Below are 55862 nucleotides of genomic sequence, written 5' to 3' on the forward strand. Positions count from 1 at the left end.
TGCACTTCCTCGACGTGCTGCTGCACCTGCGCTGGCGCGGCCCGAACGAGATGCCCTGCGACGCCACGGTGAGCAAGGGCCAAGAGCTGGGCTGGTTCCAGCACGGCTCGACGATCCTCGTCTTCGCGCCCAAGGGCTTTGCGCTGCTGGACGGCATCGCGCCGGGCGCGCGGGTGCGGGCGGGGCAGGCATTGATGCGGTTGCCTGAGGTGTAGGCCACGTCGTTGGATTGGACTGCGCGGGCTGGGGCGTGGCACGAACTCCCTGCACGCCACGGTGTCGTCGGGCGGTGGCTCGGCCCGCTGCCGGGCGATTTCTGCGCGGCCGAGAGCGCAGCGGAGCGGGTCGGCGCGCGCAGCGCGCATCCACAACTGACTGGGCGCGGTTGTACGAGTGAAGTGAGCGCAGAGAACGAAACGAGTTCTGCGCCCCCGACCCGCGCCGCGAGCACCGAGGGAAGTCGGCCCACAGGGCCGACCCGCGCAGCATGAGCCCGGCAGCGGGCCGAGCCGCCGCCTCGCTCCCACCTTGGCAGGTCCACTTAATCGGGCCACGTCACGAAACTGCCCAGCGCGCGTCACGCCGCGGTCATCACTACTGGCGATGCTTGCCGGCCATGGACGAGATTGCCGCCAAGCGCATCACGCTGGTCTTTTTCGACGCCGGCGGCGGCCACCGTGCCGCCGCCCGCGCGCTGCAGCAGGTCATCGCGCAGCAGCAGCGCCCCTGGTCGGTCAGCCTGGTCAACCTCTTCGAGGCCATGGACCCCAACGGCCGCTTCCAGCGCCTGCTGGGCTGCAAGCCCGAGGACTACTACAACCTGCGGCTGCAGCGGGGCTGGACCCTGGGCCTGGGCCAGGAGCTGCGCCTGCTGCAGTTGCTGATTCGCGTCTTCCACCGGCCCATGGTGCGCGCGCTGCAGCAGCACTGGCGCGCCACGCAGCCGCAGCTGGTGCTGTCGCTGATCCCCAACTTCAATCGCACGCTCTACGAGTCGCTGGCGCTGGCACTGCCCGGCGTGACCTTTGCGACCCTGCTCACAGACATCGCCGACACACCACCGCATTTCTGGATCGAGCCGGGTCAGCGCCAGCAGCTCATCGTCGGCAGCGAGCGCGCCTACGAACAGGCGCTGGCTGCTGGCTACGCACAGACCCAGGTCTCGCGCGTCTCCGGCATGCTGCTGCACCCCGCCTTCTATGCACCCGCACCGAGCGCCGCGCAGCGCGCGCAGACCCTGCGCGACTGGGGGCTGGACCCGGCCAAGCCCACCGGCATCGTGATGTTCGGCGGCGAGGGCTCGATGCAGATGCTGCGCATCGCGCGCGCCCTGCCCGATCGGCAGCTGATCCTGCTGTGCGGCCGCAACGTGGCGCTGCGCGAGAGGCTGATGCGCTCCGATGCCGATCTGCCGCGCCGGCATATCGCGCTGGGCTACACCGAGCAGATGGCCCAGGTGCTGCGCCTGGGCGACTACTTCATCGGCAAGCCGGGGCCAGGCGCGCTGAGCGAGGCGCTGCATTGCGGGCTGCCGGCCATCACCTTTGACGGCCTCGGACTGATGCCGCAGGAACGCTACAACACCCTGTGGCTGCGCGAGCAGGGCCTGGGCGTGGTGCTGCGCTCGGTGGGCCAGGTGCGCGAGGGCGTGGACGACCTGCTCGCCGATCTGCCCGTGTATCGCGAGCGCGTGGCGCGGCTGCACAACCACGCGGTGCACGAGGTGCCCGCGATCCTCGACGCACTGCTGCAGGCCGGCGCCGAGACGACGCGCGCGTCGCACCGGCCGATGGCCGCAGGTGCGACTCCTGCGGTCACGAATCTTTTCTCCAACTCCTATCGGGTGAAGCCATGAAAGTCTCGGTCTTCGGCGCCGGCTATGTCGGCCTGGTCACGGCGGCCTGCCTGGCCGACATGGGCAATAGCGTGGTCTGCGTGGACGTCGACCCGGCGCGCGTCGAGCTGCTGAGCAGCGGCGGCGTGCCCATCCACGAGCCGGGCTTGGCCGAGCTGATCCGCCGCAACGCGGCTGCCGGCCGCCTGCACTTCACGCTGGACGCTGCAAGCGGCGTGAACCACGGCACCATCGTCTTCATCGCGGTGGGCACGCCGGCCAGCGAGGACGGCTCGGCCGACATCGAGCATGTGCTCGCCGCGGCGCGCAGCATCGGCCGGCACATGCTGGACTACAAGGTCATCGTCGACAAGAGCACGGTGCCGGTGGGCACGGCCGAGCAGGTGCAGCAGGCCATCGCCGCCGAGCTGCGTTCGCGCGCCGCGGTGCTGCCCTTCGCGGTGGTGTCCAACCCCGAGTTCCTCAAGGAAGGCGTGGCGATCGAGGACTTCATGCGCCCGGACCGCGTGGTGGTGGGCTCCGACGACGAGCAGGCTACTTTGCTGATGCGCGCGATCTATGCACCTTTCCTGCGCAACCGCGACCGCATGCTGGTGATGGACCGCCGCAGCGCCGAGATGTGCAAGTACGTGGCCAATGCGATGCTGGCCTCGCGCATCAGCTTCATGAACGAGATGGCCATGCTGGCCGAGTGCCTGGGCGCCGACATCGAGCAGGTGCGGCTCGGCATTGGCAGCGACCCGCGCATCGGCAGCCAGTTCCTCTACGCCGGCTGCGGCTGGGGCGGATCCTGCCTGCCCAAGGACGTGAAGGCGCTGCGCCACATGGCCGAAGGCGCCGGCCTGCGCCTGGGCCTGCTCGACGCGGTGCAGCACATCAACGAGCGCCAGCGCCTGCTGCTGGTGGAGCGCGTCGTCGAGCGTTTCGGCGAGCGTCTCGATGGCCTCAGCTTCGCGCTGTGGGGTCTGGCCTTCAAGCCCGGCACCGACGATCTTCGCGAGGCGCCGAGCCTGCGCATCATCGACGCGCTGCTGTCCCGCGGCGCCACCGTGCGCGCCTTCGACCCGGTGGCGATGCCGGCGCTGGCCGACCGCTGGCCCGATCGTGCCGGCCTGCAGCTCTGCGACGATCCGTACCAAGCGGCCCAGGGCGCATCGGCCCTGCTGCTGGTGACCGAATGGCGCGAGTTCCGCAGCCCCGACTTCGCGCGCCTGCGCGAGGCGCTGGCCACGCCACTGGTGCTGGACGGCCGCAATCTCTACGACCCGGCCTGGATGCGCGCGCAGGGCTTCGAGCACATCGGCATCGGGCGCGGTGCGGTGCCGCCGACGAGCGCGCGGGTGGAGGCGCTGCTGGAGTCGCCGTTGGGGCATGCGCTGGTGGCCTGATTGGTTGCTGGCCTGATCTGAGCAACACGGCAGCGCCCTGGCCTGGGGCCGGGCCACTGCCGTGCGATACACCGAGGCACGCCACCATGGCTCCGCTGGCGTGCGGGCTTGGGCTGGCGGGTGAATCTGCGTGGCCGAGACGCGCAGGGTCGCGGGGCGGCGTGCGGGCGCAGCCGGCACGCTTCGTTGACTGACTGGGCGCGCCCTGTCTGAGCGGAACGAGCGCAGCGAGAGCAGCGAGTTGCGCGCCCGCCCCGCGGCACGAGCACCGAGGGAAGTCGGCCGAAGGCCGGCCCACGCAGCTGAACCCGCCAGCCCTAGCCAGCACGTCAGCCGCTCAAACCGTCCAACAGCAATCAGCGCTTCGCCACCACACCTTGCGGCACCGGTGCCGCCGCCGGCACGGTCTTCACGCTCGAGGCCTTGGCCCGCGCCAGCGCATGCTGGGCCAGCAGATGGGCGCTGTAGTCGAGGATCTCCAGCCGGCCGTCGGCATGCTCGACCAGTGCGGTGAGGCTCTCCACCCAGTCGCCGTCGTTGCAGTAGAGGATGCCGTCGACATCGCGGATCTCGGCGTGGTGGATGTGACCGCAGACCACGCCGTCCACGCCGCGCTTGCGCGCCTCGCGGGCGACCGCCTCCTCGAAGTCGGAGACATAGCTGACCGCGCGCTTGACCTTGAGCTTCAGATAGCGCGACAGGCTCCAGTACGGCAGGCCGACGCGCGCACGGAAGCTGTTGAGGTGACGGTTCATGCGCAGTGCGAACTCATAGGCCGCGTCGCCCAGATAGGCCAGCCACTTGGCACACTGGATCACGCCGTCGAACAGGTCGCCGTGGGTGACCCACAGCCGCCGGCCGTCGGCGGTGACGTGGATGCACTCCTCCACCACGTCGACGCCGCCGAAGTTGTGGGCCACGTACTTGCGCGCGAACTCGTCGTGGTTGCCCGGCACGAAGACCACCCGCGTGCCCTTGCGCGCCTTGCGCAGCACCTTCTGCACCACATCGTTGTGCGCCTGCGGCCAGTACCAGCTGCGGCGCAGCTGCCAGCCGTCGATGATGTCGCCCACCAGATAGAGCGTCTCGCAGTCCACCTCGCGCAGAAAGGCCAGCAAGGCGCCGGCCTGGCAGCCCGGCGTGCCCAGGTGCAGATCGGAGATCCATACCGTGCGCACCTTCAGGGCGTGGGCGCCGGGGGTCTCGGGTGGCTCGTGATGCTGAGCTGGCGTCATGCGTCGGGCTCCGGCGATGGCGATAGACGCCATGCTGGGGCCCGCATGTGACGCCGCCATGAAGACCGGCGGACGCGATCGCCGCGACTGTGGTCAGCGCGCGTCGGGTGGCGCGTCGCCACCGTCCTCGTCGGCCACGCCCAGTGCGCGCAGCTTGCGATAGAGCGTGCGCTCGCTCAGCCCCAGACGCCGGGCCAGCTCGGCGCGGCTGCCGCGGTGCGCAGCCAGCGCCGCGCGCAGCGCCTCCTGCTCGGCGGCGCGCAGCGGCGTGGCCGCGGGCCTGGCGCCGCGGGCTGCCGCGGCTGAGGTTGCCAAGGCCGGCGCCGCCGGCATCCGGCCAGCCTTGTGTGGCGGCGCCAGCGGCACGCCGATCGCCAGCGCCTGCTCGATCTGCGCGGCCTCGATGCTGTCGCCGTCGCTCAGCAGCGCGGCGCGTTCCAGCACATTGCGCAGCTCGCGGATATTGCCGGGGAAGTCGTGGCGCATCAGCCGCTGCAGCGCGGCACGGCTCAGCGCCAGGCGGCGCCGCGGCGCCACACGCGCCAGCAGCGAAGGCGCGAGCAGCGCGATGTCGTCCAGCCGCTCGCGCAGCGGCGGCAGCAGGATCGGGAAGGTGGAGAGCCGGTAGTAGAGGTCTTCGCGGAAGCGCCCCTCGGCCATCATCGCCTGCAGGTCGCGGTGCGTGGCGGCAATCACGCGCAGATCGGCGCTGCGCAGCTCGGTGCTGCCGACGCGGCGGTAGGTGCCGCTCTCCAGCAGGCGCAGCAGCTTGACCTGCATCGCCAGCGGGATGTCGCCCAGCTCGTCGAGGAAGAGCGTGCCGCCATCGGCCGCCTCCACCAGGCCGGGCTTGGCCACGGACGCACCGGTGAAGGCGCCCTTCTCATGGCCGAACAGCTCGCTCTCGAACAGCGACTCGGGCAGGCTGGCGCAATCCACCACCACCAGCGGCTTGGCGGCGCGGGTGCTGGCCTCGTGCACCGCGCGCGCGACCAGCTCCTTGCCGGTGCCCGACTCCCCGAGCAGCAGCACGCTGGCCTGCGAGGGCCCGACGCGCGCCACCTGCGCCAGCATCTCGCGGAACGCGGCCGAGCGGCCGATCAGTCCCTCGGACGCGGCGCGGCTGTGCGCCACGCGCAGCGGCTCCATCTTCTCGATGAAGTAGCTCAGCTCGCCGCGCGCATCGCGCAGCGGCACCAGCTCGATATTGACGTAGGCCTCGCCCTGCGGCGTGTGATGCAGGTGCAGCACGCGCTCGCGTTGGCCGCTCTGCCGCGAGCGCGCCAGCGGGCAGCTCTCGCCCGCCTGGTCGCAGGGCACGTCGATATGGTGCGAGACCGCATAGCAGGTCTTGCCCACCACATCGCCCTGCGGGCTGAACTGGCGACGGTAGGCGCCGTTGGAGGCCACGATGCGGTAGCGCGTGTCGAAGACGATATGCGGCTCGGGCAGGCCGTCCAGATAGGAGACCAGCTCGGCCAGCTCGCCGCCGGCGGGGTTGGCGGCATCACTGGGGCGCTTGCGGGCATTCATGCGGCCCAGTCTACGCCTGCGCGTCAGTACCGCCAAGTTTGGCAGTTCATGCCGCAACTGACAGCGATCGACGGACACGTGGGCGCCGCTGCTGGCCTCGCATGGGCGAGCAAAGCCTTGTCAGCACAGCGTTTTTCCCTCTGGCGAGGGGCTGGCACGCAACTTGATCCATCCCGGGAGAACACAGCCCGCGAACCAGGATCCTGACCATGAGCAGCAGCACCACCACCCTGCCCCCGGCCGGCCAGCCCGACGACCAAGAGCGCCGCACCTGGCTGATCGGCACTGCCGCCGCCGGCGGCGTGGCGGCCGTCGCCACCGCCGTGCCCTTTGTCTCCACGCTGGCGCCCAGCGAGCGCGCCAAGGCGCTGGGCGCCGCGGTCGAGGTGGACATCGCCGACATCCCGCCCGGTGGCATCAAGACCGTCGAGTGGCGCGGCAAGCCGGTCTGGCTGATGCGCCGCACGCCCGAGATGCTGGCCACGCTGGCACAGCACGACGAGCAGCTGGCCGACCCGCATTCGCGCAAGGACGAGATCCCCGCCAGCTGCCGCAACGCGCAGCGCTCCAGCCGGCCCGAGCTGCTGGTGGCAATCGGCATCTGCACCCACCTGGGCTGCTCGCCCACGGCACTGCCGGCCGGCACCAGCAACCCCAGCGTCGATGCCTCCTGGCCCGGCGGTTTCTTCTGCCCCTGCCATGGCTCGACCTTCGACCTGGCCGGCCGCGTGTTCAAAAACAAGCCCGCACCGACCAATCTGGAGATCCCGCCGCACCGCTATCTGAGCGACACGCGGCTGCGCATCGGCGAAGCCGAGGACGGCAAGGCCTCCTGATCCACGCCCCCATGCACCCTGCCGAACCAACTGCCGCACGGAAGCCCCGCCCATGAACGCGATCCCCTATGCCTTCACCGTCGAACTCGAGCAAGCACTGCCCGCTGCCGTCGAAAGCCTGCGCGCCGCGCTGAGCGCCGAGCAGATGGGCATCGTCAGCGAAGTGGACGTGCAGGCCACGTTGAAGGCCAAGCTCGGCCTGGACACGCATCCGCAGCGCCTGCTGGGCGTGTGCAGCCCGCGCGTCGCACATGCGCTGACCACGGCCGAACCCGACATCGCCGCCCTGCTGCCCTGCGGCTGCGGCATCTCCGAGCCCACGCCGGGCCGCACGCGCATCGCGCTGCAGGACCCGCGCGTGATCGCTGCGCTGAGCGAGAGCGCCGAGGTGCGCGCCGCCTGCGAGCTGGCCCGCGCCGCGCTGCGCCGCGTGGTCGACCGGCTGAGCACACCGGCATGAGCCGCACCGCCCGCCGCCCAGGAATCACCGCCAACAGGATCACCGCACCATGAGCAGCCATCCCGCCGAAGCCGCAGCCGCCAGCCCCGAGGGCGAGGTGAAGACGGTCTCCCTCTACCAGGCCGCGAAGAAGATCTACGCCCGCTCCGTCGATGGCTGGTTCGCCCGGCTGCGCTGGGTGATGGTCTGGGCCACGCAGCTGCTGTTCTACGGCCTGCCCTGGCTGGAGTGGAACGCGCGCCAGGCCGTGCTCTTCGACCTGGGCGCACGGCGCTTCTACATCTTCGGCTTGGTGCTCTATCCGCAGGACTTCATCTACCTGACCGGCCTGCTGCTGATCTCGGCCTATGGCCTCTTCCTCTTCACCGCGGTGGCCGGCCGCCTGTGGTGCGGCTATGCCTGCCCGCAGACGGTCTACACCGAGATCTTCATGTGGCTGGAGCGCAAGTTCGAAGGCGACCGCGGCGCGCGCATGAAGCTGGACGCCGGCCCGTGGAACGCCGAGAAGCTGGCGCGCAAGGGCGGCAAGCAGCTCGCCTGGGTGCTGCTGGCGCTGTGGACCGGCTTCTCCTTCGTCGGCTACTTCACGCCGATCAAGACCCTGGGCGCCGAGGTCGTGGCGATGGCGCTGGGCCCCTGGCAGACCTTCTGGATCCTGTTCTACGGCTTCGCCACCTACGGCTTCGCCGGCCATATGCGCGAGCAGGTCTGCAAGTACATGTGCCCCTATGCGCGCTTCCAGAGCGCGATGTTCGACAAGGACACGCTGATCATCAGCTACGACCCCGGCCGCGGCGAACCGCGCGCGCCGCGCAGCCGCAAGGTGGACGCCAAGGCCGCCGGCCTGGGCGACTGCATAGACTGCGGCCTGTGCGTGCAGGTCTGCCCTACCGGCATCGACATCCGCAACGGCCTGCAGTACGAGTGCATAGGCTGCGCCGCCTGCGTGGACGCCTGCGACGGCGTGATGGCGAAGATGGGCTACGCCAAGGGCCTGGTGCGCTACGACACCCAGCACGGCCTGCAGCAGCAACTGCCGCGCGCGCAGGTGCTGCGCCGCATGCTGCGCCCGCGCGTGCTGGTCTACACCAGCATCCTGGTCGTCATCACCACGGCGCTGTTCTGGCACATGCTGACGCGCACGCCCTTCAAGGTGGACGTGGTGCGCGACCGCGCCTCGCTGGCACGCATCGTCGAGGACGGCTATGTGGAGAACGTCTACCGCCTGCAGCTGATGAACGCCACCGAGCAGGTGCAGCGCTACGAGGTGCAGGCGCAAGGGCTGCCGGACCTGGCGATGAGCAAGCCGGCCGTGGTGACGCTGACGCCGGCCGAGGCACGCTGGATCTCGGTGGTGCTGCGCGTGCCGCCGCAGAGCGCGGCCAAGGCGGGCTCCGGCGCGCACGAGATCCACTTCATCACCCGGCTGCTGGGCGCTGACGGCAAGAGCGAGCGCAGCACCTCCGAGAAATCCACCTTCGTCGTGCCGCGCTAGGGTCTGTCCTAGTCCCGCCATTGATATCGATCATGCAGGAGCCCGCAGAGGCTCCCCACACTCGACGGCACACAAGAGCCGATAAAGGAGACAGGCATGAACCGAGCAAAGGCAGATCATCCTCCCGGCGCCCCCGAGCGTCGCCGCCTGCTGCAGGCGCTGGCTGCGGCGCCGCTGCTGGCCGGGGCCGCGCCCGCGGCGCAGGCCAAGGCGCCGCTGAAGACCACGGCACGCATCGTCATCGCCGGCAGCGGCCTCGGCGGCATCGCGGTGGCCAACCGCCTGTCGGCGATGCTGGACGGTGCGCAGATCACCATCGTCGACCGCAAGGAAGAACACAACTACCAGCCCGGCTACACGCTGGTGGCCACCGGCGTCTGGCCGGTGAACAAGGTGCGCGACCGCAACGCCGACTACCAGCCCGCCGGCGTGAACTGGGTGAAGGACATGGTGGCGGGCTTCGAGCCTGACGCCAACACCGTGGTGACCGCCGGCGGCCAGCGCATCCCCTATGACTTTCTCGTCGTCGCCACCGGCGTGCATCTGGACTATGCGCAGATCGAGGGCATGGACGTGGGGGCGATCGGCAGCAACGGACTGGCCAGCGTCTACCCCAGCCCGCAGGCCGCACAGGCCACCTGGGCGGCGATGCAGGCCTTCGCCGAACGCGGCGGCGAGGCGCTGATGACACTGCCGGCCACGCCGATGAAATGCGCCGGCGCGCCGCTGAAGATGACCTTCATGCTGCGCGACCGGCTCAGGCAGGCCGGCACGCTGGAGCGCAGCAAGGTGCAGTTCATCTCCGCGCTGGGCAGCGTGTTCGGCGTGAAGGTGGTCAACGACAACGTGCTGGAGCGCTGGAAGCAGCTGGGCATCGCCGTCGAGTACACGCACAAGCTCACCGCGGTGGACATCGGTGCGCGCCGCGCCACCTTCACCACGCCCGAGGGCGAGAAGGTCGAGCGCGGCTACGACTTCCTGCACGTGGTGCCGCCGATGCGCGCACCCGACGCGGTGAAGAACAGCCCGCTGGCCTGGAAGGACGGCCCGATGGCCGCCGGCGGCTGGCTGGAAGTGGACAAGGCCACGCTGCGCCATCGCCGCTACCCGAATGTGTTCGGTGTCGGCGACATCAACGGCACGCCCCGCGGCAAGACCGCCGCTACGGTGAAGAAGAGCGCGCCCATCGTGGCGCACAACCTGGTGGAGACGATCGCCGGGCGCGAGCCGGGCGAGCAGTTCGACGGTTACACCTCCTGCCCGCTGATCGTGCGCGAAGGCGCGGCAATGCTGATCGAGTTCGACTACGAGGGCAAGCTCACGCCCAGCCTGCCGATGATCGAGCCACTGCAGGACAGCTACTTCGCCTGGCTGATGAAGTACCGCATGCTCAAGCCTGCCTATATGGCCGTGCTCAAGGGCCGGGTCTGAATCAAGAAAAGAGAAGAGCGAAAGCACAGGAGACGACACCATGTACGAAATCTGGCTGGCGATGAACATCGTCTGGGAAATCGCCCTCTCCATCTGGCCCTGGCTGGCCGCGGCGCTGCTGCTGTGGCTCGTGCTGATGGCCGCCGCGGCCAGGCGCCCCGGCCCGAGCTGGCGCGGCAGCTTCAGGCCGGCGCTGCTGGCCGGCGTGGCAGTGGCGGTGCTGGCACTGCTGCTGCTGCCCGGCATGACGCGCTCGTCGTTGCGCGAGCTGTCCTACTGGGTGGACTGGGCCAATGCCGGCGCCATAGCCGCGGGCATGGGCGCGGCAGCGCTGGCGATGGCCTGGCCCCTGCTGACCTGGCTGCGCAAGCCGGGACGTTGAGCACATGCATACAGGAGGACCCGCCGAGATGATGATCAAGCCTGAAGAGGCGGATGCCCTGCCGCTGCTGGGCAACGAGCTGGACCTGCTGGCCGAGCTGCTGCTGGACGCACGGCCTGCAACCGGTCCGCTGCGATTGCTCGAGGCCGGCTGTGGCAACGCCCGGCTGGCGCGCCAGTTGCTGGAGCGTTATCCGCAGGCCGAGCTCACCGGCCTGGAAGTCGACGAACGCCAGCTGGCCAAGAACATGGCCGAGCCAGCGCAGCCCAGGCTGCACTTCATCCGCGCCGGCGCCGAGGCCATCCCGCTGCCGGACGCGAGCATCGACGGTGCGCTGATGCTGAAGTCGCTGCACCACGTGCCGCTCGACGCGATGGACCATGCGCTGGACGAGCTGGCGCGCGTGCTCAAGCCCGGCGGCTGGCTCTACGTATCCGAGCCCATCTACGCCGGCGCGCTCAACGAGATCGTGCGGCTCTACAACGACGAAGGCACGGTGCGCGCCGCCGCGCAGCGCACGCTGGACAGCGCGCTGGCCCGCAAAGACTCGCCCTGGCAGGCCGGCCCCGAGCGGCGCTTCGCCAGCACGGTGCGCTTCAAGGACTTCGCCGAGTTCGAGCAGCGCATGATGCGGCCGACCTTTGCCGACCACCACATCGACGCGGCCAAGCTCGCACGCGTGGGCGCGGCCTATGCGCCGCATCAGGGGCCGGAGGGCGCGCGCTTTGTGCGGCCCATGCATGTGCGCGTATTGATCCGCAAGCTGCGGTGATGCTGCGTATCGCGTGCCAGGTTGGCGCCGCGCTGACATGCCGCGGAAGCCGCTTTGAGCACTAACTTCCTTGTGACACACCGCCCGCCAGTTCCAGCCGCATTCGATCCGATGCAGGCTTACGCTTTATCCGGGCACCTGCCCTAAAGCCGGCTCTCAACGTTTGAATTCACCGGCCTGCGCGGCTTCTCGCGCAGGCCCGGTGGAATGATGGGTTAGGGCTCATTCGTAGGCTTTCGTTCAGCCTTGATGGACAGAAGATACTTTTCACCATATGGCGTAAGTCTCCAGTAACGCCCTGCATCTGAAACTGCCCGCCGCTTCGTGCCAGGAGCAATTAGCCCAAGCGCCTGAAATTGGACGCGCAAACGATCTTCATGTACGTATGGCAAAACGATGTCCTTTGGTGAGGTGAACTTACGTTCCTCACTAGGAATGGCGTGATAGTAAGCAAGCTGAACCTTCTGCATCATTTCTTCGTCTGTGCACTCCGTGACCAGTGATGGCCCTACGTAGGAAAACAGGTAGTCCCAATTAGTAGTGATTTTCTTCTTCTTAGTTGTACCCTTTGAGTCGGTTTTGATGTCGATTGAGAAATAGATCGGGTCGGTACCTTGAGCCAGTTGCTCTGAGCCTGGCGGCGGAGTACTACTTCCAACTGCTGCTTCCAATTCAAGCTGAGCTACACGGGCTCGTAGCTCTTGCATTTCACGCAGCATGGCTTCCGTTGCTGCGTATTTCCCAGGCACCCAGCCGAGCGATGGATGGCGCTTCCTAAGATGAATAATTCCCCTAGAAACCTTCCCACCAAGATCTTCCGGGGTAGTCCAGAATTTACAGTGCTTGGCCTTTGCCTTTTCTCGAAAGGTAGCGAGTTTCTCCTGAAGAGCCTCAGTCTTTTCGGTATTCGATGCGGGTAGCGTATCGGGACTTTCGTGCAGAAATGCAATTATTGGTTTATTGATCGATACGGCATAGTCAAACTCCATCTCCGTATATCCAACCCCATCGGGCCCAAGCGATCCATATTTCCCTGCGAGTATCAGTACGTAGTAATCACAGTCATTGATTACCTCACGAATTAATGTCCACGCATCTTCATCAGCAGCTGGAAATAACTCCATGCCGGCTGGAATGCAATCAAGTTCTAGGAGCGCATGAATGACAGACTTGCGTTCTTCGATGAGGTCGCGGTATGTGGATGACACGAAGACTTGATGCTTAATTTCCATAAACACCTTTCTTTAGCCCTAACGTTATGTAGGGAGACAGGCACTGCGCCCTAACATCGGACCGTGCCGCATAACATCGGCCGCTCCAGCGGCGCCAATTCCTTGTCGCAATTGAATTTCCTCCTCGTCAGCGCCGTTTAACTCGACACTATTTTTTCGGGCAAAAGCGGCAGCTCGTTACAGATCCAACAGGGGGCTCGCTCGGCGAGTTGCTGGCAGGTGCAGGCCTGCTTGGCGGCGAGTATGTCATCAGCTGCGGCGTTAGCGCCAGCGCAGAAGCCCTGAAGCCTGCGACGAGCGGACCAGCCCGTGTCACACTGCATTCCGCCATGAACAACAAGCAAGCCAAGCAAGACCTCAACAAGCCCGCCGGCTTCGCCAGCCCGGCCGCCACCTGGAACCAGCGCTTCCAGGGCGATGCGTTCCACTTCGGCACCGAACCCAACGGCTGGCTGCGCGAGCAGGCTCACACACTGCCTGCCGGCGGCCGCGTGCTCTGCGTCGCCGATGGCGAGGGCCGCAACAGCATCTGGCTGGCCAGGCAGGGCTTTCGCGTCGATGCCTTCGACATCTCGGACGTGGGCGTGGCCAAGGCGCGCGCCTGGGCCGCGCGCGAAGGCCTGGCATCGCGCATCGACTACGCCGTCTGCGACGGCGATGCTGTGGCCTGGCCGACGGCGATGTACGACGCGGTGGTGGCGATCTTCATCCAGTTCGCTGATCCGGCGATGCGCGCACGCCTGTTCGCGCGCATGGCGGCGGCGCTCAAGCCCGGCGGCGTGCTCGTGCTGCAGGGCTACACGCCACGCCAGCTGGACTACAAGACCGGCGGCCCGCCGCTGGTCGAGCACCTCTACACCGAGGCACTGCTGCGCGAGGCCTTCGCCGATCTGGAGATCGTTGCGCTGCGCGACTACGAGGCGGATCTCGCCGAGGGCGCCGGCCATCGCGGCCGCTCGGCGCTGATCGGGCTGGTGGCGCGCCGGGCGCGCTGAGCCGGGCGCAGCCGCGGCGCCGCGCTCAGCCCGGCGCCGGCATCAACGCGTCCCGCTGCCGCGCGATCGCCTCGGCCACCAGCGGATGCAGCTCGGCGCTGCCGGCCTGGGCCACATGTTCCAGCAGCTCGCGGCGCATGCGCGGCTCCCAGAACTTGCGGAGGTGGTTGGCCACGCCGGCGACGGCCTCGTCGCGGTCGGGCATGGCCTGGAAGAACTCGCCGATGCGGTTGGCCATGCGGATCAGATTGGCGATGTCCATGTCTTCGCTTTCGTCTTCTTGCGCTGCTGACGCTGCGCTTGTCTGTTCATCCGGCGGGCGGCGCCAGCACCAGCCGCTCGGCGTGGGTGTAGGCGACCAGATCATCGCCGCGCACAAAGCCGACCAGCATTTGCCCCGCCTGCTGCGCCATCGCGACCGCCATGGCGGTGGGGGCGGACACCGCGGCCAGCGCCGATACGCCCAGGCGCGCGCTCTTCAGCACCATCTCGTAGCTGGCGCGACTGGTGATGCAGACAAAGCCCTGCCCTGCGTCGAAAGCCGGACCGTCCCGGCGCTGCAGCGCGCCGAGCAGCTTGTCCAGCGCGTTGTGCCGCCCGATGTCCTCGCGCACCAGCTGCACGCTGCCGTCCTGCGCCGAGCACCAGGCCGCGGCATGGGTGCAGCCGGTCAGCTGCTGCAGCTTCTGCCACTGCCGCAGCTCACGCTGCGCCCGGCTGATCGCTTGCGGGCTCAGGCGCACACCGACCTGCAGCGGCTGCGGCCGCGGCTCCTGCACCTGGGCCAGGCTCTCGGCGCCGCACAGGCCGCAGCCGGTGCGGCCGGCCAGCAGCCGGCGGCGCTCGCGCAGCCGCCACTCGCAGGCGGCCGAGACCTCCAGGCGCAGGGTGATGCCCTCGGCGCTGCGCAGCGTCTCGATGCCGCGCAGCTCGTCGCGCGATTGCAGCAGCCCCTCGCTGAGCGCGAAGCCCAGCGCGAAGTCCTCCAGGTCGGCCGGCGTGGCGAGCATCACCGCCTGGGTGATGCCGTTGAAGTCCAGCGCGACCGGTGCCTCCTCGGCCAGCCAGTCCTGCACGCTCGCGGCGACGCCGTCGCGCAGCGCCGTCACCTCGGCCGCGATGGCGCCGGGCGGCAGCAGGCGACTGTCGTCGGCCGAACGGTCCATCACTTGGCCAGCACTTCCACCGGCGCCTCGCGCGGCGCCGGCTGATGCGCGCGCGCCAGCAGCTCGGCCTGGCGGCGATCGAAGTCCTCGAACTCCTGCTGCCAGTCCGAGCGCTGCATCACCTTGCTGACCTGCACCGCCGTCACCTTGTATTCGGGGCAGTTGGTCGCCCAGTCGGAGCTGTCGGTGGTGATGACGTTGGCGCCGGACTCGGGGAAATGGAAGGTGGTCCACACCACGCCGGGCTGCATGCGCTCGGTGACGCAGGCGCGCATCACGGTGCGGCCGGCGCGGCTGGCGATGCCCACACAGTCGCCGTCGCGGATGCCGCGTTCCTCGGCATCTTGCGGATGGATGTCGAGCTGGTCTTCGTCGTGCCAGCGCGAGTTCTCGGTGCGCCGTGTCTGCGCGCCGACGTTGTACTGCGCGAGGATGCGCCCGGTGGTCAGCAGCAGCGGAAAGCGCGGCGTGACCTTCTCTTCGCTGGGCACGTACTGCGTGTTGTAGAAGCGACCCTTGCCGCGCACGAAGCGATCCACATGCATGATCGCCGTGCCGGCCTCGGGCGTGTGCTCGTTGCAGGGCCACTGCACGCTGCCCAGGCGATCGATCTTCTCGTAGCTGACGCCGGCGAAGCTGGGCGTCAGCGCGGCGATCTCGCGCATGATCTCCTCGGGATGCGCGTAGTGCATCGGATAGCCCAGCGCATTGGCCAGCTTCATCGTCACCTGCCAGTCGGCCAGGCCGGCCAGCGGCGGCATCACCTGGCGCACGCGCGAGATGCGCCGCTCGGCATTGGTGAAGGTGCCGTCCTTCTCGAGGAAGCTGCTGCCAGGCAGCAGCACATGGGCGTACTTGGCGGTCTCGTTGAGGAACAGGTCCTGCACCACCACGCACTCCATCGCGCGCAACGCCTTGGCCACATGCTGCACATTGGGATCGCTCTGCACGATGTCCTCGCCCTGGCAGTACAGGCCCTTGAAGCTGCCCGAGACGGCGGCGTCGAGCATGTTCGGGATGCGCAGGCCAGGCTCGGCATCGAGCGTCACGCCCCAGGCGGTCTCGAAGCTGGCGCGCACGGCTGCGTCCGAGATGTGGCGGTAACCGGGCAGATCGTGCGGGAAGCTGCCCATGTCGCAGCTGCCCTGCACATTGTTCTGCCCGCGCAGCGGGTTCACGCCCACACCCTCGCGGCCGACCATGCCGCAGGCCATGGCCAGGTTGGCGATGGCGATCACCGCGGTGGACCCTTGAGCATGCTCGGTGACGCCCAGGCCGTAGTAGATCGCCGAGTTGGGCCCATGCGCATAGAGCCGCGCGGCGGCGCGGATCTCGGCGGCCGGCACGCCGGTCGCCGACTCGAAGGCCTCGGGCGAGTTCTCCGGCCGCGCGACGAACTCGCGCCATTCGGCGAAGCTCTTCGCCTCACAGCGCTCGGCCACATAGGCCTCGTTGACCAGCCCTTCGCTGACGATCACATGCGCCAGCGCGGTGAGCACGGCCACATTGGTGCCGGGCTTGAGCGCCAGGTGATGCGCCGCCTTCACATGCGGTGCGCTGACCAGCTCGGTGCGACGCGGGTCGATGACGATCAGCTGCGCGCCTTGCCTCACGCGGCGCTTCAGGCGCGACGCGAACACCGGATGCGCATCGCTGGGATTGGCGCCGATGACGACGATCACGTCGGCATGGGCCACGCTCTCGAAAGTCTGCGTGCCGGCCGAGGTGCCGAAGGTCAGGCCCAGGCCATAGCCGGTCGGCGAATGGCAGACGCGCGCGCAGGTGTCCACATTGTTGGTGCCGAAGGCGGCGCGCACCAGCTTCTGCACCAGATAGGTTTCCTCGTTGGTGCAGCGGCTGGAGGTGATGCCGCCCACCGCGTCGCGCCCGTAGCTGGCCTGGATGCGCTTGAACTCGCCGGCCGCGTAGGCCAGTGCTTCGTCCCAGCTGACCTCGCGCCAGGGCTCGTCGATGCTGGCGCGGATCATGGGCTTGGTGATGCGGTCCTTGTGCGTCGCATAGCCCCAGGCGAAGCGGCCCTTGATGCAGGCATGGCCGTCGTTGGCCTTGCCGTCCTTCCAGGGCACCATGCGCACCACCTCGCTGCCCTTGACCTCGGCCTTGAAGCCGCAGCCCACGCCGCAGTAGGCGCAGGTGGTGATCACGCTGTGCTCGCCCTGGCCCTTGGCGATGATGCTGTTCTCCTGCAGCGTCGCGGTGGGGCAGGCTTCGACGCAGGCGCCGCAGCTGACGCATTCGCTGCCCATGAAGGGCTGGTCCTGGCCCGGCGAGACGCGGCTGCCGAAGCCGCGGCCGCTGATGGTCAGCGCGAAGGTGCCCTGCACCTCCTCGCAGGCGCGCACGCAGCGGCTGCAGACGATGCACTTGCTGGGGTCGTAGGTGAAGTAGGGATTCGACTCGTCCTTGCAGGACTCGGTGTGGTGCGCGCCGGCCGCGGCGCCGACGCCGTAGCGCACCTCGCGCAGTCCGACGACACCGGCCATGTCCTGCAGCTCGCAGTTGCCGTTGGCGCTGCAGGTCAGGCAGTCCAGCGGATGGTCGCTGATGTAGAGCTCCATCACGCCGCGGCGCAGCTGCTGCAGCTTGGCGCTCTGCGTGCGCACCACCAGGCCGGTCTCGGCCGGCGTGGTGCAGGAGGCCGGGAAGCCCTTGCGGCCCTCGATCTCCACCAGGCAGAGCCGGCAGGAGCCGAAGGGCTCCAGGCTGTCGGTGGCGCAGAGCTTGGGCACGCGGATGCCGGCCTCGACAGCGGCGCGCATCAGCGAGGTGCCGGCCGGCACGCTGACCACGCGGCCGTCGATGGTCAGCGTCACCGTCTGCGCGGATTCGCGCGCCGGCGTGCCGTGGTCGATCTCGTTGCTGAGGTGGGGCAGCATGGCGCTCACTCCTGCTGTTGGGCAGCACCCGGGGCCAGCCCGAAGTCCTGCGGGTAATGCTCCAGCGCCGACAGCACCGGATAGGGCGTCATGCCGCCCATCGCGCACAGGCTGCCGTGCAGCATGGTGTCGCACAGATCGCGCAGCAGCGTTGTCTGCTGGGTCTTGCCTGCCACCGATGGTGCGGCCAGCAGCCGGTCGATCACCTCGACGCCGCGCGTGCTGCCGATGCGGCAGGGCGTGCACTTGCCGCAGCTCTCGGCGGCGCAGAAAGCCATCGCATAGCGGGCCAGCTGGGCCATGTCGGCGCTGTCGTCGTGCACCACCACGCCGCCGTGGCCCAGCACCGTGCCCATCGCCGCATAGGCCTCGTAGTCCAGCGGCTCGTCCCAGCGCGATTCGGGCACATAGGCGCCCAGCGGCCCGCCCACCTGGATAGCCTTCACCGGCCGGCCGCTGCGCGTGCCGCCGCCGAAGCCGAACACCAGCTCGCGCAGCGTCAGGCCGAAGGCCAGCTCCACCAGCCCGCCCTGGCGCACATTGCCGGCCAGCTGGAAGGGCAGCGTGCCGCGCGAACGGCCCAGGCCATAGTCGCGATAGAAGGCCGCGCCGCGCGCCAGGATGGCCGGCACGCTGGCCAGGCTGATCACGTTGTTGACCACCGTCGGCTGGCCGAACAGGCCGGAGAGCGCCGGCAGCGGCGGCTTGGCGCGCACGATGCCGCGCCGGCCCTCCAGGCTTTCCAGCAAGGCGGTCTCCTCGCCGCAGACATAGGATCCCGCGCCCAGGCGCAGCTCGATGCGGAAGGCCCGGCCGCTGCCGCAGACGCTATCGCCCAGAAAGCCCGCCGCCTCGGCGCGCGCGAGCGCCTCGACGAGCGTCGCGTGGGCGTGCGGGTACTCGGCACGCAGATAGATGTAGCCCTGCGTCGCCCCCACCGCCAGGCCGGCGATCGCCATGCCCTCGATCAGCGCGTAGGGATCGCCCTCCATCAGCATACGGTCGGAGAAGCTGCCCGAATCGCCCTCGTCGGCATTGCAGACGATGTACTTCTGCGCCGCACTGGCCTGCGCCACCGTGCGCCACTTGATGCCCACCGGAAAGGCCGCGCCGCCACGGCCGCGCAGGCCCGCATCGGCCACCGTCTGCACGATGGCCTCGGGTGGCAACGCCAGCGCCGCGTGCAGCCCGGCCCAGCCCTGCTGTGCCGCATAGTCCTGCAGCGACAGCGGATCGGCGACGCCGACGCGCGCAAAGCACAGGCGCTGCTGGCGCACCAGATAGGGAATCGCTTCGGTAGGCCCCTGGCACAGCGGATGCGCGCCGCCCTGCAGCAGCCCGGCGTCGAGCAGCGCCGGCACATCGCCGGCCTGCACCGGCCCGTAGGCGATGCGGCCGGCCGGCGTGGCCACCTCGAGCAGCGGCTCCAGCCACAACAGGCCGCGCGAGCCATTGCGCACCAGCTCGACGGCCAGGCCACGGCGCGCGCACTCGGCCTGCAGCGCGGCGGCCACCTCGTCGGCGCCCACCGCCAGCGCCGCGGCATCGCGCGGCACATAGAGCTTCACGGGGCTGGCGCTCATCGCTGCAGCTCCAGACCTGCAAGCAGCTCGCGCAGGCGCTCGGGCGTCACGCGGCCATGCTGGCGCTCGTCCAGCTGCAGCGCCGGCGCGGTGGCGCACAGACCCAGGCAATAGACCGGCTCCAGCGTCACTGCGCCGTCAGCGCGGGTCTCGTGCTCGGCACAGCCCAGCAGCTGCTCGGCCAGCGCCTGCAGGCCTTCGCCGCCGCAGGCCCGGCAGGCCTCGGCGCGGCAGATCTGCAGCCGATGCCGACCCGCCGGCTGGCGGCGGAACCAGGGGTAATAGGTGATCACGCCATGCACCTCGGCGCGCGAGAGGTTCAGCGCGGCGGCGATCTCGGGCACGGCCGTGTCGGGCACGCAGCCCAGCTCGGCCTGCACCGCCTGCAGCAGCGGCAGCAGCGCGCCGGGGCGGTGGCGGTGCGTCTCGATCAGGACACTCAGGCGCGAGGGCCTGTCAGCAGGGTTGGGCGGCTGGGGCATGGGCATCTTCCGGCATCGTCCAGCAGTATGCCGCCGACGGCGCCTGGGCGGACAGTCTGGCTGCGCCGGCGCGTGCCGAATGCAGCGCCCGTGTCAGCGTCCGACGAAGCGCGGTGCCCGCTTGGCCAGGAAGGCGCTGACGCCCTCGGCGAAATCGGCGCTGGCGGTGCCGGCGATGAAGGCCTCGCGCTCGGCGTCGAGCTGCGGCCCCAGTTCCGTGTCGAGCGACTGGCGCATCAGGCGCTTGAGCCGGCCCAGCGCCAGCGTCGGCCCGTCGGCCAGTTGCTGCGCCAGGGCCAGCGCCTGTTCGCGCAGCTGCGCGGCCGGCACCAGGCGGTTGACCAGGCCCCATTGCAACGCGGTGGCCGCATCGATGCGTTCGCTGAGCAGCGCGATCTGCAGCGCGCGGCGCAGGCCGACGATGCGCGGCAGCGCCCAGGACGAGCCCACGTCGCAGCTGGCGCCGAGCCTTGCGTAGGCCAGCGTGAACACCGCATCGTCGGCAGCGATGGCCAGATCCGCCGCCAGCGCCAGGCTCCAGCCGGCGCCGGCCACCGCGCCCTGCAGCGCGGCAATCACCGGCGCGTCGTGCGCAGTGAGCAGGCGCACCGACTCGTGCAGGTTCTCGATCAGTTCCTCGGCCACCGCGGTGGTCCCGCCCGACTGCATGCCGGCCACGTCGCCGCCGGCGCAGAAGGCGCGGCCAGCGCCGCACAGCAGCACCGCGCGCGTCGTCGGTGCCGAGGTGACCGCGCGCACCGCGGCGAGCAAGTCGCGCGACATGCCGGCATCGAGCGCGTTCAACGCGTCCGGCCGGTCCAGCTCAATGATCGCCAGTGCGCCTTGCGTCTCGCAACGCACGCCCTTGCTCTTGTTGCCTGCTTCGCTCATGTCCTCGCCCTCGCTCTGCCGGACTGCTGCGCTGCGTGCAGCTCGCTCCTGCCTGCGCAATCTGCAGCCAGCGCACGCAGCGGGCAAGCCCCCGCCGGCCATGACAAACCCTGAGCCGGTGTCGCCTCGGCGACGCCGCCAGACCAGGACGTCGCCAGGCACCGACAGCACCGCCGCAGCGCAGCCTGTTCGCTTCTAGACTCGGGAACAGTGCCATGCCGCATCCGAGGTCGCCATGATCGATAGCCGCTTTCTGTCCTCCACCCACGTCGTCGAGAACGTCTCGCGCGAGCTGCTGGACTACAACATGTATGCGCAGGACACCGCGTTGCGCGAAGCGGTGGTGCGCGAAGGCGCGGCCTGGGCCGAGGACAGCCTGATGGACTTCGGCCGCCTCACCGGCTCGGCCGACTACCTGGACCTGGGCGTGCAGGCCAACAAGTTCCCGCCCGAGCTGGACACGCACGACCGCTTCGGCAACCGCGTGGATCTGGTGAAGTTCCACCCCGCCTATCACCAGCTGATGCGCACCGCGATCGAACAGGGCATCCACGCCTCGCCCTGGACCGAGCCGCGCGCCGGCGCCCATGTGGCGCGCGCGGCGCGCTTCTATCTGCAGTCGCAGGTGGAGGCCGGCCATGGCTGCCCGATCACGATGACCTTCGCCTCGGTGCCAGCGCTGCAGACCACGCCGGCGCTGGCCGAGCAATGGCTGCCGCGCATCACCGCGCGCAGCTACGACCCGCGCAACGTGCCCGATGCACAGAAGCCCGGCCTGACCATAGGCATGGCGATGACCGAGAAGCAGGGCGGCTCGGACGTGCGCGCCAACAGCACGCGCGCCCACCCGCTGGGCGCCGCCACCGGGCCCGGCGCAGCCTACGAGCTGGTCGGCCACAAATTCTTCGTCTCCGCGCCGATGTGCGATGCCTTCCTGGTGCTGGCGCAGGCGCCGGGCGGCCTGTCCTGCTTCCTGCTGCCGCGCTGGAAGCCCGATGGCACGAAGAACCCGCTGCAGGTCATCCGCCTGAAGCGCAAGATGGGCAATGTCTCGAACGCATCGAGCGAGACCGAGCTGCGCGGCGCGCTGGCCTGGATGGTCGGCGAGGAAGGCCGCGGCGTGCGCACCATCATCGAGATGGTGGCGATGACGCGCTTCGACTGCATGATCGGCTCGTCCTCGGGCCAGCGTGCCGCCGTGTCGCATGCGCTGCACCACTGCTCGCTGCGCTCGGCCTTCGGCAAGGTCTTGAACCAACAGCCGCTGATGCAGAACGTGCTGGCCGATCTGGTGCTGGAGAACGAAGGCAGCGTGGCGCTGACGATGCGCATCGCGCGCGCGCTCGACAATCGCAGCGACACGCACGAGGACCTGCTGGTGCGTCTGTGCACCGCGGTCGGCAAGTACTGGATCTGCAAGCGCACGCCGCAGCATGCCTACGAGGCGATGGAATGCATAGGCGGCAGCGGCGTGATGGAGGACAGCCCCTTCCCGCGCCTGTTCCGCGAATCGCCGGTCAACGCGATCTGGGAAGGCAGCGGCAATGTGCAGTGCCTGGACGTGCTGCGCGCGCTGGAGAAGTCGCCCGCCACGCTGGAGGCCTTCTTTGCCGAGCTGGGGCGCGCTCGTGGCGCGCATGCCGCGCTGGACGCCGCAGTGGCGCAGCTGAAGACCGACTTCCGCAAGCCCGAAGACATCGAATACCGCTCGCGCGACATCGTCGACCGCATGGCGCTCGCGCTGCAGGCCGCGCTGCTGCTGCAGCATGCACCGGCCGCCGTGGCCGATGCCTTCTGCGCCTCGCGCCTGGCCGGCAGCAACGGCCATCGCAACTACGGCACGCTGCCGACCGGCGTGGACTGCGCTGCCATCATCGAGCGCGCCACGCCGCGGGTGTGAGCGGCACGCCTGGGCCGCAGGCCCGGGCGTGGGGTGCCAGCTTAGAAGTTGTAGCCCACCGTCAGGGACACGGTGGTGTTGCGCGTCTTCACGTCCAGGCCGCTGAGCGCGGTACCCGCGGGCAGGCCCAGCTGCGTGTAGGGCGGCTTGCTGGTGTCGGTGCTCAGCGTGATGGAGTTCTTGACACGCGTGTGGCCCAAGGCGCCGACCAGTGACCAGCGCGAATCGAAGGCATAGGACAACGCCGCATGCGCGACCACACCCCAGGCCTTGTCGGCCTTCGCCGTGGTGTGGGGTTGCACCGCTGGGTCGATGCTGACGTCACGAATGGTCGAGAACAGCGGGCCGATGCCGATGGTGGGCCGCCAGGTCGACTTGCGGTCGGCGAAGTGATAGTTGAACAGCAGGCCGGGCGAGAACTGCTTCAGGCTGCCGATGGTCTCACCAGGCCTGAGCGTGCCTGCCCCGATGATGTCGTGCTTGGGCGGCAGGCCCAGCACCAGCTGCGCGCCGAAGCGATCATCCATGAAGCGTTGCTCATAGGTCACCAGCACCGTCGTGGCCTTGCCCAGCGTGGCGTTGTAGCCGGGCCGGGCGAGCAGCGAGCCCAGCGGGTTCAGCCCCTTGATGCCGTCCGAGCTGGCGCTGGGATCGATATGCACCAGGCCGATACGGAGTTCCTGCGCCTGCGCGCCCAGGCTGGCTGTGGCCAGCAGCGCGGCGGCCAGGGCCGTGCGCTGCAGCTGTTTTCGCTTCGTGCTGCTGTGGTTCTTCTTGTTGTTCTCGTTCATCGCTTTGTCTCCTTGGGGTTGTGTGCGGTCAGCTCGACCGGCGGTTGGGGAAAAAGCTCATGCAGCGCTCGGCCATCGCGGTGATGGTCAGGCTGGGATTGACGCCGACATTGGCCGGCACGATGGAGGCATCCATCACATAGAGTCCGGGATGTCCGAAAACCTCGCCGCTGTCGCTGACGACGCCGCTGCGCGCATCGCCGCCCATCACGCAGCCGCCCAGCACATGGGCGGTGGTGGCGGCGCCGAGCAGGGTTTCGGGCAAGGCATTGCTGGGCGTGCCGCCGCTCACGCGCGCAAAGGTCTCGGTCAGCAGCTGCGCCTGCGGCAGATAGGACGGCGCCCGCGCCTGGCCGGACGGCACTTCGCTGGCCAGGCGCCAGCCGAACAGGCCGCGTTTGAGGCGCAGCGCGAGCTGGTTGTCCACCGCCTGCATCGTTAGCAGCACGGTCGAGCGTTCGGCCCAGCGGCGACCGCTTCGCATCGCCGCAGTGGCCTCGCGCGGGCGGAGCACGAAGGCGGCCAGCGTCTTCAGCGCGCGCGGCAGCGGGCGCGGTTCGCTGACCAGCGGCCCACCCTGCCAGCGCAGCACGCGCATGGCGCGCGAGAAGCGGTTCTGCGTGATGTGGGTGTGCTCGCCGAGCATGAAGTGCGTGGAGATGGTGGCGCCATCGCGCAGGTCGATGTCGCGCTCGCGCGCGGTGACGCTGCTGATCACCTCGCTGTTGCTGCGCACCTGCTCGCCCAGCCGCGGCGACAGCGCACGCAGCGTGCGCCAGCGGTCGCGGCAGGCCAGCAGCAGCTCCAGCGTGCCCAGCACGCCGGCCGCCACCACGACGCGGCGCGCGCGATAGCTTTCTTGCAGCCGCGGCGACAGCGTGCTGCGCACGCGCAGCTCGTAGCCGCCACCCTCGGCGCCTCCCTCGCCCAGCGGCGTGATGCACTCGACGCGGCGCTCGGCGCGGATCTGCACGCCATGCAGCCGCGCCAGGTGCAGATAGTTCTTGTCCAGCGAGTTCTTCGCGCCCACATGGCAGCCGCTGCAGCAGTCGGCGCAGAAGGTGCAGCTGCGCCGCTCGGGGCCGATGCCGCCGAAGAAGGGATCGCCCTGGTCCTGGCCCGGCTCCTGCCCCGGCGACGGGAAGAGGATGGCCTGGGTCACCGGGCCGAAGCTGTCGGCCGCGCCCATCAGCGCCGCGGTCTCGCGCAGCCAGTGGTCCTGCTGGCTCTGGCGCGGGTTGATCGCGCGACCCAGCATTCGCGCGGCGGTGGCGAAATGCGGCGCCAGCTCGGCGCGCCAGTCGCGCGCCGGCAGCGCGGCCCAGGCGGGGTCGCGGTAGAAGCCCTCGCCGGGCTCCAGCAGCACCGCGGCGAAGACCAGGCTGCCGCCACCCACGCCCACGCCGCGCGCCACGCTGAGGTGGCGCAGCAAGGTCTGCGTGAAATGCCCGTGCAGGCCCAGGCGCGGCGCCCACAGCAGGCGCTTGGGGTCGTCGGCCGCGGCGCGCATGTCCTCGCTCGAGACCTCACGGCCCTGCTCCAGCACCAGCACGCGGTGGCCCTTCTCGGCGGCGCGCAGCGCGGCGACCGCGCCGCCGAAACCGCTGCCGACGACGATCAGATCCCAGTCCATGGCCGGGCCGCTCAGTCTTTGTAGAGCGATTCGACGATCTCGCGATGTGCCTCGATCACCGCCTTGCGGCGCAGCTTCATCGTCGGCGTCAGCAAGCCGTCGGCAATGCTGAAGTTGCCCGGGATGACCGCGAACTTGCGCACCGAGCCGACGCGCGCATGCCGACTGTTGACCTCGTCCACCTGCGCCTGCACGGCGGCGAGCAGCTTGGGATGCTGCTCCAGCCCGTCGAGGGGCAGGCCTTCGCGCTCGGCAAAGGCCTTCAGTTCATCGGGCTTGAGCGTCAGCAGCGCGGACAGGAAATGCCGACCCTCGCCCACCACCACCGCATGCTCGATCAGCGGCTGACCCATCAGATCGCTCTCCAGATTGGCCGGCGAGATGTTCTTGCCGCCCGAGGTGATGATCAGATCCTTCTTGCGGCCGGTGATGAACAGATAGCCATCGGCATCGATGCGCCCCAGGTCGCCGCTGTGCAGCCAGCCGTCCCGCAGCGTCTCGGCGGTGGCAGCCTGGTCGCCTGCATAGCCCTTGAAGACGCCGGGGCTCTGCACCAGCACCTCGCCATCGTCGGCGATGCGCAAGGCCAGGCCGGGGATTGCCCGTCCGACCGAGCCGACCCGCGTGGCGCCGACCAGGTTCAGCGTGGTGGGGCCGCAGACCTCGCTCTGCCCATAGAGCTCGCGAACCGGCAGGTCCAGGCTGAAGAAGAATTTCAGGATCTCCGGCGAGATCGGTGCCGCGCTGGACAGCAGCAGCGTGGCCTGGTCCAGGCCCAGCGCCTGGTGCACCTTGCCCAGCACCAGCCGGCGCGCGAGGCCCATTTGCAGGTCCAGCAGCGCGCCGGGCGCGCGGCCGGCCAGCGTCTGCTCATGCCAGCGGCGTGCCACGCCCATGGCCCAGCGCGCCAGCGCGCCCTTGACGCCGGTGGCGGCACCGAGCTTCTCGGACAGCGCGGCATGCATCTTCTCCCACAGCCGCGGCACGCCGAAGTACACCGTGGGGCGCACTTCCTTCATATGGTCCAGCAGCTGCTCGATGGCGCGGGCGAAGTAGATCGCATTGCCCGCGCGCGCCGGTGCATGGATCGCCCCCACCTTCTCGGCCACATGCGCCATCGGCAGGTAAGAGATCAAACGGCCGTTCTGGTCCATGCCGTAGATGCTGTTGAGCGAATGCGCGGTCCAGGCCAGGTTGCCGTGGCTGAGCATCACCGCCTTCGGATGGCCGGTGGTGCCGCTGGTGTAGATCAGCGAGCCCAGGTCGCTCATCTGGATCGCGGCCATGCGACGGTCCACCTCGACCTGCAGACTCACCGCATCCGGCCCGTCGCCCAGCGCGAGGAATTGCTCCCAGGCCATTGCCTTGGGCAAGCGCTCCTTGCCCATGCTGATGACGGTCTTCAGATGCGGCAGGGCCTCGGTCCGACCCGCGATCTTGTCCAGCTGTCCTGCATCCTCCAGCAGCAGCAGCGGCGCCCTGCAGTGATTGAGGATGTACTCGACCTCCGCCGGCGCACTGGTCCAGTAGATGCCCGCGCTCGTGGCACCCACCATCATCGCGGCGTGATCCATGATCAGCCACTCCGGACGGTTGAAGCCGAGGATGCACACCGTCTGCTGCGGCTCGACGCCCAGGGCCACGAGGGCGCGCGCCGCTGTCTGCACCTGCTTGAGCAGCTGGGCCCAGGTGGTGGGCTGCCACTGCTGCTCGCCGCGCACGAAATAGGCCGGCCGGTCGGGAATGCGGCTCGCCGTGGCCAGCAAGGCATGCGGCGTTGTAACGCTGGACGGGTCACCCGCGGCCAGACGGCTCTTGGTCTCGCTCATCGCTATGTCTCCTCCGGGCGCTTCCTTGTTGTTCACTGGCGCCCTGTGAGTGATGGGGGGGGAACGGCTACTGCTCTTGCCTGCTGCTGTCTCTTCCGATGCGCTTCAGTACTGCCGGCGTGGCGCGGCCCTCGGCCGCGGCGCGGGCGCTCTTGCTTGCTGGGGCTCAGTGCGCCAGACCCAGCATCGCGCGGGCCTCGGTCGGGCTGGCGATCGCGCGGCCGGCATTGGCGGCGCAGCGCGCCAGCGCCTCGATCAGCTGGCCGTTGCCGGTAGCGCGCGAACCGTCGGGCAGGTAGAAGGTGTCTTCCAGCCCGGTGCGCAGCATGCCGCCCAGGTCTGCCGTCTTCTGGTGCACCGGCCAGATCTCCTGGCGGCCGATCAGCGTGGTCTGCCACACCGCGTCCTCGCAGAGGTAGCGCGGCAGCAGCGCCAGCAGCTCGGCGTCGCAGGGCATGCCCGAGGCCACGCCCATCACGAAGTTGTATTCCGGCCGGCCCATGCTCTTCTTGAACATGCCGTTCTTCACGTACATGCCCACCGAGCGCACGATGCCCACGTCGAAGCACTCGAACTCGGGATGCACGCCGCATTCCTCCATCACGTCGAGGAATTGCTGCACCTTGGCCACCGGGTTGTCGAAGACCATCGGTGGCCAGGCCCAGGAGCCGTCTTCCTTGATCTTCAGGTAGTTCAGGCTGCCGGCATTGCAGGCGGCGATCTCGGGCTTGACCCGACGGATGCATTCCACGGGGCCGCTGATGTCCTTGCCGATCACGCCAGTGGTCAGATTGATGATCACGCCGGGGCAGGCCTCGCGGATCGCGCCGATGATGGATTCGGCGACGTTCGGATCCCAGCTGGGCAGGTGGCCCAGGCCCTCGTCCTGCATGCGCAGGTGCACATGCATCACCGAGGCGCCGGCATTGAAGGCGTCGCGCGCCTCGGCCGCCATCTGCGCCGGCGTCACCGGCACCGGATGCTGCTTGGGGTTGGTTAGCACGCCGGTCAGCGCGCAGGTCAGGATGGCCTTGTCAGCACTCATTGTTCGGTCTCCAGTTTTTCAAGTTCGATGAGCAACGCGCCCGCGGCCACAGATTCCTGCGGCGCCGCATGCACGGCCTTGACTCGCCCGGCGCAGGCCGCGCTAAGCCACATTTCCATCTTCATCGCCTCGACGCTGAGCATCGGCTGGCCCTCGGCGACCACATCGCCGGGCTTGACCAGCACCTGCGCGACCAGCCCGGCCACCGGCGCCGTCGCGCGCAGCGGGTCGTTGGCGTCGGCGCTCGCGGGCACCGGCGACGGTTCCTCGAAGACATAGACCGCCGCGTCGCTGACGAGCTGCAAGCGCAGGCCATCGCGGCGCGCGATCAGCCAGCGCTGCACGCCATCCACACTGATGCGCAGGCGGCCGTCGGCATCGGCGCCGAGCAGCTGCACCTGGTGTGTCGCCTGGCTGCCCACCGGTGCCAGCTGCACGGTGTTGCCGGCCAGCAGTTGCGCGCGATAGCGGCGCTCGTCCTCGCCGTGGCGCAGGCGCAGGTCAAAGCCGGACAGCGGCGCGCTCAGCGAGCCGGTCGCGGCCTCGTCCTCGGGCAAGGCCAGCAGCGCGGCGGCCAGCAGCCAGTCCGTATCGGATGGCTGCGGGCGCTGCAGCAGCGGCTCGCCATTGGCAGCCCAGTCGTCGAGCAGGCTGGTGTGCATGCGCGCGGCGCGGAAGTCCGCATGCTGGATCAGGTCGCGCAGAAAGCGGCCGTTGTTGGTCAGGCCCAGCAGCGGCGCGTCTTCCAATGCGGCGGCCAGGCGCCGGATCGCGTCCTCGCGGTCGCGGCCGTGCACGATGAGCTTGGCGACCATCGCGTCGTAGTAGGGCGAGACTTCGCCGCCCTCGACGATGCCGTCGTCGATGCGCACGCCGGCCTGGCGTGCGGCGATTTGCGGACGCCACCATTCGATGCGGCCGGTCTGCGGCGCGAAGCCGGCATACGGGTCTTCGGCATACAGGCGCGCCTCGATCGCATGGCCTTTGAAGGCGATCTGCGATTGCGTCAATGGCAGCGGCTCGCCGGCGGCCACGCGCAGCTGCCACTCCACCAGGTCCAGGCCGGTGATGCATTCGGTCACCGGGTGCTCGACCTGCAGGCGCGTGTTCATCTCCAGGAAGTAGTGCTTCATCGCGTCGTCGACGATGAACTCCACCGTGCCCGCGCCCACATAGCCCACGGCCAGCGCGGCAGCGACGGCATCGCGGCCCATGGCCTCGCGCATCGTCGCGCTGACCACCGGCGACGGCGCTTCCTCGATGACCTTCTGGCGGCGGCGCTGCGCGGTGCAGTCGCGTTCGCCCAGATGCACCGCATGGCCATGGCCGTCGGCGAAGACCTGGATCTCGATATGGCGGCCGCGCTCGATCAGGCGCTCCAGCATCAGCGTGCCGTCGCCGAAGGCGCTCTGCGCCTCGCGAAGCGCGCCGGTGATCGCGGCTTCCAGCTCCTCGGCCTTGTGCACCAGGCGCATGCCGCGGCCACCGCCGCCGGCCACCGCCTTGACCAGCAGCGGATAGCCCAGCGCCTTGGCCTCGCGCAAAAGCGTGGCCTCGTCCTGCTCGTCGCCCAGATAGCCGGGCGCACAGGGCACATCGGCTTCGATCATGCGGCGCTTGGCGCCGGCCTTGTTGCCCATTGCGATGATGGCCTTGGCCGGCGGGCCGATGAACACCAGGCCCGCATCGACGACCGCCTGCGCGAAATCGGCGCGCTCGGACAGGAAGCCGTAGCCGGGGTGGATGGCATCGGCGCCGCAGCGCTTGGCCGCCGCAATCAGCGCGTCGCCGCGCAGATAGGACTCGGCGGCGGTGTTACCGCCCAGGGCGATGGCCTCGTCGGCCAGGCTCACATGGGGCGCGTTCGCGTCGGCATCCGAATACACCGCCACCGTGCGATAGCCCAGCGCCCGCGCGGTACGGATCACGCGGCAGGCGATCTCTCCCCGGTTCGCAATCAATATCTTCTTGAACATCTATCCCGTCCTCAACTCACTGCGCCACGGCCCAACGCGGCGCACGCTTCTCGACGAAGGCGGCGATGCCTTCCATGCCCTCTTCACCCAGCGCGGCCTTCGCGAAGACCTGGGCCGCATCGGCCACCAGGCCTTGCGCCGGCTCGTGCAGCGCGCGCGCCATCAGCGCCTTGGTCGCGCCGACCGCCTTGGGTGCGCACTGGCGCACCTGGGCCAGCGCGGCCTCCAGCGCCGCATCCAGCGCCGCGTCCTCGTGCAGCTCGTGCACCAGGCCCAGGCGCAGCGCCTGCTCGCCATTGAGCCGGCCGCCGCTGACGGCCAGGCGGCGCGCCTGCGAATAGCCCAGGCGCTGCACCAGGAAGGGCGCGATCTGCGCCGGCACCACGCCCAGCGAGGTCTCCGGCAGGCGGAAGCTCACCGAGCGGCCAGCCAGCGCGATGTCGGCCACGCAGGCCAGGCCGAAGCCGCCGCCCATCACCGTGCCTTCCAGCACCGCGATGGTGGCCAGCGGCGTGTGGTCGAAGGCCACGCAGAGCTCGCCGAAGGCGGCGTTGAGCTTCTCCAGCACGGCCGGGCCTTCGTCGGCCAGGCGCATGCGCGCCATCGCCATGTCCTTGAGGTCGCCGCCCGAGCAGAAATGCCCGCCATTGCCCCGCAGCACCACGGCGCGCATGCCCGGCTGGGCCTCGGCCCAGGCCAGCGCCTCGCGCAGCTCGCCGACCATCGCCAGCGACAGCGCATTGCGCGACTCCGGCCGGTTCAGCCGGATCTCCAGCACGCCGGCGCTAGGCAGCGACAGCGCCAGCGCCTGCGGGCGCGGCAGTTCGTTCGTTGAATTGGTCATTGTTTCGCTACTCCTCGCCTGGCCTCGGCATGCCGCAAGCCCAGCCGCGCGGAGCCCGAGGATCCGGCTTTGCCGGGCCTGCGGGCTCGCCCCCTTGAGGGGGCGCGCGCAGCGCGTAGGGGGGTGGGTCATTTCGGGAGGGTGCCCTCCAGCTTGCAGATGATCGACAGCATCACCTCGTCGGCGCCGCCGCCGATCGAGACCAGGCGGCCGTCGCGGTAGGCCTGGCTGACCGGGTTGTCCCAGGTGAAGCCCATGCCGCCCCAGTACTGCAGGCAGGCGTCGGCCACTTCGCGGATCAGGCGACCGCTCTTGAGCTTGGCCATCGACGCCAGCTTGGCGGCGTCCTGGCCGCCTACATACATGTCCACTGCGCGGTAGGTCAGCGAGCGCAGCGCCTCGACCTCGGTGCGCAGCTCGGCCAGGCGGTAGTGCACCACCTGGTTGTCCAGCAGCGGCTTGCCGAAGGCCTGGCGCTGACGGGTGTAGTCGATGGTCTGGTCGATCAGGTTGTCCAGGTTCTTCAGGCAGGAAGCCGCGCCCCACAGGCGCTCTTCCTGGAACTGCATCATCTGGAACATGAAGCCCATGCCTTCCTGACCGATCAGGTTGCGCTGCGGCACGCGCACGTTGTCGAAGAAGAGCTGGGCGGTGTCGGACGAGTCCATGCCGATCTTGTGGATCTTCTGCCGCGTCACGCCGGGCGTGTTCAGCGGCACGATGATCAGGCTCTTGTTCTTGTGCACCGGGCCTTCGCTGGTGTTGGCCAGCAGGCAGCACCAGTCGGCCTGCATGCCGTTGGTGATCCACATCTTGGTGCCGTTGATGACGTAGTCGCCGCCATCCTTCCTGGCGGTGGTCTTCAGCGCCGCGACGTCGGAGCCGCCGCCAGGCTCGGACACGCCGATGCAGCCGACGTAGTCGCCGGCGATCGACGGCGCCAGGAACTCGCGCTTCAGCTCATCGCTGCCGAAGCGCGCCAGCGCTGGCGTGCACATATCGGTCTGCACGCCGATGGCCATAGGCACGCCGGCGACGCGGCAGGTGCCCAGCGCCTCGGCCATCACCATCGAGTAGCTGAAGTCCAGTCCGCTGCCGCCGAACTCTTCGGGGTACTTCAGGCCCAGGAGGCCCAGGTCGCCGAGCTTCTTGAACACCTCGTGCGCCGGGAACATCTCGTTCTTCTCCCACTCGGCGACGTAGGGGTTGAGCTCCTTGTCGACGAAGCGCGCGACGGTGTCGTACAGGGCCTGGTGTTCAGTGGTCCATTTCATTGCAGTTCTCCTTGGCTGGGCGCGTCCGCTCGAGGGCGCCGGGTGTCTTCGTTGTTCAGGGCTTCAGCGTCACAGGCGCGCCACGCCGAAGGCATTGGGACGCAGCTCGCGCACCTGGCCTTCAGCCGCCAGCGCCAGGCACAGCGCCAGCACGCGGCGGGTGTCGCGCGGGTCGATGACGCCGTCGTCCCACAGGCGCGCGGTGCCGAACAGCACGCTGGATTCGCGATCGATGCGCTGGCGCAGCTGGTCGCTCATGCCGCTCAAGGCCTCGTCGTTGACGGGCATGCCCATGCGTTCGAGCTTGGCGCGATTGACGATGTCCATCACCTTGGCCGCCTGCGCGCCGCCCATCACCGCGGTACGCGCGCTGGGCCAGCTGAAGATGAAGCGCGGATCGAAGCCGCGGCCGCACATGCCGTAGTTGCCGGCGCCGAAAGATCCGCCCAGCACGATGGTGAACTTGGGCACGCGCACATTGGCCACCGCCTGGATCATCTTGGAGCCATGCTTGATGGCGCCGCCGCGCTCGGCATCGCGGCCGACCATGTAACCGGTGGTGTTCTGCAGAAACACCAGCGGCACGCCGGCCTGGTCGCACAGCTGCATGAACTGCGCCGCCTTGGTCGAGCCCTGGGGCTGGATCGGGCCGTTGTTGCCGATCAGGCCCACCGCGTGACCATCGATGCGCGCGTGGCCGCAGACGGTCTCCGGCGCATAGGCGGCCTTGAACTCGAGGAACTCCGAGCCGTCGACCAGGCGCGCGATCACCTCGCGCACGTCGTAGGGCTCGCGCTCGTCCACCGGCACCACGCCCAGCAGCTCCTCGGCAGGGAACAGCGGCTCAGCGGACGCGGCGCGCTCGGGCACGGCGTCCCAGGGCAGCAGCGCCATCAGCTCGCGCGTGGTGGCCAGCGCATGGGCATCGTCCTCGCACAGGTACTCGCCCAGGCCGGTGACGCGTGCATGCGTGTCCGAGCCGCCCAGCTCGTCGTCGGTGACGTCTTCACCGATCGCAGCCTTCACCAGCGGCGGGCCGGCCAGGTAGATGCTGGAGCGGTCCTTGACCAGCAGCACATAGTCCGACAGGCCCGGCAGGTAGGCGCCGCCGGCAGTGGATGAGCCATGCACCACGGCGATCTGCGGGATGCCCATCGCCGAGAGCCGCGCCTGGTTGGCGAAGCTGCGTCCGCCCTCGATGAACATCTCGCTCTGGTACATCAGGTTGGCGCCGCCGCTCTCCACCAGGTAGATCAGCGGCAGACGGTTCTCCATCGCGATCTGGTGCGCGCGCAAGGCCTTCTTCAGGCCCATGGGCGCGATGGTGCCGCCCTTGATCGCGCTGTCGTTGGCCGAGATCAGCACGCGCTTGCCGCCCACCTGGCCGATGCCGATGATGGAGCCGCCGCCGAGTACCGACTTCTTGCCGTCGTCGTCGTGCATACCCAGACCGGCCAGCGTGGACAGCTCCAGGAAGCTGGAGCCACGGTCGATCAGGCGGGCGACGCGCTCGCGCGGCAGCAGCTGGCCGCGCTTCTCGAACTTGTCGCGCTTGGATTCGGACTCGGCCACCACCTTGGCCTCCAACGCGCGGACCTCGTCGAGCTTGGCCTGCATCGCCGCCACATTGGCTGCAAAAGCGGCGGAGCGCGGGTTCAGGCGGGAATTCAGGCGACTCACTTCAAGACCTCCGGCGTCATGGCGCGATGGAAGCCCTCGAAGGCGGCATTGCCGCCCTCCGTGGGCATGGGGAAGAGCGGATTGCCCAGCGAGGCGGCGCCATCGATCTGCAGCGTCACGCCGCTGATGAAGGCCGCCGCCGGCGAGAGCAGGAAGACGATGGCCGCGCTGATCTCGGCCTCGCTGGCCATGCGGCGCAGCGGCACGTGGTTCTTCAGCTGCTTGATCAGCGGCTGGATCGCGGGGCCGTAGCTGTCCATGCCGCTGGAGGCCACCCAGCCCGGCGCCACCGCGTTGACGCGCACGCCGGCGTGCGCCCACTCGAAGGCGGCGCTCATCGTCAGATTGCTCATGCCGGCGCGCGCCGCGCCGCTGTGCGCCATGCCGGGCATGCCGTTGCGGAAGTCGGCGGTCATGTTGACGATCGCGCCGCCGTTCTTCTGCAGGCACTGCGTGAACAGCTCGCGCATCATCAGGAAGCCGCCGGTCAGGTTGTTGGCCACCACCGCCTCGAAGCCGCGCTTGGAGATCATCATCATCGGCGCAGGGAACTGGCCGCCGGCGTTGTTGACCAGGCCGTGCACCGGGCCGATCTCGGCCAGCACCGCGGCGACATTGCTCTTCACCGCCTCCTCGTCGCGGATGTCAAAGGCGCGCCACTGGCAGCGTCCGCCGTCCTCGACGATCTCGGCGGCCACGCGCTCGAGCTTGTCGGCGCTGCGGCCCGAGATCAGCACCTCCGCCCCCAGCGAGGCCAGCTCGTGCGCCACGCAGCGGCCTATACCCGAGCCGCCCCCCGTCACCCAGATGCGCTGGCCCGCGAACAGCTCGGGCCTGAACACGCTGCGGTAATGCGCCGACGTCTTTGTCGCGTCCATCTGCTTGTCTCCATCCATCCGATCAGTCGATCGATTCGTCAATCGATCAGTCAGTCAAGCGCGCAATGCTGCAGTGCATTACGCGAATGACCGATAGCTTCCGTTAACGTCACCTATCTTTCATATAGGTGAATACCATAATCCGCGGGTTTGCCTTTGCCCGTAGCATGCGAGGCATTTCCGCTTCCCACAACCCAGAAAGGACAATTTCCATGGACATGCAAGCCATCACCGAAGCCCTGCGCGCCAAGGTCGGCGACGAAAGCGGCCTGGGCGCCGTGCTGAAGTTCGATTGCGGCGACGATGGCGTGGTCGTGATCGACGCCAAGGCTTCGCCCAACACCGTCAGCAATGAGAACCGCGACGCCGACTGCACCGTGGCCATCACCCGCGAGAACCTGGCTGCGCTGCTCACCGGCGAGCTCAACCCGATGAACGGCTTCATGATGGGCAAGTTCAAGGTCTCGGGCGACATGAGCGTCGCGATGAAGCTCTCGCGCGTGGTCTGAACCCATGAGCGCAGGACTGGACCGCAAGCGCAAGGCGGCCGCGCTGGAGATGCTGGCCTCCAGCACCAGCGAGCCGCAGGAGCAGCTCTACGGCATCACCCAGCTCTGCGATGAGTTCGGTCTGTCGCCGCGCGCGATCCGCTTCTACGAGGACAAGGGCCTGATCGAGCCGCGCCGTGTCAACGGCGCGCGCGTCTACACGCAGCGAGACCGCGCCCGCCTCAAGCTGATCCTGCGCGCCAAGGCGATCGGATCCAGCCTGGACGAAATCAAGCAGTACCTGGACCTCTACGGCAACCACGGCGAGGGCCGCAGCAAGCAGCTGCAGTACACGCTGGAGCGCACCGACGCCGCGATTGCCGAACTGGAGCAGAAAAAGGCGCACATCGAAGCCACGCTGGCCGAGTTGCGCGTCATCAACGAGAACGTGCGTCAGCAGATCGCTGCGGCGCAGGAGAAGTGACCCCCATGTCTTTGCCGCTGTTCCCCTCCGCCTGGATCACCGACGAGCACCGCATGCTGCAGGATTCGGTGGCCCGCTTCTTCAAGGAGCGCTGGGTGCCGCGCTGCGCCGAATGGCGCGAAGCCGGCATGATGGGTCGCGAGACCTGGCGCGAGGCCGGCGAGAACGGCCTTCTCTGCGCCAGCATGCCCGAAGCCTATGGCGGCGGCGGCGGCGACTTCGGCCATGACGCCATCATCCTGCTGGAGCAGGCCAAGGCCGCCATCGGCGGCTTCGGCGGCGGCCTGCACTCGGCCATCGTCGCACCCTACATCCTGCACTACGGCAACGAAGAGCAAAAGCAGCGCTGGCTGCCCAAGATGGCCACCGGCGAGCTGGTCGGCGCGATCGCGATGACCGAGCCCGGCACCGGCAGCGACCTGCAGAACGTGCGCACCGTGGCCCGCCGCGACGGCGACCACTACGTGCTCTCCGGCCAGAAGGTCTTCATCACCAACGGCCAGAACGCCAACCTGGTGGTGGTGGTCTGCAAGACCGACAAGGACGAAGGCGCGAAGGGCATCTCGCTGCTGGTCGTCGAGGTCGAGAACGAGGACGGCACGCTGGTGCCGGGCTACCGCCGCGGCCGCAATCTCGACAAGATCGGCATGAAGGCGCAGGACACCTCGGAGCTGTTCTTCGACGAGGTGCGCGTGCCCATCGCCAACCTGCTCGGCGGCCCCAAGGCCCAGCCCGGCGAAGGCGAGGGCCAGGGCTTCTTCCAGCTGATGCAAGAGCTGCCGCAGGAGCGCCTGATCATCGCCGTTACCGGCGTGGGCGCGATGGAGCGCGCGCTGAACGACACCATCGCCTACACCAAGGACCGCAAGGCCTTCGGCAAGTCGGTGTGGAACTTCCAGAACACCCGCTTCAAGCTGGCCGAGGTGCAGAGCCAGCTGCTGGCCGCACGCGCCTTCGTGGACGCCTGCATGGTGGCCCACCTGAAGGGCGAGCTCGACGCCGCGCGCGCCGCGCTGGCCAAGGCCTGGGTCAGCGACCTGCAGTGCAAGGTCGTCGACGAGTGCCTGCAGCTCTTCGGCGGCTACGGCTACATGATGGAGTACCCGATCGCCGAGCTCTACGCGGACGCCCGCGTGCAGCGCATCTACGGCGGCACCAACGAGATCATGAAGGAGCTGGCGTCGCGCTTCATGTAAGCCCGACACCCAGCCAGCGACAAGGAGACACGCATGACATTCGACGCCTACCTCTACGACCACGTGCGCACGCCGCGTGGCAAGGGCAAGAAGGACGGCAAGCTGCACCAGGCCAGCCCGGTGTGGCTGCTGCGCACGCTGCTGCAGGCACTGCAGCAGCGTCAGAAGCTCGACACCTCGCTGGTCGATGACCTGGTCATCGGCTGCGTGACGCCGGTCGGCGAGCAAGGCGCCGACATCGCGCGCACCGCGGTGCTGGACGCCGGCTGGGCCCAGAACGTGGCCGGCGTGACGCAGTCGCGCTTCTGCGCCTCGGGCCTGGAGTCCATCAACCTGGCCGCCGCCAAGGTGGCCAGCGGCTTCGAGAAGCTGGTCGTCGCGGGCGGCGTCGAGTCCATGAGCCGCTGGCCCATGGGCAGCGACGGTGGCGCCTGGGTGATGGACCCGCGAGTCAACAACGCGCTGGCCTTCATCCCGCAAGGCATCAGCGCCGACCTGATCGCGACCATGGAAGGCTTCGGCCGCGCCGACGTGGACGCCTATGCGGTGCGTTCGCACGAGCGCGCCGCCGCAGCGCGCGCGGCCGGTCACTTCAAGAACTCCATCGTGCCGGTGCACGACATCGCCGGCCTGCTGCTGCTGGACCAGGACGAAACCATCCGTCCCGGCACCACGGTCGAGTCGCTGGCCAAGCTGGAGCCCAGCTTCCTGATGATGGGCCAGATGGGCTTCGACGCCACCGCGCTGCGCAAGTACACCACCGTGGAGCGCATCAACCATGTGCACCACGCCGGCAACTCCTCGGGCATCGTCGACGGCGCGGCGCTGATGCTGGTCGGCTCCAAGGCCGGCGGCGACGCGGCCGGGCTGAAGCCGCGCGCGCGCATCCGTGCCGCCGCGGTGATCGGCTCCGAACCCACCATCATGCTGACCGGCCCGACGCCGGCCTGCCAGAAGGCGCTGAAGCAGGCCGGCATGTCGGCCAAGGACATCGACCTCTGGGAAATCAACGAGGCCTTCGCCACCGTGCCGATGAAGACGGCGCGCGATCTGGGGCTGGACATGGAGCGCGTCAACGTCAACGGCGGCGCCATCGCAATGGGCCATCCGCTGGGCGCCACCGGCTGCATCATCCTCGGCACCCTGCTCGACGAGCTGGAGCGCCGCAACCTGTCCACCGGCTGCGCCACCCTCTGCGTGGGTGCCGGCATGGGCATCTCGACCATCATCGAACGGGTCTGACGCCATGAGCAGCAACAGCAATGCATTGAAGATCGAACGGGGTGCGGACGGCATCGTCGTCGCGACGATGGACCTGCCCGGCCACTCGATGAACGTGCTCAACGACGATCTGGCCATTCCGCTGGGCGGCCTGGCCGATCTGCTCGAGGGCGACGCCAGCGTCAGCGGCCTGATCCTCACCTCGGGCAAGAAGGACTTCCTCGCCGGCGCCGATGTGGACCGCCTGCGCCGCCTGACTGGCGCGCAGGAGGCCTTCGACGAGTCGATGCGCTTCAAGGCCTTCATGCGCCGGCTGGAGAAGTGCGGCAAGCCGGTGGTCGCGGTGATCCAGGGCATGTGCCTGGGCGGCGGCCTGGAGATTGCGATGGGCTGCCACTGGCGCATCGTCGTCGACGACGGCAAGGCCAAGCTGGGCCTGCCCGAGGTGAAGCTGGGCCTGCTGCCCGGCGGCGGCGGCACGCAGCGCCTGCCGCGCCTGGTGGGCATGCAGCAGGCCGTGCAATGGATGCTGGAAGGCACCGAGGTGCGCGCCGCGCAGGCGCTCTCGAGCGGCCTGGTCAACGAGCTGGCGCCCAGCCGCGACGAGGCGATGGCCAAGGCGCGCGCCTGGATCGCCGCCAACAAGAAGCCGGTGCAGCCCTGGGATGGCCAGAAGTTCCGCTTCCCAGGCGGCGACTCGCGCTCGCCTGCGGTAGTGCAGATGCTGGCCATTGCGCCGTCCATCGCCGCGGCCAAGAGCTGGGGCAACTACCCGGCGCTGACCCACATCATGTCCAGCGTGTTCGAGGGCGGCCTGACCGACATCGACCGCGGTCTAGAGATCGAGTCGCGCTACTTCGCCGCCTGCGCCGAGAGCCAGGCCTCGAAGAACCTGATCGGCACGCTGTGGTACCAGCTCAACGCGATCAAGAAGGGCGCTTCGCGTCCGGCCGGCGTGCCCAAGAGCGAGGTCAAGAAACTCGGCATCCTCGGCGCCGGCATGATGGGCGCGGGCATCGCCTATGTGTCGGCCAAGGCCGGTATGGACGTGGTGCTGCTCGACGTGTCGCAGGAAGCCGCCGACAAGGGCAAGGCCTACTCGAAGGACATCCTCGACAAGGCGGTGAAGAAGGGCCGCAGCACGGCCGACAAGCGCGACGCGCTGCTCGCCAAGATCACGCCCACCACCGACTACGCGCTGCTCAAGGGCTGCGACCTGGTGATCGAGGCGGTGTTCGAGGACCGCGGCATCAAGGCCGACGTCACCGCCAAGGCCGAGGCCCAGCTGGCCAGCACCGCGGTGTTCGCGTCCAACACCTCGACGCTGCCGATCACCGGCCTGGCCGAGGCCAGCGTGCGGCCCGAGAACTTCATCGGCCTGCACTTCTTCTCACCGGTGGACAAGATGCCGCTGGTGGAGATCATCGTCGGCGCCAAGACCTCGCCCGAGACGCTGGCGCGCGGTTTCGACTACGTGCTGCAGATCGCCAAGACGCCCATCGTCGTCAACGACTCGCGCGGCTTCTACACCAGCCGCGTGTTCGCCACCTATGTGATGGAAGGCATCGCGATGCTGGCCGAGGGCGTGCACCCGCGCTCCATCGAGGTGGCCGGCCTGCAGGCCGGCATGCCGATGCCGCCGCTGGCGCTGCAGGACGAGGTCAGCCTGTCGCTGGGCGTGCATGTGGCCGACCAGACCCGCAAGGACCTGGCCGCCGCCGGCATCGCCTACAAGGAGCATCCGGGCGAGCGCGTGCTGCGCCAGGTCTGCGATCTGGGCCGCGTCGGCAAGAAGGCCGGCAAGGGCTTCTACGACTACGCGGGCGGCGACAAGAGCCTGTGGCCAGGTCTGGCCGAGCTGTATCCGGTCAAGACCCACGAGCAGCCCGAGCAGCGCGAGCTGATCGATCGCATGATGTTTGCGCAGGCCAACGAGACCGCACGCTGCCTGGAGGAAGGTGTGCTGCGGTCTGTCGCCGACGCCAATATCGGCTCGATCTTCGGCTGGGGTTTCGCCCCCTTCCAGGGCGGCGCGCTGCAGTTCATCAACAGCTACGGTGTCCCAGAGTTCGTCGCCCGCTCCAGGGAACTGGCCGCGCGCTACGGCGAGCGCTTCGCGCCCGCTGCGCTGCTGGTGAAAATGGCCGAGCAGGGCGAGCGCTTCGAGGAAGGCCAGCCAGCCGCTTGAGCGAAGGCACGGCGACGAGTGCGCCGGCCGGTCGCCGCGGGCATGGAGGCGACTGCGCCCCGGTGCGCTGCTGGGCGGCGGTGAACGACCCGCCGCGGCCGATCCGCTGTCGAGCCAGCGACTAGGTGCCGCTTCGTCCAATGAAGCGGCTGAACCAATTCGGGCGCCCGGCCGCATCTCGCGTCGGGCGCGCGACGCCCAGCTCGAGCAGGCGCTCCTCGACACGCATCAGCCCTGCGCGCCTGGCAGCCTGCATCGGTGTGACACCGTCCAGCTCAGAGGGGAGGTCCGGGATCGCGCCGTGGTTCAGTAGGTACAGCGCAACCTCCTCCTGCTGAGCCAGGATGGCTGCGACCAACGGGGTCGAGAGGAACTCCGGATGGGCGTAGTTCACGTCAACCCCGCACTTCACGTGGTACTCGACGAGCGCAAGGTCACCTTCGCAGCCCGCATTGAACAGTTCCTTCCAGTCCCCGCCAGACATCAGCTTGCCCTCCCTTCCGGCACCTCGAACCCCGTGACCCGGTTGCGCCCCGCCGTCTTGGAGCGATACAGCGCCAGATCGGCGCAGGCGATCAGGGTCTCGGCGTCCGTCGAATGGATCGGGTAGGCGCAGACGCCGGCCGAGATGGTGTAGCTGATCTCCAGCTCGCCATGTCGCACGGGCATGGCTGCGGCTTCGTCGCATAGCGCCTCGGCGCGCGCATGCGCTGCCCGCGCGTCCATCTGCGGCATGGCAACGATGAACTCCTCGCCACCGTAGCGGCAGGCGATATCGCCGTCGCGGCAGCTCTGGCGCAGCAGCGCAGCCAACGCGCGGATCACGTCGTCGCCGGCCGGATGACCGTAGCTGTCGTTGATCTGCTTGAAATGGTCGATGTCGATCATGATCAGCGACAGCGGATAGCCGTCGCGCCGGGCACGCGCGAGTTCACGGGCCAGCGTCTCGTCGAGGTACCGGCGGTTGTACAGCCCGCTCAGCGCGTCGCGTATCGCCTGTTCCTGCAAGCGAGCCTGCAGCTCGCCGATCTCGTCGAGCTGACGGGCCAGCAGTTGGTTGGCCTCCTGCAGCTCGGTGCGGTGACGCTTGTGCTCGCTGATGTCGCGGGTGACGCCGTGGAAGCCGAGGATGCAGCCCGCCTCGTCGCGGAAAGGCACCGACTGCGCTTCGGCCCAGACGGTCGAGCCGTTCTTGCAGACGATCTCGAACTCGAAGCGCAGCGGGGCATCCGGCGCGCCTGGCTGGTCGGCCCGGCGCTGGGCCAACTGCTGCTGCAGGCTGCGCGCCGACTCGGGCGTCAGCATGCTCAACAGCGACTGCCCCAGCACTTCGGATGCCTCGAAGCCGCGGATGCGCTTGTCGGCCGGACTGATGTAGGTGAATCGGTACTGCGGGTCCAGCTCCCAGAACGCATCGGCCGAGTTGTCCAGCATGAAGCGATAGTGATCCTCGCTCCTGGCCAGCTGTCGATGCGCCTCTTGCTGCGCCGCGATCTCGCGCCTGAGTTGACGGCCAAGCTGGATATTGCGCAGCGCCAGCCAGCCCAGGCCCAGCATCGCCAGTCCGGCGACGACGGCGGTGGGCAGCAGCCAGGCGGGCAAGGGGCGCGGCGCGGCATGAGTGTACAGAAAGTCTGCCGGCAGCTCGCCCCTGACCTGCATGTCCAGCTCGGCATAGGTGTCGGCGATGTGCTGCCAGCGTCCGCGGTTCATGTGACCGATCTCGATCAGCTGGGCCTGCATCAGCTGGGCAGTGCGGCTGGCCTCATAGGCCAGAAACTCGCGATCCAGGCCCTGGCTGTTGTAGCGGGCAAGGATCAGCTCGATCATCTCGTCCGGATGCTTCATCGCGTAGTCCCAGCCGCGCAGCGAGGCGGCACGGAAGGCGCGAACGCGTTCCGGGTGCTGCTTCAGTTCCTGCTGGGAGGTGAAGAGGTTGTCGCCGTAAAAGTCGATGCCGGCGGCGCGCGGCGAGAACTCGATGGCCGGCAGCCCGGCTCGGCGCAGCAGATAGGCCTCGGTGGTGGAATAGGCTGACATGGCGGCGACCCTGCCATCTATGAGGTCGCCGATGCTCTGGCTATGCGGCAGGATGCGCAGCTTCTCCGGCGGCAGGCCCTCCTGGCGCAGGTAGGCCAGCAGTTCCTCGGAGTCCGCCTCGATCATCACCTCTTGGTCGGCAAGCTGATGCAGATTGCCTGCCCTGTCCTCGCGGGCCAGCAGGATCAGCGGCGAGTGCTGGAAGATCACCGCCAGCGCGACCACTGGCGCCTGCCGCCGCGCAAGCAGCAGCGCGCTGGTGCCCACCCCATACTGCGCGCGACCGCTCACCACCTCCATCACCACCTGAGTGGCTGGCGAGGCCTCCACCAGCTTCACGTCCAGCCCGGCCTCCCGGTAGTAGCCCTTTTCCAACGCGGCGTAATAGCCGGCGAACTGGAACTGGTGCCGCCACTTGAGTTGCAGCGTGACGCTTTCCAGGGCCTGGGCGGCCCCGGAGAGCAATGCGAGCAAGAACAGCAAGGCGAGAGTGCGCAACATGGCGGCGCCCGGTGCGGGCCGATTCCGATACGCCAACTTTACGGGCCGGCGCAGCCTACACCCAAAGCCCATGCAAGGCCGCGACAAAGACCAGCAGGCGGCAGCAACTGCCGCGGGTCGAGCCTCAGTCCGACAAATCGCCTGCCAGTAAAAGTACCTATTCGTTCTCATGGTTACGTTAACGTAACCTCGCTTTCTTTTTGGTGATATGAGCATGACACCGCCCTGCGCAGTTCTCGCCGCAAGAAGCACAAACTGGAGACCGCCCACCATGTCTGAGACTCAGCAAGACATCGCCCTCGTCGTCGACGCCGCGACGCGTTTCGCCAAGACCGAGATCGCCCCGAACCTGCCCGCCTGGGAAGCCGCCGGCGAGATTCCACGCGAGCTCTATCGCAAGGTGGCCGAGCTGGGCTGGCTGGGCATGGGCTATCCCGAAGCCTTCGGCGGCAGCCCCTGCAGCTGGGCGATGCGCAATGCGATGGCGATCACGCTGGCGCGCCATGGCGCCAGCGGCGGCTTGATGGCCAGCCTGTTCAGCCACAACATCGCGATGCCGCCGCTGATGCGCCACGGCAGTCCGGAGCTGCAGGCCGAGGTGCTGCCCTCGGTGCTGTCCGGCGAGAAGATTGCCGCGCTGGCGATCTCCGAGCCCGGCGGCGGCACCGATGTCTCGGCGCTGAAGACCACCGCCCGCCGCGAAGGCGACGAGTACGTCGTCGACGGCGAGAAGATCTTCATCACCTCGGGCGTGCGCGCCGACTGGATCACCGTCGCCGTGCGCACCGACCCGCAGGACAAGAGCCCGATGGGCATCTCGATGCTGATGGTGCCCGGCGATGCGAAGGGCCTGTCGCGCAGCCCGCTGAAGAAAATGGGCTGGCACTGCTCGGACACCGCGCAGCTGCGCTTCGAAGGCGTGCGCGTGCCGGCGCGCTACCTGGTGGGCCAGGAGGGCCAGGGTTTCAAGATGATCCTCACCAATTTCAATGGTGAGCGGCTGTCGATGGCGGCGCTGTCGCTGGGCTTCAGCGAGGCCTGCTACGACGAGGCGCTGGCCTGGGCGCGCCAGCGCAAGACTTTTGGTTCGCTGCTGGTGGACCACCAGGTAATCCGCCACAAGCTGATGGACATGCGCATGCGCATCGAATCCACCCGCGCCTGGCTGGACGCTGTGACGCTGCGCGCCGACACCAACGACAAGGGGGCGGAGTGGGTGGCCCAGGTCTGCCTGCTGAAGAATCACGCGACGCAGACCATGCAGTTCTGCGCCGACGCTGCCGTGCAGATCCTCGGCGGCATGGGCTTCATGCAGGGCACCGCGGCCGAGCGCATCTACCGCGAGGTGAAGGTGATGATGATCGGCGGCGGCACCGAGGAGATCATGAAGGAGCTGGCGTCGAGGCAGCTGGGGCTCTGATCCCGGTCCAGCCGCAGCGCTGCAGCAGTCACAGCTCCTGCTGAAGCAGGATCAGGGGATAGGCGCCGGGCCGCCGTCCTGCGAAGGTAGCTGCGCGAGCAGCATCCCGCTCGCGCCTGCTTGCGGAAGGACCTCGCCCATGCAACGCTGCCTACGTCTAGTCATCGCCGCCATCGTCAGCCTCACCACCGGACTGGCACTCGCCTCGCCGCTCGTCGTCACCGACCTGCGCAGTCCCTTCACGCAGACCGGCATTGCCCAGCAGGGCAGTCAGATCGCGCTTGCCAGCGGGCTGACCGGGGTGACGCTGGAGGCCGGCGTGAGCGCTCTGAGCACCAGCTTCGCCATCGGCACGCAGGGCGTGCTGGGCGCCAATGCCACCGGCGGCATCACCTTCGCCAATACCGGCAACATACTCGTCGGACCTTCGGTCCAGACGGCTTCGACCAAGAGTTTCGGCCTCGCGGCCAGCTCGGACATCGCCTTCAGCGCCGGCTTCTGGGTCGGCATCGGCAGCAGCGGCGGCTTGGTGGCGCTGGACCCAGTGCTGAATCTCGCCATCTCCGGCAGCTCGACAGGCTTGCTGGACACCCGCAGCGAGCTGGTGAACTTGAGCCTGGGCCAGGGCCAGCAACTGTTCGGCGGCAGCACGTCAATCGGGACCGCCGCGGACGGCCTCGTCGGTGTCACCACGGACGGCCGGCTGCGCTTCGTGCAGACCACCAACGGCGCCTTCGGCGCAGCTTCGGTGCTCAGCCGCGAACTCGGCTTCGTCGCCGACGGCGGCCTGGCCTTCGTGAACGGCTTCATCGTCGGCGTCAATGCCGGCGGCAGCTTGAACGCCTACGACCCCTTCCTCGATCTGCTGCTCGCCGATATTGGCCCGGCCGGACTGTTCTCCACCAGCGGCGGCCTGGAGGCCTTCGATGTCAGCGGCGGCGGGCTGGACGCGCGCTTTGTCGGCGACGATGTCTCGGGCACCCGCGGCGTGCTGGGCGTCAGCAGCGATGGCGGCCTGGCCTATGTGAGGCTGGACAGCATCGCCGCACCGGGCTCGGCCACCGACTCCGCCCGTACCGCCAGCCTGGGCCTGGATCTCGCGTCGGCACTTGCCCTCAACTCGCGCACCCTGGTCACCGCATTCGGCACGGACGTGCAAGAGGTGCCTGAGCCAGCGACGCCCGCCCTGGCGCTGGCAGCGGGCCTGGCGGCGCTGGCCTTGCGGCGGCGCGCGCATTGAACGCTTGCCTGCGCCGGCCACCATTCATCGACTCAAGCCGATGCAGGCGCCTCCTCCCGCAGCAGCCACACCAGCAGCCCCGCCCCGATCCCCAGCACCACCGCAGTGAGCCATAACGCTCCGGTGTAGCTCCCACTGGCCTGCGCCATCGCGCCGGCCAGCGCCGGCGCGCTGACCTGGGCGGCGCCATAGCTCAGCGTGAGGCGCGCCATCGCCTTGCCGGGGTTAGCCGGCGAACGGCGGCCGACCAGCGCGAGCGTCAGGCTGACGATGCCGATGAAGGTGGCACCGTAGAGCAGCGCGCCGGCCAGCGCAGCAGCCAGGCCTTGCGACCAGGCGGGCAGCAGCACCGAGACCAGCTGCAGCAGCATGGCCAGCAGCAGCGCCTGGATATCGCCGATGCGCCGCGCGACGAAGTCCCAGAGGAACACCGCCGGCGTCGCCGCCAGGCCGACCAGCAGCCACGCCCACGGGCCCTGGCCGGCCAGCAGCGGCTGGCGCTCGACGATGGCCACGGTGAAGGTGGCGCTGATGACGAATCCCCAGCCGGCGCAGAAGTACATCGCCATCATCTGCAGGATCCAGCGTCGTGCCGGCAGCACCGCCGCGGCGCCGGCCTGCGCCGCGGGCGCGGGCGGCACCGGCGGGCGCCAGGCCCAGGCGGGGATCAGCGCCAGCGCGCCGATGGCGACGAAGCCCCACCAGTGGCCGCGCCAGTCCAGCTCCAGCCGGTCCATCGCCATCGCGCCCAGCGCCGAGACAACGATGCCCAGCCCCAGGCCGGTGAAGTACAGCCCCAGCTCCGGCCGGCGGCCATGGCGCATCAGCCAGCCCAGTACCAGGCCGGAGCCCAGCAGCATGCCGGCCGCGCCCGAGAGCCCGCCCAGATAGCGCGACAACGCCCACAGCCAGACATTGCTGCTCAGCGCCATCAGCGCGGTGCTTGCCAGGCCCACGATCAGCCCGGCGCTGTAGAGGCGCCGTCGCCACAGCGGGCTTTCCAGCCAGGCGGCGAGCAGCGCGCCGCTCATATAGCCCAGGTAGTTGGTCGCAGCCAGCCAGCCGGCCGCCAGGTCGGACAGGCCGGCCTGCGCCTGCATCAGCGGCAGCAGCGGCGTGTAGGCAAAGCGCGCCACGCCGATGGCCAGCACCAGCGCGAGCACGCCGCCGCTGATCACCTGCCAGGCCTGCAAGGGGCGGGCGTCGGCAGAGACTGTCGGCGATTGTTCCTGGCCTGCGCTGTTCATGCCCCACAGCGTAGCCGGCAGCGGCCACGGCAGCCTGACAGCCGTGCGCAGGGCATACCCTGAGTGCGCGCTGCGCGCCCTTGAATTGACGCCGGCCCGGCCCATCTGACACTGCATCGAGTTCAGCCCCGCATGCGATGCGGGCAGGAAAGAAGCAAGGTCTCCATGCAAGACGCGGCCCTCACCTTTGTCATCGCGCTGGCGCTGGGCCTGCTCGCCTGGTTCGTCGGCGAACCCTGGTGGCGGCGCCGGCGCCGTGCGCAGCTGCAGGCCCTGCCCTTTCCGCCGCAGTGGCGGCGCATCCTGCGCCAGCGCGTGCCGCTGGTGGCGCGGCTGCCGGCCGCTCAGCAGCTGCGGCTGAAGCAGCTGATGCGTGTGTTCCTGGCCGAGAAACCCATCCTTGGCTGCGCGGGCATGGAGATCAGCGACGAGGTGCGCGTCACCATCGCCGCACAGGCCTGCCTGCCGCTGCTGGGCGATGCGCGCGGCTTCTACCCGAAGCTGCGCCAGGTGCTGGTCTATCCGGGACCCTTCGTCGTCGACCGGCCGGCGCCGGGGCCCGCGGGCGTGCAGATGGAGCAACGCCGCCTGCTCACCGGCGAGTCATGGAGCCAGGGTCAGGTCTTGCTGTCCTGGCCGGATGTGCTGGAGGGCGCGGCCGATCCGGGCGACGGCCACAACGTGGTGATCCACGAGTTCGCGCACCAGCTGGACCAGGTGAAGGGCCATGCCAATGGTGCGCCGCCGCTGCGCGACCGCGCGGCGTATGCGCGCTGGTCGACGGTGATGCAGCAGGGGTTTGACGAGTTGCGCGCGCGCGCCGCCTGGAGCGAGAGCGGCAGCGGCCTGCTCAGCGACTACGGCGCCACCGATCCGGCGGAGTTCTTCGCGGTGGTCAGCGAGGTGTTCTTCGAGCGGCCGCGCGAGCTGGCCGCCGAACATCCGGCGCTCTATGCCGAGCTGGCCCGTTTCTATCGTCTGGAGCCGCTGGCCTGGCAATAAGCCTGGCCGCGGCGTCACCGCTCAGCGGCGGTACTGGGGACGCGGAGCGGAAGGCTGGTCGCCGCGGCGCTCGATGTGGCGGAAGGTGATGCGGCCCTTGCTCAGGTCGTAGGGCGACATTTCCAGCGAGACCTTGTCACCCGCGAGGATGCGGATGTGGTTCTTCTTCATCTTGCCCGAGGTGTAGGCCACCAGCTGGTGACCGTTCTCCAGCGTGACGCGGAAGCGCGTGTCCGGCAGCACTTCGTCCACCTGGCCTTGCATCTCGATCAGTTCTTCCTTGGCCATGGTGGATCTCCTTATCCGGTGGGGCAAAACAAAATCCCGCCGCAGCGCAAACGACGCTGCGGCGGGATGGGGTGAATTCTAACCGATGGCCCGTTTCGGCGCTCGCGGCGGGCTAGGACCAGAGGTCCAGCGGGCCCTCGCGGGTGAGCGCACGCAGCAGGTCGGTGCGCGAGAGAAAGCCGATCAGGCGCTCGTCGTCGTCCGACAGCACCGGCAGCCCCGGCAACTGCAGCTCCAGCATCAGCTGCGCGGCCTCGCGCGGCGACGAGTCGGCATGCGCTGCCGGCACCGGTGACCACATCAGCTCGGCCACCGGATGCGCCAGCCGTGCGCTCCAGGCAAAGGCGCTGGGCAGGTCGGCCGGCAGGTCTTCGTCGCGCATCAGGGCCGAGCGGCCGATCAGACCGACCAGCTGCCCCTGCTCGCCCAGCACCGGCGCCTGGCCGATGCCGGCCTGTGCCAGCACGCCCCAAGCCTCGCGCAGCGTGGCGCCCACCGGCACGGTGATCAGCTTGCGGCTCATCAGCTCGCCGACATGGGCCAGCTGATGGCGCTGCGCCGCCGCCGTGCCCTGCTGCTGTGTCTGTGCATAGGCGGCCAGTGCCTGGCGCGGACCGCCCTCGCCGATGAGCCCGCCCCCAGCCTGGCGGCCTGCACCCTCGCCCAGCATGGCAATCACATCGCCGGGCTGGCGCTGCTCCTCGCGGGCCACCGGCGTGACAGCACGGGTGCGCAGCACCGCCTTGACCTCGGCCAGATCGCGCACCTGCTCCAACGGCCCGCTGTAGAGCCGCCCCTGAAGACCGTAGACCGTGAACATGCCTGCCTCGTCGACTGGTTGCCTGATGGACGGACGGGCGGGCTTTTCCTGCCTTGCTGTTCGCCCGCGCGCCCGCAGCTGGTGGGCGGTGCATAAAGCATCGCACAGCATCCCGAGGGGACACAACGCGGGTTTCACGAGCCTGACCCCTGCGACGGCGGGCCATGGGCGCGAGCCGGCGAGGACTGCCGTGCCTGGCGCAAGGCGAGCCAACAGATGCTCAGCTTCGGGGCTGGGCCAGCCGGGCCGCGATGATCTGCGCTGCCTCCTGCTCGTTGAAGCAGTCCTGCGACTCCAACCCCAGCTTGTGCAGGATGCCGTGCCAGATCGGCAGCATCAGCGAACGCGCCTCGACATCGGCTTCGGCCGTCCACAGATGCAGCGTGTGTGGCGGCAGCTGCAGCGCCGCGCGTTCCATCAGCGCGCCAAAGACCTGCAGCCCATCGGGCGAAGTCAGCATGCTGCCGCTCCACACCGTGTGAATCACGCGCAGCCGCTCGTCCACCCACTCGTCGCGGTGCACGTCCCACATCCTTGCGTAGGCGCGCATGAACTCCGCATTGAAGGGGCCGCGCGCCCGACAGATCACCACCGGCCCTTCCCGCCAGGCGCGCAGCTCGCCATGGGGCGGGAAATGGGAATCGGCATGGCGGGCCACCTCATCCGTTCCGGTCGCCATGGGATCCTGATCTGTACTGCTGTCACTCACGCCGCGCCTTCTCAGTCGTCGCCCTGCAATCATCGCGCCAACGCCGCGGCTTGTCTTGACTGGCGACACTAAGAACCGTCGATTGCGCAGTCGGAACGAAGCAAGCAGCGGCGGCTATGCCTTGCCCGGCCCGGCCGGCTCGGCGGCCAGCAAGGTCGTCAGTCGCTGCAGCGCCGGCTCGTCCAGCCTGCCGCTGGCCCGCGCCAGTTCCATCTGCCGGCGCGACAGCTCGCGGTAGAAACCGCCATGCGCACCACCCAGCGCGTCGAAGGCTTGCAGATGCCGTGCCACGACGCCGGCATCGCCGCGAGAGATCGGTCCGGCCAGCGCCTGCGCCAGGCCTTTGGCTTCGGCAGCATCCAGCGTGCCGCGCGCCAGCGGCAGCAACGAGCGCAGCGCCTGCTCGCGGGGCAGGCCGATGGCTTGCCAGACCTGCGCGGCCTCGTCGAGCATGGAAAGCAGAAAGCTGGCCGCGAAACTGGCTGCGCCGTGATAGGCCGCGCGCGTGCCGGCCTGCAGCGTCAAGGGCTGCAGCCCGAGCAGCGCGGCCAGCGCGTGCAACTCGTCGGACAGCGCTGGCCCGGCCTCGATGGCCACGGTGCTGCCCGCCAGCAGCGCGAGCGCGCGCTCCGGGTCGGAGAAGATCTGCAGCGGGTGAAAGCCGCCGATTTGCGCGCCCTGCGCCGCTGCCGGCGCAAGCGCCTCGATCTCGGTGGCACCGCTGCAATGCACCACACGCTGCCCCTGGCGCCACCGCAATGCGGCCGCGGTCGGCGCGATGGCGTCGTCCGGCACGGTCAGGAAGACCAGCTCGGCAGACGCGGCCGCATCTTCCACCGTCGAGGCGGCGCAAGCGGGCAGCTGTGCTGCCAGCGCCTGCGCAGCCGCGACGGAGCGGCTGGCAACCGCGCGCACGGCCACGCCCTTGCCGGCAAGCGCACGCGCCAGGGTGCATCCCAGACGGCCGGCACCGATGAAGGCCACGCTGGGCAGCGCGGCCACGGAGAGTGAGGCGGCTTCGTTCATGCTCGATCGCGACGGATGCTCGTGAAGGGTCAGGTCTTGTCAGCGGCCACCGGCTGGTCCAGCGCGGCCAACGCGGCGCGCAGCTTCTGCAGCTCGCCGCGGTAGGACTGGGCATCGCCGTAATCGACGAAGCCGGCGTAATAGGGGTGCGCCTGCATCACGCGGCGCGCATGCTTGATCGGGCACCAGTACTGCTCGGTGCGCGCGAACACCTCGCGCAGATAGGCAACCAGCCCGTTGCCGTAGGAGCAGTAGGCGCAGTTCAACTTCTCGACCAGGTTCAGATAGCCCAGGTGGCTGCGGTCGAAGACCAGGTAGTCGCGCCGACGCACGCAGGGGATGCGATAGAGCGGAAAGCAGCTCCACTGGTAGAGCGTGACGGCCAAGTCCAGCAACAGCATCGGAACGAACACCGCATAGATGATGGGCGCGGTGATGACGTTGCGCAGCTCGGCCTCGCCCAGATAGCGCCACAGGCCGGTCTTGAAGCGGCGCTGCTGCTCCAGGACTTCGGCCTCGAAGCGCACGCGGCGCTGCTCGAAGTCGGCATGCAGCTCGGCCCGGCGGCGCTGCAGCTCGCGCTCAAGCTCCTCCTCGATCTGGGCAATGCGCGCCAGCAACTCGGCAATCGTCGCGTTCATCGCGCTCCCCCACCTGGTGTCGAATGGGGGGAGCTTAGCCGCTGGCTCAGACCGCGAGCAGCTCGACCTCGAACAGCAGCACCGCATGCGGCGGGATCACGCCGCCAGCACCATAGGCGCCATAGCCCAGCTCGGGCGGGATCACCAGCATGCGCGTGCCGCCGACCTTCATGCCGGCCACGCCCTCGTCCCAGCCCTGGATGACCTCGCCGCCGCCCAGGCGGAAGCGGAAGGGATCGCGGCGGTCCTTGCTGGAATCGAACTTCTTGCCGCGCTGGCCGTCCTTGTAGAGCCAGCCGGTGTAGTGCACGGTGACGCGCTGGCCGGCCTTGGCTTCGGCACCGGAGCCTTCCACCGTGTCCTCGTACTTCAGGCCGCTGGCGGTCTCCTGCAGGTTCAGGTGGATGGTCTCGGGGCCGCCGGAAACGCCCAGCAGCTTGACCTCGAACATCAGCGTCGCATTGGGCGGGATCACGCCGCCGGCGCCGCGTGCGCCATAGCCCAGCTGCGGCGGGATCACCAGCACGCGCGTGCCGCCGACCTTCATGCCCTGCACGCCTTCGTCCCAGCCCCGGATCACCATGCCGCCGTCGAGCTCGAAATCGAAGGGCTCGCCGCGGTCCAGGCTGGAGTCGAACTTGGCGCCTTTCTGGCCGTCCTTGTAGAGCCAGCCGGTGTAGTGCACCGAGACATCCTGGCCCGACTTGGCCTCGGGGCCGTCGCCAACGACGGTGTCTTCGTACTGCAGGCCGCTTTGCGTGGTGTTCATGAGGGGCATCCTTGTATGAGCGATGGCCGGCATCATGCCATCAAGCACCGCCGAATCGACCGCGCCAGGCCTGCACGCCCTCGGCCAGCACGTCGGTCAGCGAGCCGGCCTGCAGGCGCAGGCCCAGCACCGCCGCCGCCTGGCGGATCGCATGCAGCGGATCGCTCAGGTCCAGCGCCGCGGCACCGTTCTGCTTGGACAGCTTCTCGCCATTGGCGCCCAGCACCAGCGGCGTGTGCAGATACTGCGGCGTCGGCAGCGCCAGCAGCTGCTGCAGGCGGATCTGCCGCGGCGTGTTGTCGGCCAGGTCCTCGCCGCGCACGATGTGCGTGACGCCCTGCGCGGCATCGTCCACGACCACGGCGAGCTGGTAGGCCCACAGCCCGTCGGCGCGCTTGAGCACGAAGTCGCCCACCGCGGCGTCAAGCTGCTGGCGCTGCGCGCCCAGGCGCCGGTCGCTCCAGTCGATGAAGAGCGGCTGTCGGCCCTCGCGGTCCGCCGTGCTGAGCAGGCGCCAGGCGCGCGGCTCGCGACCCTGCGTTCCACGTCTGCAGGTGCCGGGATAGACCAGCTCGCCATGGCGCTGCTGCATCAGCCCCTGCGCGGCCTGCGCCTGCGCGATCTCCTTGCGCGAACAGGCGCAGCCATAGACCCAGCCGTCGCGCTGCAGCCGCGCCAGCGCCTGCGCGTAGAGCTCGCCGCGCTGCGATTGCCAGACCGGCGGCGCATCGGGCAGCAGGCCCACGGCAGCCAGCTGCTGCAGGATCAGCGCATCCGCACCGGCGATGCAGCGCGGCGCGTCCACATCCTCGATGCGCACCAGCCACCGCCCGCCATGCGCGCGAGCATCCAGCCAGCTGGCCAGCGCCGCCACCAGCGAGCCTGCATGCAGCGGGCCGGTGGGCGATGGCGCGAAGCGTCCGATGTAGGCCATCAGAGCAGCAGGCCTTCGTGCTGCTGCAACAGGGCCTGGCGCGTCGCCGGGCTCTTGAGCTGCTGCAGCCACCAGGCCAGTGCCCTGGCCGGCGGCTGGCCGGTGTTGCGCCAGGCATAGTGCAGCGGGAAAACGCGACGCTGCTGGAAGGTGGTCTTCACCACCAGGCGACCAGCCTCGACATGACGGCGCAGCATCGCCGAAGGCAGCGAGCCGCAGCCCAGGCCGCGCATGATGGCCTCGAGCTTGGCCGCCATCGTCGGCACCGTCAGCACCTCCTGCCCTGGCACCACGCCCACCGTCACCGGCGCGAGGCTGCGCGCGGTGTCGGCGACGGCGACGATGCGATGCCGCGCCAGCTCGGCGGCGGACAACGGCTCGGCGGCCTGGGCGAGCGGATGATGCGGCGCGATGCAGAACAGCATCTCCATCTCGCCCATCAGCTCGGTATGCACCGACGCCCCCGGGGCCTGCGGCGAGGTACCGATGGCCAGGTCGGCCTGGCCGGACATCAGCGCCTCCCAGGTGCCGGCCAGCACCTCCACGCGCAGCTTCAGCCGCGTGGGCGGCCCAATCGCGGCTTGCGCGGAATCATCCACCGGCAGCTGGTAGAAGGCCTCCATCAGATCGAAGATCGCGCGCTTGGCCAGCGCATCGTCCACCGCAAGGGTCAGCTCGCTCTCCCAGCCGGTGGCGATGCGGCGCACCCGATTGGCCACCGCGTCCAGCTCCTGCAGCAGGCGCCGGCCCTCGTGCAGCAGTTCCTGGCCGGCGGCGGTGAGCACCGCCTGGCGCGAGCTGCGATCGAAAAGCAGCACGTCCAGCGCCTCCTCGAGCTGACGCACGCTGTAGGTCAGCGCCGACGGCACCTTGCCCATCTCGCGCGCCGCAGCGGCAAAGCTGCCGGCGCGGGCGATGCAGTCCATCATCGCCAGCGCCTCGGGCGTCAGCACGCGGCGGCGGTCGCCCTGCTTGTCGGTGTAAGCCATGAGCTTCATCTTATTTGAACGCCGGCTTCAAGCCGGCCTCATGCCGCCCGCGCGCCACCCGGCCTAAAGTGCAGTGATCCCACCGGAGACACCGCCATGCTCGAACTGATCAAGTCCTGCGACCGCGGCTATGCCGACCACGGCTGGCTCAAGTCCTTCCACAGCTTTTCCTTCGCCGACTATTACGACCCCAAGCGCATGGGTTTCGGCGCGCTGCGCGTGATCAACGAGGACCGCATCGCACCGGGCAGCGGCTTCGGCACCCACGGCCACCGCGACATGGAGATCGTCAGCTACGTGCTCGCCGGCGAGCTCGCGCATCAGGACAGCATGGGCAACGGCAAGCCCGGCGGTGCCCATGCCGGCGTGATCCGGCCGGGTGAGGTGCAGCGCATGAGCGCCGGCACCGGCGTGATGCACAGCGAATACAACAATGCACCGGGCCAGCAGACGCACTTCCTGCAGATCTGGATCCAGCCGCGCGAGCGCGGCATCCCGCCCAGCTATGAGCAGAAGCGCTTCGACGATGCCGAGAAGCGCGGCCAGCTGCGTCTGGTCGCCTCGCCCGACGGCGAGCAGGGCTCGGTGCGCATCCACGCCGACGCCTGGCTCTACGCCGGCCTGTTCGACGGCGGCGAAACTGCCGTGCTGCCGCTGGCACCCGCCCACCGGAGCTACGTGCACCTGGTGCGCGGCGCGCTGACCGTCAACGGCCAGCGCCTGGCCAGCGGCGACGCGCTGCAGCTCAGCGGCGAGACGCGCGTGGAGCTCAGCGCCGGCGAGGATGCCGAGGTGCTGGTCTTCGACCTCGCCGCCTGAGACGACGCCCCCCGACGGGCCTAGACTCCAGGCCATGGAAAACTTGCTGAGCGTCCTGGCCCTCCTGCCCTGGCTCGACTGGGCGGCCCTGCTGGTCTTCTTCGCGGCCTGGATCGGCTATGCGCAGTTCGCGCGCCGCAATGCGGTCAGCCGCGGCTCGCTGCTCGCGGCCACCAACCGCGAGCGCCATCGCTGGATGCTGCAGGTCACCTACCGCGACGTCAGGGTGGTCGACGGCGTGGTGGTGCAGAGCCTGTCGACCAGCCCGTCCTTCTTTGCCTCGACCACCATCCTGATCATCGGCGGTCTGCTGGCGGTGCTGGGCGCCAGCGACCAGGCCAGCGAGCTGGTGCGCGAGATTCCCTTCGCTGCCCGCACCTCGACGCTGGTATTCGATCTCAAGCTGATCCTGCTGGCCGGCATCTTCGTCTACGCCTTCTTCCGCTTCACCTGGAGCATGCGCCAGTACACCTTCGGCGCGCTGCTGGTCGCGGCGGCGCCGGGGCACGACCGCTTTGCCGAGGACCCGAGCCTGTCGCGCGAGGCCTTCGCCGACCGCGCCGGCAAGGTGGTCGCACTCGCCGCCGAAACCTTCAACGACGGGCTGCGCGCCTACTACATGTCCTTCGCCGCCATCGCCTGGTTCTTCGCGCCCTGGGCGATGATGCTGGCCACGCTGGGCGTGATCTACATCCTCTACCAGCGCGAGTTCCACTCCGACGTACTGGCCGTGCTGCAGGACGACGGCCCGGTCCGGTGAGCCGGCTCAGCCCACCGGCAGCGCCGTCTCGTACTTGACCTCGCGCAGCACCACATTGCTGCGCACGCTGGCCACGCCGGGCACCTTGAAGACCCGGCTCTGCAGGAACTGGTCGTAGGCCTTCATATCGGGCACCACGACCTTGATCACATAGTCGGCTTCGCCGGTGATCGCATGGCATTCGATGATCTGCGGGCTGGTCTGCACCAGCTGTTCGAACTGCTCCACCGCGCCCTCGCTGTGCCGCACCAGGCTGACATTGGCGAGCACGCAGATGTTCAGGCCCAGCTTCTCGCGGTCCACCAGCGCGACATGGCGGCGGATCACGCCGCTGTCCTCCAGCTCCTTGATGCGCCGCCACACCGGCGTGGCCGACAGGCCGACCTTGTCGGCCAGCGCCTGGGTGGACTGACGGCCATCGGCCTGCAGGGCCTCGAGAATCAGCCTCGTGGCCCGATCGAAACGTTCATTTTCCATAATGACCATCCTTGAGCGTGATTCTCTCAAAACACCCTGACTTTGCGAGCAGTCAGGCAAGAAACTCTCCCGCCCAGGGCCAAAAATCCGGCAGCCATTTCCGCTTGACCTGAGTCAGGA

General features: G+C 69.0%; 51 protein-coding genes and 1 pseudogene (1 of these 52 running past the window's edge). 21 read left to right on the forward strand and 31 right to left on the reverse strand.

All coding sequences use genetic code 11. The annotated features are described in order from the left end of the window. The 3 genes from asd to AC2EBS_RS09165 form a co-directional block, all read left to right on the forward strand. Nucleotides 1-215 carry the end of an archaetidylserine decarboxylase gene (gene asd / locus AC2EBS_RS09155; protein ID WP_484728083.1) on the forward strand. 658 nt of this gene lie to the left of the window's left edge, so 215 of the gene's 873 nt are visible here — the last part of the coding sequence; its start codon lies off the left edge, out of view; its stop codon occupies nt 213-215. Nucleotides 216-616: 401 nt separating this feature from the next. After that, nucleotides 617-1855 (forward strand): glycosyltransferase family protein, encoded by a 1239-nt coding sequence (locus tag AC2EBS_RS09160; RefSeq protein ID WP_484728084.1) that lies wholly within the window; start codon nt 617-619, stop codon nt 1853-1855. Then, entirely contained in the window at nt 1852-3243 is a 1392-nt protein-coding gene (locus AC2EBS_RS09165) for a UDP-glucose dehydrogenase family protein (protein WP_484728085.1), read from the forward strand. Before AC2EBS_RS09160 ends, AC2EBS_RS09165 begins: the two co-directional genes overlap by 4 nt. A 356-nt stretch (nt 3244-3599) precedes the next feature. Here the strand turns inward: AC2EBS_RS09165 and AC2EBS_RS09170 are convergent, their stop codons facing one another. Both AC2EBS_RS09170 and AC2EBS_RS09175 read right to left on the reverse strand, forming a co-directional pair. After that, entirely contained in the window at nt 3600-4478 is an 879-nt protein-coding gene (locus tag AC2EBS_RS09170) for a UDP-2,3-diacylglucosamine diphosphatase (protein ID WP_484728086.1), read from the reverse strand. Nucleotides 4479-4571: 93 nt separating this feature from the next. Further along, nucleotides 4572-6011, reverse strand: a complete 1440-nt coding sequence (locus AC2EBS_RS09175) for a sigma-54 interaction domain-containing protein (RefSeq protein WP_484728087.1) — start codon at nt 6009-6011, stop codon at nt 4572-4574. Between the two features lie 209 nt (nt 6012-6220). On the opposite strand from AC2EBS_RS09175, the gene petA reads away from it, so the two are divergent. From petA to AC2EBS_RS09205, 6 genes are all read left to right on the forward strand, one after another. Continuing rightward, complete coding sequence (gene petA / locus AC2EBS_RS09180; protein WP_484728088.1) at nt 6221-6847, forward strand: ubiquinol-cytochrome c reductase iron-sulfur subunit; 627 nt, start codon at nt 6221-6223, stop codon at nt 6845-6847. Nucleotides 6848-6899: 52 nt separating this feature from the next. Further along, nucleotides 6900-7307 (forward strand): DUF302 domain-containing protein, encoded by a 408-nt coding sequence (locus tag AC2EBS_RS09185; protein WP_484728089.1) that lies wholly within the window; start codon nt 6900-6902, stop codon nt 7305-7307. A 49-nt stretch (nt 7308-7356) separates the two neighbouring features. Continuing rightward, nucleotides 7357-8802, forward strand: a complete 1446-nt coding sequence (ccoG, locus tag AC2EBS_RS09190; RefSeq protein WP_484728090.1) for a cytochrome c oxidase accessory protein CcoG — start codon at nt 7357-7359, stop codon at nt 8800-8802. Nucleotides 8803-8898: 96 nt separating this feature from the next. Next, the gene (locus AC2EBS_RS09195) at nt 8899-10233 is read left to right on the forward strand and encodes an NAD(P)/FAD-dependent oxidoreductase (RefSeq protein ID WP_484728091.1); all 1335 of its coding nucleotides are present in this window, start codon (nt 8899-8901) and stop codon (nt 10231-10233) included. 40 nt (nt 10234-10273) lie between these two features. Next, entirely contained in the window at nt 10274-10615 is a 342-nt protein-coding gene (locus AC2EBS_RS09200; RefSeq protein ID WP_484728092.1) for a hypothetical protein, read from the forward strand. A 28-nt stretch (nt 10616-10643) separates the two neighbouring features. After that, nucleotides 10644-11387, forward strand: coding sequence for a class I SAM-dependent methyltransferase (locus tag AC2EBS_RS09205; RefSeq protein ID WP_484728093.1), 744 nt, complete (start codon nt 10644-10646; stop codon nt 11385-11387). A 215-nt stretch (nt 11388-11602) separates the two neighbouring features. Here the strand turns inward: AC2EBS_RS09205 and AC2EBS_RS09210 are convergent, their stop codons facing one another. Then, nucleotides 11603-12619: a DUF4062 domain-containing protein gene (locus AC2EBS_RS09210; protein ID WP_484728094.1), complete on the reverse strand. Its 1017-nt coding sequence runs from the start codon at nt 12617-12619 to the stop codon at nt 11603-11605. A gap of 329 nt (nt 12620-12948) precedes the next feature. Here AC2EBS_RS09210 and AC2EBS_RS09215 point away from each other — a divergent pair, with 329 nt between their 5' ends. Next, nucleotides 12949-13614: an SAM-dependent methyltransferase gene (locus AC2EBS_RS09215; protein ID WP_484728095.1), complete on the forward strand. Its 666-nt coding sequence runs from the start codon at nt 12949-12951 to the stop codon at nt 13612-13614. Nucleotides 13615-13639: 25 nt separating this feature from the next. Here AC2EBS_RS09215 and AC2EBS_RS09220 read toward each other — a convergent pair whose 3' ends face one another. The 6 genes from AC2EBS_RS09220 to AC2EBS_RS09245 all read right to left on the reverse strand — a co-directional run bounded on the left by AC2EBS_RS09220 (nt 13640) and on the right by AC2EBS_RS09245 (nt 20633). Further along, on the reverse strand, nt 13640-13876 hold the full coding sequence (locus AC2EBS_RS09220) for a formate dehydrogenase subunit delta (RefSeq protein WP_484728096.1): 237 nt from the start codon (nt 13874-13876) through the stop codon (nt 13640-13642). 46 nt (nt 13877-13922) lie between these two features. Next, nucleotides 13923-14780 carry a formate dehydrogenase accessory sulfurtransferase FdhD gene (fdhD, locus tag AC2EBS_RS09225; RefSeq protein WP_484728097.1) on the reverse strand — a complete coding sequence of 286 codons (858 nt, stop codon included), beginning with the start codon at nt 14778-14780 and terminating at the stop codon, nt 13923-13925. Further along, nucleotides 14780-17677, reverse strand: a complete 2898-nt coding sequence (gene fdhF / locus AC2EBS_RS09230) for a formate dehydrogenase subunit alpha (RefSeq protein ID WP_484728098.1) — start codon at nt 17675-17677, stop codon at nt 14780-14782. Before fdhF ends, fdhD begins: the two co-directional genes overlap by 1 nt. A 5-nt stretch (nt 17678-17682) precedes the next feature. Next, a complete protein-coding gene (locus AC2EBS_RS09235; protein ID WP_484728099.1) occupies nt 17683-19260 on the reverse strand; it encodes a formate dehydrogenase beta subunit in 1578 nt (525 codons plus the stop codon). Continuing rightward, nucleotides 19257-19742 carry a formate dehydrogenase subunit gamma gene (locus AC2EBS_RS09240; RefSeq protein ID WP_484728100.1) on the reverse strand — a complete coding sequence of 162 codons (486 nt, stop codon included), beginning with the start codon at nt 19740-19742 and terminating at the stop codon, nt 19257-19259. Before AC2EBS_RS09240 ends, AC2EBS_RS09235 begins: the two co-directional genes overlap by 4 nt. 93 nt (nt 19743-19835) lie before the next feature. Beyond that, nucleotides 19836-20633: an enoyl-CoA hydratase/isomerase family protein gene (locus AC2EBS_RS09245; RefSeq protein ID WP_484728101.1), complete on the reverse strand. Its 798-nt coding sequence runs from the start codon at nt 20631-20633 to the stop codon at nt 19836-19838. Nucleotides 20634-20868: 235 nt separating this feature from the next. Between AC2EBS_RS09245 and AC2EBS_RS09250 the strand changes: the two genes are divergently transcribed. Then, a complete protein-coding gene (locus tag AC2EBS_RS09250) occupies nt 20869-22533 on the forward strand; it encodes an isovaleryl-CoA dehydrogenase (protein WP_484728102.1) in 1665 nt (554 codons plus the stop codon). A 41-nt stretch (nt 22534-22574) separates the two neighbouring features. On the opposite strand, the gene AC2EBS_RS09255 is transcribed toward AC2EBS_RS09250, so the two are convergent. The 9 genes from AC2EBS_RS09255 to AC2EBS_RS09295 all read right to left on the reverse strand — a co-directional run bounded on the left by AC2EBS_RS09255 (nt 22575) and on the right by AC2EBS_RS09295 (nt 34483). Continuing rightward, the gene (locus AC2EBS_RS09255) at nt 22575-23324 is read right to left on the reverse strand and encodes an OmpW/AlkL family protein (protein WP_484728103.1); all 750 of its coding nucleotides are present in this window, start codon (nt 23322-23324) and stop codon (nt 22575-22577) included. Between the two features lie 28 nt (nt 23325-23352). Next, nucleotides 23353-24957 carry a GMC oxidoreductase gene (locus AC2EBS_RS09260; RefSeq protein WP_484728104.1) on the reverse strand — a complete coding sequence of 535 codons (1605 nt, stop codon included), beginning with the start codon at nt 24955-24957 and terminating at the stop codon, nt 23353-23355. Nucleotides 24958-24968: 11 nt separating this feature from the next. Next, a complete protein-coding gene (locus AC2EBS_RS09265; protein WP_484728105.1) occupies nt 24969-26786 on the reverse strand; it encodes an AMP-dependent synthetase/ligase in 1818 nt (605 codons plus the stop codon). Between the two features lie 166 nt (nt 26787-26952). After that, on the reverse strand, nt 26953-27831 hold the full coding sequence (locus AC2EBS_RS09270) for a beta-keto acid cleavage family enzyme (protein WP_484728106.1): 879 nt from the start codon (nt 27829-27831) through the stop codon (nt 26953-26955). After that, nucleotides 27828-29807 (reverse strand): acetyl/propionyl/methylcrotonyl-CoA carboxylase subunit alpha, encoded by a 1980-nt coding sequence (locus AC2EBS_RS09275; protein WP_484728107.1) that lies wholly within the window; start codon nt 29805-29807, stop codon nt 27828-27830. Before AC2EBS_RS09275 ends, AC2EBS_RS09270 begins: the two co-directional genes overlap by 4 nt. Nucleotides 29808-29823: 16 nt before the next feature. Further along, entirely contained in the window at nt 29824-30651 is an 828-nt protein-coding gene (locus AC2EBS_RS09280; RefSeq protein WP_484728108.1) for an enoyl-CoA hydratase/isomerase family protein, read from the reverse strand. A gap of 128 nt (nt 30652-30779) precedes the next feature. After that, nucleotides 30780-31925, reverse strand: coding sequence for an acyl-CoA dehydrogenase family protein (locus AC2EBS_RS09285; RefSeq protein ID WP_484728109.1), 1146 nt, complete (start codon nt 31923-31925; stop codon nt 30780-30782). 69 nt (nt 31926-31994) lie between these two features. Beyond that, nucleotides 31995-33605 (reverse strand): acyl-CoA carboxylase subunit beta, encoded by a 1611-nt coding sequence (locus tag AC2EBS_RS09290; RefSeq protein WP_484728110.1) that lies wholly within the window; start codon nt 33603-33605, stop codon nt 31995-31997. Beyond that, complete coding sequence (locus AC2EBS_RS09295) at nt 33602-34483, reverse strand: SDR family oxidoreductase (protein WP_484728111.1); 882 nt, start codon at nt 34481-34483, stop codon at nt 33602-33604. The genes AC2EBS_RS09290 and AC2EBS_RS09295 overlap by 4 nt, the downstream gene beginning before the upstream one ends. Nucleotides 34484-34695: 212 nt before the next feature. On the opposite strand from AC2EBS_RS09295, the gene AC2EBS_RS09300 reads away from it, so the two are divergent. From AC2EBS_RS09300 to AC2EBS_RS09320, 5 genes are read left to right on the forward strand one after another with little or no spacing between them, the layout of a single operon-like run. Further along, entirely contained in the window at nt 34696-34992 is a 297-nt protein-coding gene (locus tag AC2EBS_RS09300; protein WP_484728112.1) for an SCP2 sterol-binding domain-containing protein, read from the forward strand. Between the two features lie 4 nt (nt 34993-34996). After that, nucleotides 34997-35455: a MerR family transcriptional regulator gene (locus AC2EBS_RS09305; RefSeq protein ID WP_484728113.1), complete on the forward strand. Its 459-nt coding sequence runs from the start codon at nt 34997-34999 to the stop codon at nt 35453-35455. A gap of 5 nt (nt 35456-35460) precedes the next feature. Continuing rightward, the gene (locus tag AC2EBS_RS09310; RefSeq protein WP_484728114.1) at nt 35461-36651 is read left to right on the forward strand and encodes an acyl-CoA dehydrogenase family protein; all 1191 of its coding nucleotides are present in this window, start codon (nt 35461-35463) and stop codon (nt 36649-36651) included. A gap of 33 nt (nt 36652-36684) precedes the next feature. Further along, nucleotides 36685-37893 (forward strand): acetyl-CoA C-acetyltransferase, encoded by a 1209-nt coding sequence (locus tag AC2EBS_RS09315; protein WP_484728115.1) that lies wholly within the window; start codon nt 36685-36687, stop codon nt 37891-37893. Nucleotides 37894-37897: 4 nt separating this feature from the next. Beyond that, nucleotides 37898-40060: a 3-hydroxyacyl-CoA dehydrogenase NAD-binding domain-containing protein gene (locus AC2EBS_RS09320; protein WP_484728116.1), complete on the forward strand. Its 2163-nt coding sequence runs from the start codon at nt 37898-37900 to the stop codon at nt 40058-40060. A 121-nt stretch (nt 40061-40181) separates the two neighbouring features. On the opposite strand, the gene AC2EBS_RS09325 is transcribed toward AC2EBS_RS09320, so the two are convergent. Together AC2EBS_RS09325 and AC2EBS_RS09330 are read right to left on the reverse strand one after the other, a co-directional pair. After that, the gene (locus tag AC2EBS_RS09325) at nt 40182-40544 is read right to left on the reverse strand and encodes an ankyrin repeat domain-containing protein (RefSeq protein WP_484728117.1); all 363 of its coding nucleotides are present in this window, start codon (nt 40542-40544) and stop codon (nt 40182-40184) included. Further along, nucleotides 40544-42601, reverse strand: a complete 2058-nt coding sequence (locus AC2EBS_RS09330) for a diguanylate cyclase (RefSeq protein ID WP_484728118.1) — start codon at nt 42599-42601, stop codon at nt 40544-40546. Before AC2EBS_RS09330 ends, AC2EBS_RS09325 begins: the two co-directional genes overlap by 1 nt. Nucleotides 42602-42872: 271 nt before the next feature. Here AC2EBS_RS09330 and AC2EBS_RS09335 point away from each other — a divergent pair, with 271 nt between their 5' ends. Together AC2EBS_RS09335 and AC2EBS_RS09340 are read left to right on the forward strand one after the other, a co-directional pair. Then, entirely contained in the window at nt 42873-44021 is a 1149-nt protein-coding gene (locus AC2EBS_RS09335) for an acyl-CoA dehydrogenase family protein (RefSeq protein WP_484728119.1), read from the forward strand. Nucleotides 44022-44160: 139 nt separating this feature from the next. Beyond that, nucleotides 44161-45261 carry a PEP-CTERM sorting domain-containing protein gene (locus tag AC2EBS_RS09340; RefSeq protein WP_484728120.1) on the forward strand — a complete coding sequence of 367 codons (1101 nt, stop codon included), beginning with the start codon at nt 44161-44163 and terminating at the stop codon, nt 45259-45261. 32 nt (nt 45262-45293) lie between these two features. Here the strand turns inward: AC2EBS_RS09340 and AC2EBS_RS09345 are convergent, their stop codons facing one another. Beyond that, complete coding sequence (locus tag AC2EBS_RS09345) at nt 45294-46508, reverse strand: YbfB/YjiJ family MFS transporter (RefSeq protein WP_484728121.1); 1215 nt, start codon at nt 46506-46508, stop codon at nt 45294-45296. Nucleotides 46509-46673: 165 nt separating this feature from the next. Here AC2EBS_RS09345 and AC2EBS_RS09350 point away from each other — a divergent pair, with 165 nt between their 5' ends. After that, the gene (locus AC2EBS_RS09350) at nt 46674-47510 is read left to right on the forward strand and encodes a M90 family metallopeptidase (RefSeq protein ID WP_484728122.1); all 837 of its coding nucleotides are present in this window, start codon (nt 46674-46676) and stop codon (nt 47508-47510) included. Between the two features lie 21 nt (nt 47511-47531). Here the strand turns inward: AC2EBS_RS09350 and infA are convergent, their stop codons facing one another. The 9 genes and pseudogenes from infA to AC2EBS_RS09395 form a co-directional block, all read right to left on the reverse strand. Continuing rightward, nucleotides 47532-47798, reverse strand: coding sequence for a translation initiation factor IF-1 (gene infA / locus AC2EBS_RS09355; RefSeq protein WP_484728123.1), 267 nt, complete (start codon nt 47796-47798; stop codon nt 47532-47534). A 112-nt stretch (nt 47799-47910) separates the two neighbouring features. After that, the gene (locus AC2EBS_RS09360) at nt 47911-48618 is read right to left on the reverse strand and encodes a CBS domain-containing protein (RefSeq protein WP_484728124.1); all 708 of its coding nucleotides are present in this window, start codon (nt 48616-48618) and stop codon (nt 47911-47913) included. Nucleotides 48619-48838: 220 nt separating this feature from the next. Next, nucleotides 48839-49297, reverse strand: a complete 459-nt coding sequence (locus AC2EBS_RS09365; protein WP_484728125.1) for a hypothetical protein — start codon at nt 49295-49297, stop codon at nt 48839-48841. A 144-nt stretch (nt 49298-49441) separates the two neighbouring features. Beyond that, the gene (locus AC2EBS_RS09370; protein WP_484728126.1) at nt 49442-50353 is read right to left on the reverse strand and encodes a Rossmann-like and DUF2520 domain-containing protein; all 912 of its coding nucleotides are present in this window, start codon (nt 50351-50353) and stop codon (nt 49442-49444) included. 29 nt (nt 50354-50382) lie between these two features. Next, nucleotides 50383-50994, reverse strand: coding sequence for a hypothetical protein (locus AC2EBS_RS09375; RefSeq protein ID WP_484728127.1), 612 nt, complete (start codon nt 50992-50994; stop codon nt 50383-50385). A gap of 46 nt (nt 50995-51040) precedes the next feature. Continuing rightward, nucleotides 51041-51388 (reverse strand): FKBP-type peptidyl-prolyl cis-trans isomerase, encoded by a 348-nt coding sequence (locus AC2EBS_RS09380; protein ID WP_484728315.1) that lies wholly within the window; start codon nt 51386-51388, stop codon nt 51041-51043. 30 nt (nt 51389-51418) lie between these two features. After that, nucleotides 51419-51763: pseudogene (locus AC2EBS_RS09385) on the reverse strand (FKBP-type peptidyl-prolyl cis-trans isomerase); the annotation flags it as partial. A 40-nt stretch (nt 51764-51803) separates the two neighbouring features. Beyond that, nucleotides 51804-52697: a tRNA glutamyl-Q(34) synthetase GluQRS gene (gene gluQRS, locus AC2EBS_RS09390; RefSeq protein ID WP_484728128.1), complete on the reverse strand. Its 894-nt coding sequence runs from the start codon at nt 52695-52697 to the stop codon at nt 51804-51806. Further along, nucleotides 52697-53686, reverse strand: coding sequence for a LysR substrate-binding domain-containing protein (locus AC2EBS_RS09395; protein WP_484728129.1), 990 nt, complete (start codon nt 53684-53686; stop codon nt 52697-52699). Before AC2EBS_RS09395 ends, gluQRS begins: the two co-directional genes overlap by 1 nt. A 96-nt stretch (nt 53687-53782) precedes the next feature. Here AC2EBS_RS09395 and AC2EBS_RS09400 point away from each other — a divergent pair, with 96 nt between their 5' ends. Both AC2EBS_RS09400 and AC2EBS_RS09405 read left to right on the forward strand, forming a co-directional pair. Continuing rightward, nucleotides 53783-54505 (forward strand): pirin family protein, encoded by a 723-nt coding sequence (locus tag AC2EBS_RS09400; protein WP_484728130.1) that lies wholly within the window; start codon nt 53783-53785, stop codon nt 54503-54505. 34 nt (nt 54506-54539) lie between these two features. Continuing rightward, nucleotides 54540-55265, forward strand: coding sequence for a DUF599 domain-containing protein (locus AC2EBS_RS09405; protein ID WP_484728131.1), 726 nt, complete (start codon nt 54540-54542; stop codon nt 55263-55265). A 6-nt stretch (nt 55266-55271) separates the two neighbouring features. Here the strand turns inward: AC2EBS_RS09405 and AC2EBS_RS09410 are convergent, their stop codons facing one another. After that, the gene (locus tag AC2EBS_RS09410; protein ID WP_484728132.1) at nt 55272-55742 is read right to left on the reverse strand and encodes an Lrp/AsnC family transcriptional regulator; all 471 of its coding nucleotides are present in this window, start codon (nt 55740-55742) and stop codon (nt 55272-55274) included. Between the last annotated feature and the right edge of the window lie 120 nt (nt 55743-55862).

This window comes from Roseateles sp. T103, assembly GCF_057219915.1.

Coding starts and splice junctions, on each gene's coding strand:
- AC2EBS_RS09160 (WP_484728084.1), top strand. CDS start 617: ATGGACGAGATTGCCGCCAAGCGCATCACGCTGGTCTTTTTCGACGCC.
- AC2EBS_RS09165 (WP_484728085.1), top strand. CDS start 1,852: ATGAAAGTCTCGGTCTTCGGCGCCGGCTATGTCGGCCTGGTCACGGCG.
- AC2EBS_RS09170 (WP_484728086.1), bottom strand. CDS start 4,478: ATGACGCCAGCTCAGCATCACGAGCCACCCGAGACCCCCGGCGCCCAC.
- AC2EBS_RS09175 (WP_484728087.1), bottom strand. CDS start 6,011: ATGAATGCCCGCAAGCGCCCCAGTGATGCCGCCAACCCCGCCGGCGGC.
- petA (WP_484728088.1), top strand. CDS start 6,221: ATGAGCAGCAGCACCACCACCCTGCCCCCGGCCGGCCAGCCCGACGAC.
- AC2EBS_RS09185 (WP_484728089.1), top strand. CDS start 6,900: ATGAACGCGATCCCCTATGCCTTCACCGTCGAACTCGAGCAAGCACTG.
- ccoG (WP_484728090.1), top strand. CDS start 7,357: ATGAGCAGCCATCCCGCCGAAGCCGCAGCCGCCAGCCCCGAGGGCGAG.
- AC2EBS_RS09195 (WP_484728091.1), top strand. CDS start 8,899: ATGAACCGAGCAAAGGCAGATCATCCTCCCGGCGCCCCCGAGCGTCGC.
- AC2EBS_RS09200 (WP_484728092.1), top strand. CDS start 10,274: ATGTACGAAATCTGGCTGGCGATGAACATCGTCTGGGAAATCGCCCTC.
- AC2EBS_RS09205 (WP_484728093.1), top strand. CDS start 10,644: ATGATGATCAAGCCTGAAGAGGCGGATGCCCTGCCGCTGCTGGGCAAC.
- AC2EBS_RS09210 (WP_484728094.1), bottom strand. CDS start 12,619: ATGGAAATTAAGCATCAAGTCTTCGTGTCATCCACATACCGCGACCTC.
- AC2EBS_RS09215 (WP_484728095.1), top strand. CDS start 12,949: ATGAACAACAAGCAAGCCAAGCAAGACCTCAACAAGCCCGCCGGCTTC.
- AC2EBS_RS09220 (WP_484728096.1), bottom strand. CDS start 13,876: ATGGACATCGCCAATCTGATCCGCATGGCCAACCGCATCGGCGAGTTC.
- fdhD (WP_484728097.1), bottom strand. CDS start 14,780: ATGGACCGTTCGGCCGACGACAGTCGCCTGCTGCCGCCCGGCGCCATC.
- fdhF (WP_484728098.1), bottom strand. CDS start 17,677: ATGCTGCCCCACCTCAGCAACGAGATCGACCACGGCACGCCGGCGCGC.
- AC2EBS_RS09235 (WP_484728099.1), bottom strand. CDS start 19,260: ATGAGCGCCAGCCCCGTGAAGCTCTATGTGCCGCGCGATGCCGCGGCG.
- AC2EBS_RS09240 (WP_484728100.1), bottom strand. CDS start 19,742: ATGCCCCAGCCGCCCAACCCTGCTGACAGGCCCTCGCGCCTGAGTGTC.
- AC2EBS_RS09245 (WP_484728101.1), bottom strand. CDS start 20,633: ATGAGCGAAGCAGGCAACAAGAGCAAGGGCGTGCGTTGCGAGACGCAA.
- AC2EBS_RS09250 (WP_484728102.1), top strand. CDS start 20,869: ATGATCGATAGCCGCTTTCTGTCCTCCACCCACGTCGTCGAGAACGTC.
- AC2EBS_RS09255 (WP_484728103.1), bottom strand. CDS start 23,324: ATGAACGAGAACAACAAGAAGAACCACAGCAGCACGAAGCGAAAACAG.
- AC2EBS_RS09260 (WP_484728104.1), bottom strand. CDS start 24,957: ATGGACTGGGATCTGATCGTCGTCGGCAGCGGTTTCGGCGGCGCGGTC.
- AC2EBS_RS09265 (WP_484728105.1), bottom strand. CDS start 26,786: ATGAGCGAGACCAAGAGCCGTCTGGCCGCGGGTGACCCGTCCAGCGTT.
- AC2EBS_RS09270 (WP_484728106.1), bottom strand. CDS start 27,831: ATGAGTGCTGACAAGGCCATCCTGACCTGCGCGCTGACCGGCGTGCTA.
- AC2EBS_RS09275 (WP_484728107.1), bottom strand. CDS start 29,807: ATGTTCAAGAAGATATTGATTGCGAACCGGGGAGAGATCGCCTGCCGC.
- AC2EBS_RS09280 (WP_484728108.1), bottom strand. CDS start 30,651: ATGACCAATTCAACGAACGAACTGCCGCGCCCGCAGGCGCTGGCGCTG.
- AC2EBS_RS09285 (WP_484728109.1), bottom strand. CDS start 31,925: ATGAAATGGACCACTGAACACCAGGCCCTGTACGACACCGTCGCGCGC.
- AC2EBS_RS09295 (WP_484728111.1), bottom strand. CDS start 34,483: ATGGACGCGACAAAGACGTCGGCGCATTACCGCAGCGTGTTCAGGCCC.
- AC2EBS_RS09300 (WP_484728112.1), top strand. CDS start 34,696: ATGGACATGCAAGCCATCACCGAAGCCCTGCGCGCCAAGGTCGGCGAC.
- AC2EBS_RS09305 (WP_484728113.1), top strand. CDS start 34,997: ATGAGCGCAGGACTGGACCGCAAGCGCAAGGCGGCCGCGCTGGAGATG.
- AC2EBS_RS09310 (WP_484728114.1), top strand. CDS start 35,461: ATGTCTTTGCCGCTGTTCCCCTCCGCCTGGATCACCGACGAGCACCGC.
- AC2EBS_RS09315 (WP_484728115.1), top strand. CDS start 36,685: ATGACATTCGACGCCTACCTCTACGACCACGTGCGCACGCCGCGTGGC.
- AC2EBS_RS09320 (WP_484728116.1), top strand. CDS start 37,898: ATGAGCAGCAACAGCAATGCATTGAAGATCGAACGGGGTGCGGACGGC.
- AC2EBS_RS09325 (WP_484728117.1), bottom strand. CDS start 40,544: ATGTCTGGCGGGGACTGGAAGGAACTGTTCAATGCGGGCTGCGAAGGT.
- AC2EBS_RS09330 (WP_484728118.1), bottom strand. CDS start 42,601: ATGTTGCGCACTCTCGCCTTGCTGTTCTTGCTCGCATTGCTCTCCGGG.
- AC2EBS_RS09335 (WP_484728119.1), top strand. CDS start 42,873: ATGTCTGAGACTCAGCAAGACATCGCCCTCGTCGTCGACGCCGCGACG.
- AC2EBS_RS09340 (WP_484728120.1), top strand. CDS start 44,161: ATGCAACGCTGCCTACGTCTAGTCATCGCCGCCATCGTCAGCCTCACC.
- AC2EBS_RS09345 (WP_484728121.1), bottom strand. CDS start 46,508: ATGAACAGCGCAGGCCAGGAACAATCGCCGACAGTCTCTGCCGACGCC.
- AC2EBS_RS09350 (WP_484728122.1), top strand. CDS start 46,674: ATGCAAGACGCGGCCCTCACCTTTGTCATCGCGCTGGCGCTGGGCCTG.
- infA (WP_484728123.1), bottom strand. CDS start 47,798: ATGGCCAAGGAAGAACTGATCGAGATGCAAGGCCAGGTGGACGAAGTG.
- AC2EBS_RS09360 (WP_484728124.1), bottom strand. CDS start 48,618: ATGTTCACGGTCTACGGTCTTCAGGGGCGGCTCTACAGCGGGCCGTTG.
- AC2EBS_RS09365 (WP_484728125.1), bottom strand. CDS start 49,297: ATGGCGACCGGAACGGATGAGGTGGCCCGCCATGCCGATTCCCATTTC.
- AC2EBS_RS09370 (WP_484728126.1), bottom strand. CDS start 50,353: ATGAACGAAGCCGCCTCACTCTCCGTGGCCGCGCTGCCCAGCGTGGCC.
- AC2EBS_RS09375 (WP_484728127.1), bottom strand. CDS start 50,994: ATGAACGCGACGATTGCCGAGTTGCTGGCGCGCATTGCCCAGATCGAG.
- gluQRS (WP_484728128.1), bottom strand. CDS start 52,697: ATGGCCTACATCGGACGCTTCGCGCCATCGCCCACCGGCCCGCTGCAT.
- AC2EBS_RS09395 (WP_484728129.1), bottom strand. CDS start 53,686: ATGGCTTACACCGACAAGCAGGGCGACCGCCGCCGCGTGCTGACGCCC.
- AC2EBS_RS09400 (WP_484728130.1), top strand. CDS start 53,783: ATGCTCGAACTGATCAAGTCCTGCGACCGCGGCTATGCCGACCACGGC.
- AC2EBS_RS09405 (WP_484728131.1), top strand. CDS start 54,540: ATGGAAAACTTGCTGAGCGTCCTGGCCCTCCTGCCCTGGCTCGACTGG.
- AC2EBS_RS09410 (WP_484728132.1), bottom strand. CDS start 55,742: ATGGAAAATGAACGTTTCGATCGGGCCACGAGGCTGATTCTCGAGGCC.